45 protein-coding genes and 2 tRNA genes are annotated in these 49,476 nt (G+C 71.8%); 19 read left to right on the plus strand and 28 right to left on the minus strand.

Annotated elements, in window-relative coordinates:
- The coding region (locus K933_RS02785; RefSeq protein ID WP_200862277.1) for an integrin alpha at positions 1-1,097 on the minus strand (1,097 nt) is incomplete at its 3' end.
- 147 nt (positions 1,098-1,244) lie between these two features.
- Here K933_RS02785 and K933_RS02790 point away from each other — a divergent pair.
- Positions 1,245-1,994, plus strand: coding sequence for a competence/damage-inducible protein A (locus K933_RS02790; RefSeq protein WP_023393162.1), 750 nt, complete (start codon positions 1,245-1,247; stop codon positions 1,992-1,994).
- 81 nt (positions 1,995-2,075) lie between these two features.
- A complete protein-coding gene (locus K933_RS02795; RefSeq protein ID WP_049947545.1) occupies positions 2,076-4,112 on the plus strand; it encodes a DUF7289 family protein in 2,037 nt (678 codons plus the stop codon).
- Between the two features lie 12 nt (positions 4,113-4,124).
- On the opposite strand, the gene K933_RS02800 is transcribed toward K933_RS02795, so the two are convergent.
- Genes K933_RS02800 through K933_RS02830 form a run of 7 tightly spaced genes read right to left on the minus strand, consistent with a single transcriptional unit; the run spans position 4,125 to position 12,840 of the window.
- Positions 4,125-4,889, minus strand: coding sequence for a DUF7289 family protein (locus K933_RS02800; RefSeq protein ID WP_023393164.1), 765 nt, complete (start codon positions 4,887-4,889; stop codon positions 4,125-4,127).
- A complete protein-coding gene (locus K933_RS02805; protein ID WP_023393165.1) occupies positions 4,890-5,432 on the minus strand; it encodes a DUF7266 family protein in 543 nt (180 codons plus the stop codon).
- On the minus strand, positions 5,425-6,420 hold the full coding sequence (locus K933_RS02810; protein WP_023393166.1) for a hypothetical protein: 996 nt from the start codon (positions 6,418-6,420) through the stop codon (positions 5,425-5,427). Before K933_RS02810 ends, K933_RS02805 begins: the two co-directional genes overlap by 8 nt.
- The gene (locus K933_RS02815) at positions 6,408-7,031 is read right to left on the minus strand and encodes a DUF7288 family protein (protein ID WP_023393167.1); all 624 of its coding nucleotides are present in this window, start codon (positions 7,029-7,031) and stop codon (positions 6,408-6,410) included. Before K933_RS02815 ends, K933_RS02810 begins: the two co-directional genes overlap by 13 nt.
- Positions 7,025-7,714 (minus strand): DUF7287 family protein, encoded by a 690-nt coding sequence (locus tag K933_RS02820; RefSeq protein WP_023393168.1) that lies wholly within the window; start codon positions 7,712-7,714, stop codon positions 7,025-7,027. Before K933_RS02820 ends, K933_RS02815 begins: the two co-directional genes overlap by 7 nt.
- The gene (locus K933_RS02825) at positions 7,711-9,762 is read right to left on the minus strand and encodes a type II secretion system F family protein (RefSeq protein ID WP_023393169.1); all 2,052 of its coding nucleotides are present in this window, start codon (positions 9,760-9,762) and stop codon (positions 7,711-7,713) included. The genes K933_RS02820 and K933_RS02825 overlap by 4 nt, the downstream gene beginning before the upstream one ends.
- Positions 9,763-12,840 (minus strand): type II/IV secretion system ATPase subunit, encoded by a 3,078-nt coding sequence (locus tag K933_RS02830; RefSeq protein WP_023393170.1) that lies wholly within the window; start codon positions 12,838-12,840, stop codon positions 9,763-9,765.
- 281 nt (positions 12,841-13,121) lie between these two features.
- Between K933_RS02830 and K933_RS02835 the strand changes: the two genes are divergently transcribed.
- Positions 13,122-13,478 (plus strand): four-helix bundle copper-binding protein, encoded by a 357-nt coding sequence (locus K933_RS02835; protein ID WP_023393171.1) that lies wholly within the window; start codon positions 13,122-13,124, stop codon positions 13,476-13,478.
- An 84-nt stretch (positions 13,479-13,562) separates the two neighbouring features.
- On the opposite strand, the gene K933_RS02840 is transcribed toward K933_RS02835, so the two are convergent.
- The 3 genes from K933_RS02840 to tatA all read right to left on the minus strand — a co-directional run bounded on the left by K933_RS02840 (position 13,563) and on the right by tatA (position 14,941).
- A complete protein-coding gene (locus K933_RS02840; RefSeq protein ID WP_023393172.1) occupies positions 13,563-14,297 on the minus strand; it encodes a rhodanese-like domain-containing protein in 735 nt (244 codons plus the stop codon).
- A gap of 228 nt (positions 14,298-14,525) precedes the next feature.
- A tRNA-Arg gene (locus tag K933_RS02845) sits at positions 14,526-14,598 on the minus strand.
- Between the two features lie 55 nt (positions 14,599-14,653).
- A complete protein-coding gene (tatA, locus tag K933_RS02850; protein ID WP_023393173.1) occupies positions 14,654-14,941 on the minus strand; it encodes a twin-arginine translocase TatA/TatE family subunit in 288 nt (95 codons plus the stop codon).
- A 213-nt stretch (positions 14,942-15,154) separates the two neighbouring features.
- Between tatA and K933_RS02855 the strand changes: the two genes are divergently transcribed.
- The 5 genes from K933_RS02855 (at position 15,155) to K933_RS02875 (ending at position 19,869) form a co-directional block, all read left to right on the plus strand.
- A complete protein-coding gene (locus tag K933_RS02855) occupies positions 15,155-15,484 on the plus strand; it encodes a hypothetical protein (RefSeq protein WP_023393174.1) in 330 nt (109 codons plus the stop codon).
- A 112-nt stretch (positions 15,485-15,596) separates the two neighbouring features.
- On the plus strand, positions 15,597-16,427 hold the full coding sequence (locus K933_RS02860; RefSeq protein ID WP_023393175.1) for an HD domain-containing protein: 831 nt from the start codon (positions 15,597-15,599) through the stop codon (positions 16,425-16,427).
- Between the two features lie 99 nt (positions 16,428-16,526).
- On the plus strand, positions 16,527-17,822 hold the full coding sequence (locus K933_RS02865) for an MFS transporter (RefSeq protein ID WP_023393176.1): 1,296 nt from the start codon (positions 16,527-16,529) through the stop codon (positions 17,820-17,822).
- A gap of 224 nt (positions 17,823-18,046) precedes the next feature.
- The gene (locus K933_RS02870) at positions 18,047-19,621 is read left to right on the plus strand and encodes a TrkH family potassium uptake protein (protein WP_023393178.1); all 1,575 of its coding nucleotides are present in this window, start codon (positions 18,047-18,049) and stop codon (positions 19,619-19,621) included.
- Entirely contained in the window at positions 19,618-19,869 is a 252-nt protein-coding gene (locus tag K933_RS02875; protein ID WP_023393179.1) for a helix-hairpin-helix domain-containing protein, read from the plus strand. Before K933_RS02870 ends, K933_RS02875 begins: the two co-directional genes overlap by 4 nt.
- 78 nt (positions 19,870-19,947) lie before the next feature.
- Here K933_RS02875 and K933_RS02880 read toward each other — a convergent pair.
- The 7 genes from K933_RS02880 to K933_RS02905 form a co-directional block, all read right to left on the minus strand.
- A tRNA-Gly gene (locus K933_RS02880) sits at positions 19,948-20,019 on the minus strand.
- Positions 20,020-20,168: 149 nt separating this feature from the next.
- A complete protein-coding gene (locus K933_RS19175; protein WP_268744618.1) occupies positions 20,169-20,297 on the minus strand; it encodes a hypothetical protein in 129 nt (42 codons plus the stop codon).
- Between the two features lie 140 nt (positions 20,298-20,437).
- The gene (locus K933_RS02885) at positions 20,438-21,562 is read right to left on the minus strand and encodes an NAD(P)/FAD-dependent oxidoreductase (RefSeq protein WP_023393180.1); all 1,125 of its coding nucleotides are present in this window, start codon (positions 21,560-21,562) and stop codon (positions 20,438-20,440) included.
- Between the two features lie 194 nt (positions 21,563-21,756).
- The gene (locus tag K933_RS02890; protein ID WP_023393181.1) at positions 21,757-22,476 is read right to left on the minus strand and encodes a class I SAM-dependent methyltransferase; all 720 of its coding nucleotides are present in this window, start codon (positions 22,474-22,476) and stop codon (positions 21,757-21,759) included.
- Positions 22,473-24,593 carry a type II secretion system F family protein gene (locus K933_RS02895; RefSeq protein ID WP_023393182.1) on the minus strand — a complete coding sequence of 707 codons (2,121 nt, stop codon included), beginning with the start codon at positions 24,591-24,593 and terminating at the stop codon, positions 22,473-22,475. Before K933_RS02895 ends, K933_RS02890 begins: the two co-directional genes overlap by 4 nt.
- Positions 24,590-26,245 (minus strand): type II/IV secretion system ATPase subunit, encoded by a 1,656-nt coding sequence (locus tag K933_RS02900; protein ID WP_023393183.1) that lies wholly within the window; start codon positions 26,243-26,245, stop codon positions 24,590-24,592. Before K933_RS02900 ends, K933_RS02895 begins: the two co-directional genes overlap by 4 nt.
- A 54-nt stretch (positions 26,246-26,299) precedes the next feature.
- Positions 26,300-26,854: a DUF7549 family protein gene (locus K933_RS02905; RefSeq protein WP_023393184.1), complete on the minus strand. Its 555-nt coding sequence runs from the start codon at positions 26,852-26,854 to the stop codon at positions 26,300-26,302.
- 187 nt (positions 26,855-27,041) lie between these two features.
- Here K933_RS02905 and K933_RS02910 point away from each other — a divergent pair, with 187 nt between their 5' ends.
- Both K933_RS02910 and K933_RS02915 read left to right on the plus strand, forming a co-directional pair.
- Complete coding sequence (locus tag K933_RS02910; protein ID WP_023393185.1) at positions 27,042-27,512, plus strand: DUF5793 family protein; 471 nt, start codon at positions 27,042-27,044, stop codon at positions 27,510-27,512.
- A gap of 96 nt (positions 27,513-27,608) precedes the next feature.
- Positions 27,609-28,238, plus strand: a complete 630-nt coding sequence (locus tag K933_RS02915; RefSeq protein WP_023393186.1) for a uracil-DNA glycosylase family protein — start codon at positions 27,609-27,611, stop codon at positions 28,236-28,238.
- A 242-nt stretch (positions 28,239-28,480) separates the two neighbouring features.
- Here K933_RS02915 and K933_RS02920 read toward each other — a convergent pair whose 3' ends face one another.
- The 3 genes from K933_RS02920 to K933_RS02930 all read right to left on the minus strand — a co-directional run bounded on the left by K933_RS02920 (position 28,481) and on the right by K933_RS02930 (position 32,051).
- Entirely contained in the window at positions 28,481-30,202 is a 1,722-nt protein-coding gene (locus K933_RS02920) for a histidine kinase N-terminal 7TM domain-containing protein (protein WP_152529739.1), read from the minus strand.
- Positions 30,203-30,469: 267 nt separating this feature from the next.
- Positions 30,470-31,291: a hypothetical protein gene (locus K933_RS02925; protein ID WP_023393188.1), complete on the minus strand. Its 822-nt coding sequence runs from the start codon at positions 31,289-31,291 to the stop codon at positions 30,470-30,472.
- A gap of 25 nt (positions 31,292-31,316) precedes the next feature.
- On the minus strand, positions 31,317-32,051 hold the full coding sequence (locus tag K933_RS02930) for an MBL fold metallo-hydrolase (RefSeq protein WP_023393189.1): 735 nt from the start codon (positions 32,049-32,051) through the stop codon (positions 31,317-31,319).
- 192 nt (positions 32,052-32,243) lie between these two features.
- On the opposite strand from K933_RS02930, the gene K933_RS02935 reads away from it, so the two are divergent.
- A complete protein-coding gene (locus K933_RS02935; protein WP_023393190.1) occupies positions 32,244-32,540 on the plus strand; it encodes a DNA-directed RNA polymerase subunit L in 297 nt (98 codons plus the stop codon).
- Positions 32,541-32,592: 52 nt separating this feature from the next.
- Complete coding sequence (locus K933_RS02940) at positions 32,593-33,627, plus strand: lysylphosphatidylglycerol synthase transmembrane domain-containing protein (protein ID WP_023393191.1); 1,035 nt, start codon at positions 32,593-32,595, stop codon at positions 33,625-33,627.
- Between the two features lie 3 nt (positions 33,628-33,630).
- Here the strand turns inward: K933_RS02940 and K933_RS02945 are convergent, their stop codons facing one another.
- Complete coding sequence (locus K933_RS02945; RefSeq protein ID WP_023393192.1) at positions 33,631-34,689, minus strand: matrixin; 1,059 nt, start codon at positions 34,687-34,689, stop codon at positions 33,631-33,633.
- 77 nt (positions 34,690-34,766) lie between these two features.
- Positions 34,767-35,582, minus strand: a complete 816-nt coding sequence (gene hisF / locus K933_RS02950) for an imidazole glycerol phosphate synthase subunit HisF (RefSeq protein ID WP_023393193.1) — start codon at positions 35,580-35,582, stop codon at positions 34,767-34,769.
- Positions 35,583-35,680: 98 nt separating this feature from the next.
- Here hisF and K933_RS18560 point away from each other — a divergent pair, with 98 nt between their 5' ends.
- Both K933_RS18560 and K933_RS02955 read left to right on the plus strand, forming a co-directional pair.
- Positions 35,681-35,839, plus strand: a complete 159-nt coding sequence (locus K933_RS18560) for a DUF7550 family protein (protein WP_023393194.1) — start codon at positions 35,681-35,683, stop codon at positions 35,837-35,839.
- Between the two features lie 492 nt (positions 35,840-36,331).
- On the plus strand, positions 36,332-38,176 hold the full coding sequence (locus K933_RS02955; RefSeq protein ID WP_023393195.1) for a hypothetical protein: 1,845 nt from the start codon (positions 36,332-36,334) through the stop codon (positions 38,174-38,176).
- A 192-nt stretch (positions 38,177-38,368) separates the two neighbouring features.
- Here K933_RS02955 and purL read toward each other — a convergent pair whose 3' ends face one another.
- Together purL and K933_RS02965 are read right to left on the minus strand one after the other, a co-directional pair.
- Positions 38,369-40,507 (minus strand): phosphoribosylformylglycinamidine synthase subunit PurL, encoded by a 2,139-nt coding sequence (gene purL, locus K933_RS02960; protein ID WP_023393196.1) that lies wholly within the window; start codon positions 40,505-40,507, stop codon positions 38,369-38,371.
- A 151-nt stretch (positions 40,508-40,658) separates the two neighbouring features.
- Positions 40,659-41,267: a hypothetical protein gene (locus K933_RS02965; RefSeq protein ID WP_023393197.1), complete on the minus strand. Its 609-nt coding sequence runs from the start codon at positions 41,265-41,267 to the stop codon at positions 40,659-40,661.
- A 168-nt stretch (positions 41,268-41,435) separates the two neighbouring features.
- Between K933_RS02965 and K933_RS02970 the strand changes: the two genes are divergently transcribed.
- From K933_RS02970 to K933_RS02980, 3 genes are all read left to right on the plus strand, one after another.
- Positions 41,436-42,074 (plus strand): hypothetical protein, encoded by a 639-nt coding sequence (locus K933_RS02970; RefSeq protein ID WP_023393198.1) that lies wholly within the window; start codon positions 41,436-41,438, stop codon positions 42,072-42,074.
- A 119-nt stretch (positions 42,075-42,193) separates the two neighbouring features.
- Positions 42,194-42,877, plus strand: coding sequence for a PHP domain-containing protein (locus K933_RS02975; protein ID WP_023393199.1), 684 nt, complete (start codon positions 42,194-42,196; stop codon positions 42,875-42,877).
- A 21-nt stretch (positions 42,878-42,898) separates the two neighbouring features.
- The gene (locus K933_RS02980) at positions 42,899-43,975 is read left to right on the plus strand and encodes an asparagine synthase C-terminal domain-containing protein (protein ID WP_049947550.1); all 1,077 of its coding nucleotides are present in this window, start codon (positions 42,899-42,901) and stop codon (positions 43,973-43,975) included.
- 22 nt (positions 43,976-43,997) lie between these two features.
- Here K933_RS02980 and K933_RS02985 read toward each other — a convergent pair whose 3' ends face one another.
- The 3 genes from K933_RS02985 to K933_RS02995 form a co-directional block, all read right to left on the minus strand.
- On the minus strand, positions 43,998-44,477 hold the full coding sequence (locus K933_RS02985) for an NUDIX hydrolase (RefSeq protein ID WP_023393201.1): 480 nt from the start codon (positions 44,475-44,477) through the stop codon (positions 43,998-44,000).
- 74 nt (positions 44,478-44,551) lie between these two features.
- Complete coding sequence (locus tag K933_RS02990; protein WP_023393202.1) at positions 44,552-45,532, minus strand: transcription initiation factor IIB; 981 nt, start codon at positions 45,530-45,532, stop codon at positions 44,552-44,554.
- A 221-nt stretch (positions 45,533-45,753) separates the two neighbouring features.
- Positions 45,754-48,360 (minus strand): immune inhibitor A domain-containing protein, encoded by a 2,607-nt coding sequence (locus tag K933_RS02995; RefSeq protein WP_152529740.1) that lies wholly within the window; start codon positions 48,358-48,360, stop codon positions 45,754-45,756.
- 241 nt (positions 48,361-48,601) lie between these two features.
- On the opposite strand from K933_RS02995, the gene gatC reads away from it, so the two are divergent.
- Positions 48,602-48,883, plus strand: a complete 282-nt coding sequence (gene gatC / locus K933_RS03000) for an Asp-tRNA(Asn)/Glu-tRNA(Gln) amidotransferase subunit GatC (protein WP_023393204.1) — start codon at positions 48,602-48,604, stop codon at positions 48,881-48,883.
- The coding region (locus tag K933_RS03005) for an amidase family protein (protein WP_023393205.1) at positions 48,884-49,476 on the plus strand (593 nt) is incomplete at its 3' end.

The raw sequence follows: 49,476 nt of genomic DNA on the forward strand, positions 1-49,476 counted from the left end.
CCCGCGGCGTCGCCGAGTTGCACGGTTCCGTCGAGCGTCGTGACCGCGTACGCCGCGCCCGCCCGGTCGCCGGCGGCGCCGTTGCGCGGCGCGCCCACGACCACCGCGGGGTCGCCCTCGCCGGTCGCGTCGGCCGCGACGTTCACCGACCAGCCCGCCTCGTCGCCGTCGCTCTCGCCGACGAACGTCGCGTCGGCGTCGGCGAGCGAGGAGGCGCTGCCCACCCGGTCGCCGTCGACCAGGTAGGCGCGGCCGGTGCCGTTGCGGGGCGACCCGACGACCACGTCGGCGGCGTCGCCGCCCGTCACGTCGGCGGCGGCGACCGACCACCCGGTCAGCGACCCGGCGTACGTACCGGCGAGTTTCGCGTCGGCGTCGGTGACCGGCATCGTCCCGGCGAGGTCGGCGCCGCCGTCGAAGACGTAGACGGCCCCGGCGTTGTTCGCGCCCTCGTCGTCGTGGGGCGCGCCGACGAGCAGGTCGTCGACCCCGTCGCCGTCGACGTCGGCGGCGTCGACGTCGTTGCCGACCCAGTGGCCCCACGACTGGCCGTCGACCCGCACGTCCGCGTCGGCGGCCGTGAGGTCGCCGGCGTCGACGGGGCCGTAGAAGACGAAGACGCTCCCCGAGCGCGGAGCGGTGGCGTTACGGAACGGCGCGCCGACGACCACGTCGTCCGTCCCGTCGCCGTTCAGGTCGCCGACGGCGGTGCCGAAGCCCATCTCGTCGTTCCCCTCGCCGGTGACCGTCACCGCGGCGGTCGAGAGGCTCCGGGTCCCGTCGAGCGGTTCGCCCGCGGGCAGCGACGCCGCCTCCGGCGTAGCCGTCGGCGAGCCGTCGTCGGGCGGCGACGCCGCCGTCTCGTCACTCCCGTCGGCGGTGCCGCCGTCCGCGTCGTCGCTCGGGTCGGCGGTCGTCGCCCCGTCGGGGGTGCCGTCGACCGTCGGTTCGACCGCCGGTTCGGTACCGTCTCCGCCGGAGTCGCCGAGGAGGACCAATCCACCGCCGATGACCGCGACGGCGACGACGACGACGGCGCCCACCGCGAGCGCCCACGTCCGCCCGTCGTCGCCGAACGCGTCGTCCAATCCGGACATGTAACTGGTACTCTACGGGGAACCCTTTAGTTCGGACTGTTCCGGTCGCCCGCGAGCCGCGATGGGTCAATCGGAGTCGGGCGTGAAGCGTACCGGCTCGGTTCCGACTCCAGCGGGTTCTTGTCGCTCGGGGGCGTTCGGCGAGGCGTGCAGGTGGCCATCATCACCGTCGGGGACGAGATACTGGCGGGCGACACGGAGAACACCAACGCCTCGTGGCTCGGCCGTCAGGTGACCGAGCGGGGCGCGACGGTCGCGCGCGTGCTCGTCGTCCCGGACGACACCGCGGTGATCGCCGACTACGTCCGGCGGTGGGTCGACGAGTTCGACGCCGTGGTCGTCACCGGGGGACTCGGCGGCACCCACGACGACGTGACGATGCGGGCCGTCGCGGACGCGTTCGACCGCGGACTGGTCGTCGACCCGGACGTCCTCGACGAGGTGACGGCGACCGCGAACGCGTTCGCCGAGCGGAACCCCGACCTCACCGACGCGTACGACCTCGACCTCGACCTCGAAGCGTGGGCGGAGATACCCGAGGGCGCGCGGCCGCTCGACAACGCCGCCGGACTCGCGCCGGGGTGCGTGCTCGACGGCGTCTACGTCCTCCCGGGCGTCCCCGAGGAGATGCGCGCGACGTTCGAACCGGTCGCCGACGAGTTCGGCGGCGACGCCGTCTCGGAGACGCTGTACACCCCGATGCCCGAGGGCGCGCTCTCGGGGACGCTCGCCGACCTCCCCGAGCGATTCGACGTGGCCCTCGGGAGCTACCCCGCCCCGACCGGGACGCCCGGCCGCGTGAAGGTCACCGGCAGCGACCCCGACGACGTGGCCGCGGCGGTCACGTGGCTCAGCGAGCGACTGGAGACGGTCGAGGAACCGGGCGAGCGGGCGTAGCCGCCGGTCCCGCGCGGCGTAACTATCGCGAACGATATCGGGCTGCAAACGGTTAACCCGGTTCCGTCCGTTCTCTCGCACATGTGGACCAGCCGAGCCAGCGGCGGCGCGGATTCACGTGCGCAGTCCGAGGTGATCGGCGTGGTCCTGCTGTTGGGACTCACGGCGGTCAGCCTCTCGGCCGTCGTGGTCGTCGGCGGGGAGGCGATCGACGCGACCCAGGATAGGGTGACGTTCGACGGCACCGAACTCGCCATGACGGAACTCGACTCGCGAGTCGCGCTGGTCGGTCTCGGGCAGGCGGAGTCGCGCCGGGTGTCGCTACCCGCCTCCCAGCGCGGCACCACCACCGTCGACGAGGACGCGGGCGAACTCCGCTTTACGGTCACGAACCGGTCGACCGGCGACACCGTACTCGACCGGACGGTCACCCTCGGGACGGTCCGCTACGAGCAGGACGGGCGGTCGCTCGCCTACCAGGGCGGCGGCGTGTGGCGGGTGTCCGACGGCGGCGCCGCGCGGATGGTGTCGCCCCCCGAGTTCCACTACCGGGCGGGCGGCGGCGGCCAACCCACGCTGACGCTGCCGGTCGTCACGGTGTCGGGCGACGCGACCGGCGACTCGTTCGTCGTCACCGCCAACGGGAGCGACCCGCTCTTCCCCCGGAGCGACGACCCCGCGCTGGGTAACCCGCTCGAATCCGGGCGCGTCGAGGTCACGGTCCGGAGCGACTACTACCGGGCGTGGGGGTCGTACCTCGAAACCCGGACCAGCGGGACCGTGACCTACGACCACGACGCGCGGAGCGTGACGCTGACGCTGGTCTCGCCGACCGAACCCCGGCGTCTCGACGACGCCATCGCCTCGGAGAGTCTGAACGTGGTGCTCGGCGGCGGCGCGACCGTCGACAGCTACAACTCCTCGGAGGCGCCGTACGCCGGCGACGACGGCACCTGTCCGGCCGGGACCGACGCGACCGTCTACGTCAAGGAGGACCTCGAAGTCAGCGGCGGGTCGGTCGTCTGCGGCGACATGTACGTCGACGGCGACCTCGCGGTCGGCGGCGGCATCACGGTCCGGGGCGACCTCGTGGTCAACGGCGACCTGAGCTTCGGCGGCGGCTCCGGCACGGTCGACGCCGACGCCATCGTCGTCGACGGCGGGCTGGATCTGGGCGGCGGCGTCACGCTCGCGAGCGACACGGTGGTCGTCCGCGACAGCGTCTCCGAGGACGGCGGCGTCACCGTCACGTCGAACGTGAACGTCGCGGTCGGCGGGGAGTACCTCTCGGGGTCCGGCGACTTCGAGGGTACCGCCCGCGTCCGCGGCGACTTCGTCCCCGCGGACGGCCAGTACGTCGGGGGGACGGTCAGGACCGCCGGCGAGTACGCCGACGACGGGGTGTGGCCCGACGACGACGACGCGACGATCGTCGAGGGCGCCGTCCCGCCCGACCTGAGCCGACTCGACCGCGCGCGGACCATCGGCGAACCCAACTTCGAGCCGATCGACAACCGGATCGCGAGCACGCTCGACGACGTGGAGAACGACAGCGACGCGGACGACCACCTCGACGACATCGAGTCGGGGAGTTGCTGGGGGGAGACCTGCACGCTGTCGGCGGGCCGCTACTACCTCGACCGGGTGGACGTCGGCGGGAACGTCGTGGTGAACACCACCGACGGCCCGGTCACGCTCGCGGTCCGGAACGACTTCGACGTCGGCAGCGACGGGATCGAAGTGGTCGGGGACAACCCCGTCGAGGTGTACGTCGGCGGCGACGTGCGCGTCGGCGGCGGCGGCGACCTCGTCACCGCGTCCGGCCGGGGCGACCAGGTGCGGATCTACGGCGGTTCGGGGTCGACCTACTCGGTCGGGAGCGGGTCGCGGGTGTACGGCGTCCTCTACGCGCCGGGCAACGAGGAGATAACGCTGGGCAGCGGCGCGGAGTTGTACGGCGCGGTGGTGGGGACGGTGAGCAGGGTGTCGGGCGACGCCGCCATCCACTACGACTACGCGCTCGCCGACCAGCCCGCGATCGACGGCGACTCCGACCAGCACCCCCACCTCACCTACGTCCACGTCAGCGTCAACCGCGTCGAGATCGACGACGACTGACGACGACAGGGGTCACTCCTCGTAGGCGACGGTCACGCGTGTCTCGGTCACGACCACCACCTCGGTCTGGTAGCTACACCGCACGGTCGCGTTCGCGACCGAACACGTCGTCGGCGTCAGGTCGTCGAGCGTCCGCTTCCACGCGCCGACCCGCCGGGGGTCGGTCTCGACTTCGATGGTGACGGTCGAGAGACTCCGGTTGACCGCGGCGTCGCGACTGACGCGGTCGGCCCGGACGAGCACGACGCCCGACCCGCCGCGCTGTGGGCCGGTGCCGGTCACCTCGACCAGCGGGACGACCGTGCGCTCGCGGGTCGCGACGACCGGCGGCGCGCGGACGGTCGCGCTCCCGCCCCGCTCGGTCCGGAACACCGCACCTCCCTCGTAGACGAGTTGGGCGTCGTCCGTGGTGTACGTGAGCGCGGTCGTCGACACCTGTCCCGTCCCCCGCCCCACCACCTTGCCGTCGGCCTTCACCGTGATCATCGTCCCCTCGTCGAAGCCGAGGCGGGCGTCCGCGAGTCGGATCTCGGTCGCGCGGCCCGGCGCGTCGCCGACCGCGATGTCGTCGAGGTTCTCCGCGAGCACGTCGAACGCGCGTTCGGCGTTCGACACCTGCTCGACCGACCGCGCGTCCTGAAGCCCCGACACGCCGAACACCACCACCGTCCCGGTCGTGAGCACGATCAACGAGAAGACGAACACGAAGCCGAGCACGTCGCTGACCCCGCGGTCGCGCTCGCGACGGTCGTCGGCAGCGGGCGGTTTCACACGCATCTACCCGTCCCCCCGCTGGAACTCGACCCGGAGCGGCCCGCCGCCGTCGTACCGAACGTGGACGGTCCCGCCGGGGAGGCCCTCGGCGGGCGCGACCCCGACGCGGGTCGAAAGCGGCACCCGGACCGACACCTCGACCGCCGCCGCGCGGAACACCAGCGCCGTGCGGTTTCTCCCGCCCGCGTCGGGAGCGTCGACGACCGACACCGCGTACGTCGACCCCGCGACCCGGTTCGGGAGTCGGATCTCGACGTCGACCTCCCCGCCCGACGAGGCGGCGGCGAGGCGGTCGGCGTCGCCGACCGCGCCCGCGAGGCGTTCGGCGTGGACCCGCAGCCCCTCGGTCGTGGCGGCCGTGCGCTCGCCCTCGAGGTACGACCCGCCGCCGACCAGCAGCCCCGTGATCAGGATCGCGGAGATGCCGAGCGTGAGCACGTACCCCAGCGCGGTCGAGGACGCGCGCTCGTCGCCGCAGACGCCACAGCCGCCGCCCACGCCGACGCCGACGACGCCACTGCCCGCCGACGCCTCGCGCTCACCCATCGAACTCACCCGGCGCGACCGTGACGTTCGTGGCGTACCACACGTTCCGGTTCCGGTAGTTCACCCGGAGGTCGGCGGCGTAGACGCCCGCCGAGTAGAACGGCGACGCCGCGGCGTCCTCCCCCGCGAAGTTGCCCGCCTCGACCGGCCCGCCGACCGGGTCGCCAGCGCCCCTGCGCGCGACGAACCCGTACGTCCCGGTCGCGGCGTGCCCGTTGCGGTAGCCGACGGTGTACGGCTCGCTCGGCGAGAGGAACTCGAGCGCGGGCGCGTCGGTGCCGTTCACCGTCGCGTCCGCGAACGACACGGCGAGCGCCGTCCCCGGTCGACACGTCGCCGGAGTCGCGGTGCCGCCGGGGGAGAACGTCTTCACGCACGCGTGGGTGTCGTTGCGGTAGACGGTGACGGTCCAGACGCTCCCGGTGGCGTTCTCGAACCGCACCCCGAGCGCCGCGTCGCGCAGCGCCGACCCGTCGGCGACGGTGGCGTCCGAGAGCGCCGAGTCGGGTTCGACGGCCGCCTCGTACGCCCGAACCCGAGCGTCGGTCACGAGCGTCCAGTCGCCCGACGCGTTGGCCTCGTCGCCGGCGGGGACGAGCGCCCGCGAGGCGTTCGTCTGGCCGGCGTACGTCCCGGGCGTGGTCGCGGTCACCGTCACGTCGCCGACCGCGTTCCGGTACGCGAGGTGGCGGTCGGCGACCGCGCGCCACTCGACTACCCGCGCCGCGAGCGCGTCGGCCGCGGTGTCGTTCGTCGACTCCCGGCTCACCTCCCGGACCGCGTCGGCGGCCGCCGCGGTCGCCTGTCGGTCGTACGCGAGGGCCGGCCCGGCGTGGGTGCCGTCGTCGCGGGTCGCGACCGCGCCGGCGTAGATGACGGAGTTGAGCACCACCGCGAGGACGACGAACGTGGTCGCGAGCGCGAGCGCACCCACGACGAACAGTTGCGCGCGGTCCCGCCCTCCCGCCGCCCGGCTCAGATCCGCCACAGCACCACCTCGATCTCGAACACGCCGTACAGCCCCGAGTCGGGCGCCGCGTCGGGTGCGAAGTACGACCCGCTCGCGTCACCGAGTCGGGGGCCGGTCGCGTTCCCCGCGGGGTCGAGCAGGCGGTCGTCGTCGCGGAGCGTGACCAGCCGCGTCGCCACCGTGGCGTGTTCGGTCGGTTCGCCCATGCTCACGAGCCCGACGCTCGCGTCGCTGGTGTTCCACGACGAGAGGCTGTCGTTCTCGCCGGGCACGACGTAGCGGACGTTGACGTTGTACGCGACCCCGCGGTCGAGGAACACCTCGTCGAGCGCGGTCCCGAACGCGGTCGGCGGCCCGCCGCCGGTGTAGCCACCGCCGGTCGCGCCGTGGAACCGGCCGGCGTCGGGGTCCCAGTAGCGCAGCGTGCGCGCGAGGCTGCCGTTGGCCGCCTCGGCCGCGAGCAGGCTCTCGGCCTCGTACGCCTGCTGGTTCTCGATGTGCTGGTTGGACGTGCTGCCCGTGAGCGGGGTGACGGCCGCGATCTGGAGTGCGAACGCCACCCCCGAGAGCATGACAAGCCCCGCGGCGACCGCCTCCAGGGTGTGCGCCTGTGCGCGCACGGTCACCACACCCTCACGACGAGGCGGACGCTCCGGCCGTCGAGGAAGACGACCCGCCGGGCGGTGGTCGCGTCGGCGCCCGCGTGCGGGCTGGCCGGCGTCGACAGTCGTACGCTGTCCGGTGTGATCTCCGGGAACGCCGACGTGTCGAGCCGAACCGCGCCGGCGTCGCGCGGGCGCCCCTCGATCGACACGTCGACCCGGTCGGCCGTCCCGAGCGCCGCCGCGGGCGAGTCGGCCGCCCCGAACGCGCACGCCGCGGGCGGGGCGGTGTCGTTCCTGAACGTCTCGAAGAACGCGGCGGTACAGACCGGGTCGAGCACCGCGGGGTCGGCGGGGTCGCCGAGCAGCCCGCCCGCGAGTTCGTCCGCCAGCCGGTCGGCGGTCGGCGACCCCGCCTCGTCGCCGAACGGGACGAACAGCTGTCCGCTGAAGCTCACGGCGAACGCGACCGCGAGCAGGAAGATGCCCGCGCCGACCGCGTAGTCGGTCGTGATCTGCGCCCGGGTCGACCGCTCCGCGTGCGACGCTCGCTCCGCGTGCGCCGTCCGCTCGGTCCGCTCGGGTCGGTGCTCGGTCGTTTCCTGCCGTCCGGGGACGCCGGCATCGCCCGCCGTCTCCCGCCCGCTCGACGCGTCCGCTCCGCCCGGCCCGGTCGGGGCCGCCGACCCGACCCGCGGTGTGCGGCTCACGCCACCACCACCCAGACGCCGAGCGCGACGGTGAGCAGCACGACGACGAACTTGACGCCCGAGACGATGTCGGCGCTCCGGATGTACCCCGCGACCAGCCCCGACACGACCGCCTGGAGCGTGACCGCGTGGAAGAACAGCGCCGAGAGCTGGTCCACGTCGACGTTCCCCGCGAACCCGCCGCTGGCGACCCCACCGCCAGCGCCGCCGGCGGCCGCCGTCCCGCCCCCGCCCGCGCCGCCGGTCAGCCCCGTCAGCACGTCGAGGAACTTCAGCTTCAGGATCGCCATCACGGCCAACAGCGTGAGGTACGTCATCAGGATGATCGCCACCTGCATCCGGGTGCGCGACTTCCGCTCGCGGTCGATGTCGTCCTGGTTCTCGCTGGCCTGCGCCGCGGTGGTCAACACGTCCGTGATCTGGCTCGACGCCTCCTGCGCCTCCGAGATGAGCTTCACCGTCCGCGCGAGCCGCGGGATGCGGTAGGCGTTGTTGAACTCGACGAGCGCCTCCCGGAGGCTCATCCCGTAGTTCACCTTGGCGTACATCACCTCGAACTCCGCCGCCAGCCGGCCCGAGGAGGTGTCGGCGACCGTCTCGACCGACTCGAGCAGCGTCTGGCCGGTGTCGTTCGCCGACGAGAGCTTCCGGAGCGTGTCCGAGAGCTTGTTCGTGACCCCGCCGCGGCGGTGCTGGTGCCAGCTGTGGAACGCCGCCAGCGGGATCAGCGTGACGTACGCCGGGACGTACACCCACGCGAACGTCCCCCACACGGGGTTGGCGACGAAGCCGTCCCACGACAGCGGCGCCGACCCCGACAGCACCGCGAACCCGACGAGTACGAGCGCCGCGGGGGCGGTGAGCGCGAGCGTGTACGACGGGTTCTCCCGGAGGAACACGTGCGGCGCCCGCAGCAGTTCCGCCGTCTTGTGCGTCCCCTCCCGGCTCCGGATCCGGTCGAACACGCCGAACGACCCGACGAACGACTCGACCAGCCCGAGGTGGAGGAGGCCCTCGCGTTGGCTCTCGGCGAACCGCTCGTCGACGCCCGAGGGGTCGAGGACGCCGTCGCCGGGTTCGTCCTGTTTCACCGTCGAGACCAACACGAGGAAGCCGACGCCGATCAGCGGCGTGAGGAGGTACACCGTCGCGAACAGGAGGAACGGGTCGCCCTTCCCCATCATCGCCATGATGACGAGGATGATGATCAACAGGAGCGGGAACAGCGACAGCGTCATGTACATCTCGCCGAACAGTTCGAGCGTCTCTAAGGTCAGCTCCTGCTGCTGTTTGGCCGTCCGGAGGTGTTTGTCCTTCTTGTCCTTGAGAAACTGCTCCATGTCCCCCCCGGAGTTGATGATCGACAGCATGTCGGTGAGGAACTGCGAGAGTTCGTCGCTCGGCGTCTCGATCGCCTGCTCGCGCACCGCGTTCCGGTAGTCGGTGCCGAAGTACTGCGTCTCGTGGACGATACTCTGGAACTCGCGGGCCACCTCGCCGTACGTGTCGTCCGCCTCGGCCATCGCCTCCAGTATCTCCAACTGGTTCAGCCCGCCCACCGACAGCGCGTACATGAACGACACCGCGTCCGACAGCAGCATGTTGATCTCCCGCTCGCGGGCGCTCGCCCGCTGATAGGGGATCGCCAACAGCGTACCGAAGCCGAGCCCGAACCCGACGCCGCCGAAGACGGCGCCGCTGAGTAGCACGCCCACCGGCATCGTGAGACTCCGGAGCAGTCGCGCGGTCTCCACCGACGACACCGGGATGCCGAGTCCGACCGCCTCCGGCGAGACGACCCCCAACGCGAACAGGGCGTAGCCGAGCAGGCTCCCGCAGAGCCACAACAGCCCGCCGACCAGCACCCCGACCCCGAGCGCGCGCGAGACGTACAACTCGACGGGCTGGCTCATCCGCGCCTCGGTGAGTTTCTCCTCGATGCCCGCGACGAAGTCGCCGTCGGTGTCGAACAGCCGCCGGAACAGCGGGTAGAAGGCGTCCGCGAACCCCTGCGCGCTCCCGAACCCGCCCTCGGTGTCGAGGCTCATCTACGACTCACCCGTCCCCTCCGCGTCGCCGACCCCCCACTCGTCGCCCGCGTCGGCGGCGGCGTCATCGTCGTCGGTGTCATCGTCGTCGGTGCTATCGTCAGCGGCGTCATCGTCGGCGGCGCCGTTCGACGGGACCCCGCCGTCCGACCCGGGGCCGTCCGCCGCCGCGCCGGGGTCGTCACCGTCACTCGTGTCGTCGGGGTCGTCGAAGTCGTCGATGCCGGCGAACGGGTCGTCGCCCCCGTCGGCGGCGGTTCCGTCCCCGCGGGTGTCGGCGTCGGCGGCGGCGTCGCCGCTCCCGTCGTCCGCGCTCCCATCCGCGGCGTCGGCGGGGCTATCCTCCGATCCGACGCCGCTCCCAGTTCCGTCGGCCGGGTCCGCCAGGTCCGCCCCGGCGCCGGCCTCGGCCTCGACGCTCGCGGACGAGGCGGGGATGTCGAGGGCGTCGGCCACGCCGGCGGGTGCGGCGGCGCGGTGCTCGTCGAACAGCGGTTCCGCCTCGTCGAGGATACCGCCCACGTGGTCGAGCATCTCGTCGCTCGCCTCCGGCCGGGGGACCATCGCCTCCTCGTCGGGGTCGACGTCGATCAGCACCGACTCCATCTCGCGGAGGTCCTCGAGGCTGGTCTCCAGCCCGTCGGTCGCCATCAGCCCCACGATGGTCTCGGGGTCGTTGATGAACGCCTGCAGCGTCGCGGCCACCTGCGTGTACGTGTTCAGCCCGCGGTCGATCAGGTACGCGAGTACGGCCTGCCGCATCAGCATCTCCTCTTCGAGCGTCTCGCGGGTCCACCCGCGGTCGAACTGGATCTCCCGTAGCGTGTTCGACTCGCCCATCTTCAGGAACTCGTCGGTCTCGGCCTGCCACTGGTAGACGTCTTGGACGTTGATCTCGTCGTTCTCGGCGTCGTAGTGGTTGATCTCCGTGAGCGACTTGTTCCGGCGGACCTTCCGCCCCCGCACCCGGGTCGCCGACTGGATGGAGACCAGGTCGAGCGCGGTGAACATCGTCTTCGAGACGTTGATCGGGTCGGTGGTGAACCGCTTGAGCACCTCCCCCACGTTGTCGGCGTGGAACGTCGTGTACGTGGTGTGGCCCGTCGACATCACCTGAAACAGGGTTCGCCCCTCCTCGCCGCGCACCTCGCCCATCACGATGTAGTCGGGCCGCTGGCGGAGCGCGGCCTCCAGCAGGTCGAACTCGTCGACGTCGCCCTTGTCGTCCTCGGAGAAGGAGGGGCGCGTCACCGAGGCGATCCAGTTGCGCTGGGGGAGTTCCACCTCGCGGGTGTCCTCGATCGAGACGATCTTCGAGTTCGAGGGGATGAACAGCGACACCGCGTTGAGACTCGTCGTCTTCCCCGAGGCGGTGCCGCCCGCGAACAGGAGGCTCTTGTCGTTTTCGATGCAGAGCCAGATGAACGCCATCTCCTCCAGCGAGAAGGTGTTCCAGTTGATCAGGTCGATCGGCGTGAAGGGGACGTCCTTGAACTGCCGGATCGTGTAGTTGGTGCCGTGGTCCGACACCTCCCGGCCGAGCGTCAACTGCGCGCGCGACCCGTCCGGCAGCGTCGCGTCGACCTGCGGGCGGCGCTTGGAGATTCCTTTGCCCGACCGCTGGGCGAGTTTGACCACGAAGTCGTCGAGTTCGTCCTCGCCGTGGTAGACGTTCGAGATGATCTGCTCGTACTCGGAGTGGTAGACGAAGACGGGGCTGTCGTAGCCGTCACACGAGACGTCCTCGACGTTGATGTCGTGTTTGATCCCGTCGATCCGCTCGTAGCCGACGAAGTCGCGTTCGAGGTAGTACAGCAGTTTCTCGACGGCGTACTCGGTGAGCGTGTCGGGGTCCTCCGCGAGCACCGCGGGTTCGGGGCGGGCCGCGATGCCCTCTAGCCCGCCCTCGGTTCGGGGCGTCCAGTAGCCGAGCGCGCGCACCAGTCGGGCGGCGGCGTCGTCGCCGTCGGGGTCGACGTCGAGTACGCCACGTTCGCGGAGCGCGTCCGCGACCCGGTTGCCGAGACCGGTCCCGTCGGGCCGGTCGTAGAGGTCGTACCGGTCGAGCAGCGCGTACGTCTCTTCGCGGATGACGCTCCGGCGGTGGCTCTCGTCGCCGGCGACCACCCCCTCGTCGGCGTACTTGATCGCCGAGCGGAGTTTCCCCTCGAAGAACTCGCTCAACTCCGTCTCGACCCGGTTGAGCGCCGGTTCGACCACGTAGTACTTCTTCTCGTTCTCCTTACTGGAGTGGAAGACGATCACGAACGAGTACGGCTCGTTCACCCAGTAGCGCTCCACCTCCTCGAAGTGGGTCTTCTTCGGGATCGGCACCGCCTTCTCTAAGTCGTAGCGGTTGGTGAGCGTCGTCTCGCCGTCGGCGTCCGAGAAGAACTCGTCCTCGTCGACGTCGGCTGCGACGTTCACCGTCCGCTCGTCGACCACCGCGTCGAGTTCGGGCGCGCGGTCGCTGAGGTGGCCCAACACCGACTCGACCGCGTCGGGGTCGAACCCCAGCGCCTCCGTCCTGTCCTCGTGGGTGAACGACAGCGGTTCGTCCTCCTCGTCGGTCGGGGGGTTCCCCTCCTCGTCGAGGAAGTACTCGCGCTCGTAGTCGTCCCACGTGTAGATGTCCTTCCACACCGGCGTCTCGTCGTACGCCAACAGCGGCGAGGCGTCCGCGATGTCCGCCCCCGTCGCACCCGCCGCGCCGACCCGGTCGGCGAGTCCCGAGAGGTCCGTCCCGAGGTACTCCGCGGGGTCGACCCCGACGGCGTCGAGGTCCTCGTCGGTCACCGGCCGTCGGCCGGGCGTCGCCGTGGGGTCGTCCTCGTCGGGCGGGAGGCGGATGCGATCGGCCAACGCGTCCGCCGCGTCCGTCTCACCCCGGTCGCGGAGGAAGTCGACCCAGGTGTACGTCTCCGCGTCCGCCCCGTCCCCGACGCCGTCCGCCCCGTCCCCGACGCCGTCCGCCCCGTCCCCGACGACGTCCGCCCGGTCGTCGTCGTCGCCGTCGGTGTGGCCGGCGTCCCCCTCGGCCCCACCAGACCGCGACGCTTCCGCGTCGTCGGTTGTCATTACGGCTACCGACTCCCGCGACGACCTTCAACCGTGCCATCAAACTCTCCGATATGATAACTGCGGCGTCAGCGGGCTGTCGGTCGCCGGGTCCGCACTCCGAGCGGCGTTCACACTCCCCGACGACCGCAGTGGGACGGGCCGAACGACGGACCGCGTAGCGGTCGGCAGACGAAGGGTCGGCGCCGCGTCTAGCTTTCGATCGCTTAGTTGTGAGCGCGCAGAGCCGGGGATCGCTAGCGAAAAACGACAAGAAGGAGCCACCCCTATATCAACCCGCGATGACACTTCAGGATACGCTCTCGGAGATCGACCACCTGGACGACGAACAGCGCGAGTGCATCGAGAACTGCTTCGAGGCCGCCGCAGCCTGCGAGTGGTGCGCCGACGCGTGCGCCGGCGAGGGCGAGGGGATGGCGGAGTGCATCCGACTCTGTCGCGACGTCGCCGACCACGCCTCGCTGCACGCGCGGTTCATGGCGCGCGACTCCGGCTACAGTTCGAAGATGGCCGAAGACTGCGCCGAACTCTGTCAGGAGTGCGCCGACGAGTGCAGCCAGCACGACAACGACCACTGTCAGCTCTGTGCGGACGTGCTCGAAGAGTGCGCCGAGAGCTGTCGGTCGATGGCCGCCTGAGGCGGGGAGCCGTCGCGGTCCGCCCGGCGTCGACACCGCTCGTCTGACACCCCAGTTTTTTCGCCCGATCCCGATCCGACGCGCTCAGCCTCGCAGCTCGCCGACGTCGCCGGTGACGGTCGTCCCCACGAGGTCGCCGAGCGGCGCGCGAACCCGGTACTCGGGCGTCTCGACGCGGATGGTCGAGTCGGCCGTCACGTCGGTGAAGCGGAGTTCGAGATGGTACTCGCCCGCGTCGTCGATGGCGGTCGCCTCCCGCTGGCCCGTCGGCTCGTGTCGCGCCCACGCCGTCTCGCCCGCGTGGGCGGCGTCGGTCACGCCGCTGATCTCGCGTAGCTCGGGGCGAACGTCGACGTTCGCGCCCGCGACCGGGTATCCGCGGTCCGTCCACTCCCAGAACCCCTCGTCGATGACGTACACCTCCTCGTAGCCGTCGTCGATCAGCGTCGACGCCCGGAGCGACGAGAGGTGGTGGGGACAGCCGCAGTAGCAGACGATACGCGCGTCGGTCGGCCACTCCGCGACCGGGTCCGAGGGCCGCCCGTCGGGCGCGGGACTCCACACCGCCCCCTCGACGTGCGACCGGTCGTACGCCCGTTCGCCGCGCGCGTCGGCGAACCGCGCGGCGTCGTCCTCGTACCACTCGTGTACGGTGTCGACCGGCACCAGCGGGACTCCCGTCCCCTCGACCGTGATCCGCTCGAACCCGCCGTCGCTCGTCTCCTCCGAATCCGACGTTCCCGACCCGCCGAGACAGCCGCCGAGGAGGGTGACGCTCCCGGCCGCGAACGACCGCCGCGTCGTGCGCTTCCATCCCATCTCCGGGTCGTTACGCGCGGGCGCCGAAGAGTGTTCGCGTGGCGGCGGTGCCGAAACCACTCTAGCTACGGTACCGCGAGCGAGGCCGAAGGCCGAGCGAGGAGGCCCCCGCTAAAAGTGGTCGACGGGCGCGACGGGAGTCACGCGAGCGAACGTAGTGAGCGAGTGTGACCCAGCGAGACCGACGGTCTCGCGGAGTCGGGGCCGTGAGCGACCGGAGGGAGCGAACGGGCGCGACGGGATTCGAACCCGCGATCTAGAGGTTAGGAACCTCTCGCCGTATCCCCTTGGCCACACGCCCCACTACCGGGTGTGAGGCGGCGATAGAAAAGCGGACCGGAGCGCGTCGAGACGGGTCAGTTCCGCTCGGTCTCGGTTTCGGTCGCGGTGTCGGTCGCCGTGCCCGCGCCCGCGGTGCCCGTCTCGTCGCGGTCGTTGAGGTCGCCGACGGTCTCCTCTTGCATGTCCTCGAGTTCGTCCTCGATCTCCTCGCGACCCTTCTTGAACTCCCCCATCGCCTGCCCCGTCGAGCGTGCGAGCTTCGGGATCTTGTTCGCCCCGAACAGTAGGATGAGGACGAACAGGATGATGAGCATCTCCGGCCCGCCCGGGATCGCCCCGAACAGGAGTGCTGTGGTGTCCATCTCTACTCCCGCCTAACCGGCTGGTAATTATAGGCTTTTTGGACCGCGGGGTTTCGGGTGTTCGAGCGCTATCGCGGGTGAAATCGGCCGGACACGACGATATTTGGTCCGATCCGAGCGGCGGCCCGGCCGTCCGTCGACGGTCGCCGACGCCGCCGCCGGCCCCACGTGGTAGCAAAGCCATAAGTAGGTGGATGGAGAGCGTCCGGTTGGATGATAGACACCCTCCTCACCGCGATGGCGGACCCGACGCGGCGGCGCGTACTGGGTCGGCTCGAACCGCTCGACGCGGGGCGGACACTCGCGGTCGACGACCTGTTCGACGACGGCGACGACGACGCCGACCGACTCCGCCTCCGGCACGTCCACCTCCCGAAACTGGCCGAGGCCGACCTGGTCGACTGGGACCGCGAGGCGGCCCGCATCGGGGTCGGAGCCGACTTCGAGCGGGCGTTGCCGCTGCTCCGGGCCGCCCGGGAGGTCGAAACCGGCGTCGGCCCCGGCGCGGGCGCGGCGTCCGAGTCGGGCCGTGCGGGGCGGTGAGTTCGGCCCGTACGGGGCGTGTGAGTCCCGGTGTCGCGCGCCCGCGGCGGCGCTCGCCGTCCCGAGAGACGTGGGGTAAGGGCTTTTGCGGGTCGCCGCCGTGGGCTGAGATATGAGTAACTCCGACGAGGCGCAGACCGTAGAGGAGTCGACCCCCCGGGAGTACGACCCGAACGCGGAGCACGCCTTCCCGGACCACCGGCTCAACGACGTACTCGACGCGCTGTTGTCGGACGCCGAGGTGACCGCGTACCTCCGTGCGCAGAACGTGAACGCGGTCGAGCGCAAGGGGTACAACGACCACGGCGCCAAACACATCAGCATCGTCCGGAACCGCGCGCTCCGACTGTACGACCTGCTCAAGCGGGGGAACGTCGAGTTCAACGGCGCGACCCAGCAGGGGCTCGACGAGGCGGACGAACCGGTGATAATCGCGCTCGCGGCGACGCTCCACGACATCGGCCACGTGGTCCACCGCGACGACCACGCCTACTACTCGATCCCGCTCGCGGCGGACGTACTCGACCGGTTCCTCGCGCAGTTTTACGACATCGACAACCAGGTGCGCGTGAAGGCGGAGGTGCTCCACGCCATCCTCTGTCACCACACCGAGGAGGACCCGCTGACCCGCGAGGCGGGCGTCATCCGCGTCGCGGACGCGCTCGACATGGAGCGGGGCCGCTCGCGGATGCCCTACGAGAAGGGCGGGCGCGGCATCAACACCCTCTCCTCGCAGGCGATCCGGAACGTCGAACTCAAACCCGGCGAGGACGAGGACGCCCCCGTCCTCGTCGACATCGAGATGGTGAACGCGGCGGGCGTCTACCAGGTGGACAGCCTGCTGAAGGCGAAGCTCCGCAACTCGCTCATCGAAGACTACGTGCGTATCGTCGCGATCAACACCAAGGCCGACGACCAACTCGTCGAGCGGATCGAGCTGTAGCGGTTCCCCTCCCCGTCGGCCGTTCACACCCTGTACGGGGCGAATCACTCCGGAACGGCCGGCTTTATACCGCGCGGTCGTGTTTCGATACGTAACACAGTGGCTGGGTTCGGAAGTTCGATCGGTCTGCTCAAGGACAGGGAGTTCGGCGCGCTCGCGGGGACGGCGTTCGCACGGAGCCAGGCGTACTCGACGCTGCTGCTCGCGCTCTCGCTGTACGCGGAGCTGTTCGGGACCACCGGGTTCGTCGAGGGGCTGTTCGGGACGGGGTTCGCCGCGGTCCAGTTGGTGATCGTCCTCCCGCTGGGACGGAAGATAGACACCGGGAACGCGAAACACTGGCTGCTCGCGGGGCTGGCGCTCAACGTTGTCGTGTTCGTGGGGTTCGTCTTCGTCGACAGCGCGGTCCACGTCGTCCTGATCCGGATGGTTCAGGGGCTGGGCGCGAGCATCCTCTGGATCACGGGGTCGACGGTGATCGGCACCATCTCCCCCGACGGCGAGAACGGCCGGTGGCTGGGGTCGTACAACCAGGTCGCCGCCTTCTCGAGTCTCGCCGGCGACTTCGTCGGCGGCTACCTGCTGTACGCCGAGGGCTTTACGTTCACGTACGTCGTGCTCTCGGGGGTCACCATCCTCGCGTTCGTCCTGGTGTTCGTCCACCTCCGTGACGACCCCGGCGGCGGGACCGAGGCGGACGCGGGCGGCGGGGTCGAGACGTTCCGCGCGCTGTTGCGGCTCCCGATGATCCGCGCGCTGGTGCTGTTTCGGCTGGCCTTCTCGGTGGGCAAGATGGCGGTCATCATCTTCCTGCCCATCCTCGCGAAGACCGAGTTCGGTATCAACGTGTTCGCGGTCGGGTGGATCCTCGCGGGCGGGAAGCTGACGAAGGCGCTCACGCAGGGGTACGTCGGCGACCTCTCCGACAGGGTGGGGGAGAAACAGTACTTCGTCGTGGTCGGGGCGCTACTGTACGGGGTCGGCACCGCGCTCATCCCGTTCAGCTACTACTTCGAGGGGACGCTCGACCCGTTCCGGTTCGTCATGTTCGGCGACCGGATGGTGCTCGGCGGCGCGTTCTTCTCGCTGTTCGTGGCGTACATGGTGCTCGGGATCGCCGACAGTATCCGCCTGCCCGCGAGCATGTCGCTGTTCGTCGAGGAGGGCGAGCGGTACGACTCCGTCGCTTCGTCGATGAGCCTCCGCTCCATCTCGTGGAAGATCGGACAGGTCGCCGGCCCGCTCACCGTCGGACTGATCATCGACTACGTCTCGGTGAGCGCGGCGTTCTACACCGCCGCCGGGTTCATCATCGTCGCCTCGGGCGTCTTCTGGGTCGTCTTCTCGCGGGCGTCGGCCCGCGAGGCGGCCGGACCCGTGACCGCCGACGACTGACCGCCGTCGCCCTCGCGTCCGCACGTCGCGGCCGTCGTCGACCGGTCGACCGCGACCCGCGTCGGTGTCATCCGGACCGACGCCACGCCGAAGTGGCCGACCGCGTCGGCTGTCCCCGTCAGTCCTGTCGAATCGCGCGAATCGTCGGGGGGAGACCGGACAGATCCGGGGGGCAAAACCAGTAGCTTCACGTCGTCCGCGCCGGTCGAACGGACGAACCCTCCATGGCGGACCCACTCGGAGCGCTGCGCGACTCGCTGACGCCGAGTCTCGGCACCTACGTCGACTACCGGACCAGCCTGGGGTTCGTCGGGTCCATCCTCAAGTACATGGCCGTCGCGCCGCTGTTCCCGGCCGTCGTCGCGCTCTACTACGGGGAGACGCCGCTCCCGTTCGTGCTGACGGCCGCCGTCATGGGCGGGGGCGGTCTCGCGCTCGAACGGCTCCGGTCGGGGCCGGAACTCGGCGACCGCGAGGCGTTCCTCCTGGTCAGTCTCACCTGGCTCGTCCTCCCGCTGGTCGGGACGCTCCCGTACCTGATCGCCGGCAACGGGACCGTCGCCCACCCCGTCAACGCGCTGTTCGAGAGCATGAGCGGCTTCACCACCACCGGCGCGACGGTCCTCGGCGAGATCTCCTTCGAGCGCCACTCGCGGGCGATGATGATGTGGCGACAGCTCACCCAGTGGCTCGGCGGGATGGGGATCCTCGTGCTCATGGTGGCGATCCTGCCGGAACTCTCGGTCGGCGGCGCGCAGGTGATGAACCAGGAGGCGCCCGGCGTCGCGATGGAGAAGCTCACGCCGCGCATCCGCGACACCGCCCGCGCGCTGTGGACCATCTACGCCGCGTTCACCGTCGCCGCCGCGGTGGCGTACTACGCGCTCGGACTCCTCGGGCTGGCGGACATGAGCTTCTACAACGCGGTCGCGCACGCGCTGACGACGCTGCCGACCGGCGGGTTCTCCCCCGAAGGGCGCAGCGCGGAGGCGTTCTCGCCGGCCATCCAGTGGACGATGGTCCTGTTCATGGTCGTCGCCGGAACCAACTTCGCGCTGTTCTGGTACGCGCTCTCGGGCAAACCCGAGCGGCTGTTCGGCGACGGCGAGTTCCGCGCGTACCTCCGGGCGATGGCGGTCGTCAGCGTCGTCCTCGGCGTCCTGCTGTTCACCGGCGCCGGCCTGGCGAGGACGCCCGAGAACGTCGGCCCGATCGTGGGGAACCTCGAAGGGGCGGCGCGGCAGGCGGCGTTCCAGACGGCCGCCATCGTCACGACGACCGGGTACGCCAGCATGGACTTCAACCTCTGGGGGGAGTCGACCCAACTCCTGTTGCTGTTCGCGATGTTCCTCGGCGGCTCCGCGGGGTCGGCGGCCGGGTCGGTCAAGATCGTCCGGTGGTACACGATCCGGAAGACGATGGCGCGGGAACTGTTCACGTCGGTCCACCCGGACGCGGTCCGCCCCGTCCGGTTCAACGGCGACCCCGTCGACGAGGGGACGATCCGGAGCGTGTTCGTGTTCACGATGCTGTTCGTCGTCATCTTCGTGTTCGCGACGGTCGCCATCTACGTCGACAGCCTCCGGGTCGGACTCGACATCTCGGCCATCGAGGCGGTCAGCGCCTCGATCGCCACGCTCGGCAACGTCGGTCCCGGCGTCGGCATCGTCGGGCCGATGAACAACTTCGAGCGGTTCCCCGCGACCACGAAACTGTTCATGACCGGGCTGATGTGGATCGGTCGACTGGAGATCCTCTCGGTACTCGTGATCCTCACGCCGTCGTACTGGCGGCGGTGAGCGGCGACGGCGGCGTCGCCGCTCGGCGTTCCCGGGACGCCGCCGACGCGGACGGGTTCGAGGACCCGCTGATGGAACTGCCCGGCGTCGGCTCGACGTACGCCAAGCGGCTCCGGTCTGCGGGCTACGACTCGGTCGACGAACTCGCGGGAACCGACCCGGCGACCCTCGCCGACGAGACGGGCGCGACCGAGACGCGGACCGCCGAGTGGGTCGACCACGCGACAGACGAACGCGACGGGGCCTGACGCGACCACGCCGTCGTCCACCGGCGGGCGGTCGAACCCCTCCGTGTCGATTTTCGCCTCACGTCGTTCGAAAGAAGATGCGCCGGCCGGGATTTGAACCCGGGTCGTTGGCTTGGAAGGCCAAAGTCATACCAGCTAGACCACCAGCGCACGTCGGTCGGTCACACGACGGGTCGCACCCGCGCGGGCCGACGCCGAACGACGGGCGGTGCTTGCCCGAGCGGGAATAAGGGCGTTTCGCTCTCCCCGTCGGCGCTCGCCGCCGACCGGTCGGGGCGAGCCGCGACGCCTCCCGCGGGCTACTCCTCGTCCCAGTCGAGCGACGGGATGATCTTCCGGCCGGTCGCCCGTTCGAGCGCCCGCGCCCCCCAGTACGCGACCAGCGGGCCGAGCAGCAACGCGATGAACGCGCCGGTGAGTATGCCCATCGGTGTCATCGTGTGGTCCCCCCGACGAAACCGCCCCTCGATAGTGTTCCGGTCGGCGCCCGCCGGCGTGCCGTCGGCCGCGACACCCCTCTCCCGTCTCGACGCGACCGACGCGGGGTCGGTCGAGTCGGGTCCGGGCGTCAGTCGTCGGCGACCGTCTCGCTCTCCCCGTCGCTCCCGCTCGCCTCCTCGGCCCGCGGCCCGGCGGCGTGACCCGGGTGGGCGACGGCCGTCGCGAGCAGGTCCGGCGAGATGGCGGGCACCTCGTCGGTCCCGACGGGGCCCGCCGCCTCTATCTCCTCGACCGACCGCGGGAACGCGCGGAGGTCCATGTGGAGCGCGATGCCCGCCTTCGCCCCCTCGCCCATCGCCACCGGGATCTGGTTGTGGCCGGGCGTGAGGTCGCCGACCGCGTAGACGCCGTCGACGCTGGTCCGGCCGTGGTCGTCGACCGCGACCGTGCCGTCGTCGTTGCGGTCGAGTTCGAGCGCGTCCGCCAGGTCCGCGTTGTAGTTCGACCCGTACATCGGGAAGCCGCCGCGGTACTCGCGGACGGTGCCGTCCTCGAACTCGAACGACTCCAGCCAGCCCTCGTCGTCCTTGTTCATCCCGGCTATCTCGTCGTCGATCACGTCGACCGGGTGGGCGTCGAGCATCGCCGCGGTCTCGTCGCTCCACGTCGGCTCCGCCCCGCGGGTGAGCAGGTCCACCTCGCCGGTGACGTTGAGCATGATCATCGCGACGTACGCGGCCGAGTCGCCCGTCCCCATCACGAACACGGGTTCGTCGACGAACATGTACGCATCACAGTGGAGACAGTAGTGCAGCCCCCGCCCCGTCGGCGGCAGCGGCGGGTCGGGCCGCTCGTCCGAAAAGCCCGTCGCGAGCACGACCCGGCGGGAGGTGTGAGCGTCGCCGTCGACCGACACGCGGAACCCGCCCGCTCCGTCGTCGCCCGCCCCCTCGCTCCCCGCGTCGTCGAGCGGTTCGACGTCGTCGACGAACGCCTGCCGGTAGTCGGCGCCGTACTCGCGCACCTGCCGCTGGGCGGTCTGGAGGAACTCGGCGCCGGTGGTGTCCTCGGTGACGCCGACGACGTTGTGGGTGTCGCGCATCATCGCCGCGCGCCCGCCGCCGCGGTTGACGACGGCCGTGTCGAGTCCGAGTCGCGTGGCGTACAGCGCCGCGGTCAGCCCGGCCGGGCCGCCCCCGACGACGGTCACGTCGTAGTCGAGTTCGTCGAACTCCGCCGACTGCTCGGTCATGGTGCGTACTCCGGTCCCGAGCGGATAAAAACGCGTCCGGTCGTGCGGCGGCGCCGACAGACCGGCCCTCGACGCGGCCACGCACCCGTGCGGCCCGCGTCACCTGGCTCGCCCGCGTCTCCCCTCCCGTTCGTGTCGTCCGTACCGCCCGCGTCGTCCATCCTGCCCGCGTCCCGTCCGCGTCATCCCTCGGTTCAGCCCGCGTCGTCCGACCCGTCCGACCCGCTCGACCCGCCGGGCGCGACCACGGCGTAGCAGTTGCCGCTGGAGACGAACGCCTCGACCGTTCGGAGACCGCTCGCCTCCAAGTCCGCGCGGAACTCCGCGGGGTGGTAGACGTGGTAGAAGCGGTCCACCGTCTCGCCGTCGGGGAGCGTCCAGTCGACGCTGGTGTCGAACCCGGCGTCTCCCTCCCGGGGGTCGAACCGGTCGTGTTCGGTGCTCCACGCGCTGACGAGCGCGCGGCCGCCGGGCGCGAGCGCCCGCGCGAGTTCCGACAGCGACGCCACCCGCCGGTCGCGCCCGCGGAGGTGGTGGAGCGCCGCCACGTACACCCCGACGTCGACCGTCGCGTCGGCCACCGGGAGCGCCGCGGCGTCGCCGCGGACGAACGAGAGCGCGTCGGCGTACCCCCGCTCGCGCGCCCGTCGCCGGGCGACCCCGAGCAGGTCGCGGCTCACATCGACGCCGACCACCCGGTCGACGCGCGCCGCGAGCGGTTCGGCGTGGCGACCGTTGCCACAGCCCACGTCGAGGCCGACCCCGCCCTCGCGCGCGTCGAGAAACGACTCCACCTCGGGCCACGGGTACTCGCGGGTCGCCGAGAACTGTTCGGCGATGCGGTCGTAGGTGGCCGCGAGCGCGCGGGCGTTCGGCGCCGCCTCGCGCGTCTCGCGCTCGTCGCCGGGGGTCACGCGATGAACACGAACGTGAGATACGCCGCCAGGAGCATGAGGACTGCGTGTTTCGCGCCGTCGCTCACCGACCCCTCGCCGAGTTGGCCCGCGACCAGGCCCGAACAGACCGCCTGGATCGCCGAGGCGTGGTAGAACAGCGTCGAGTACGCCGCGGTGTCGACGGAGCCGAGACCGCTGAACGTCCCGCCGGACATCCCCGCCCCCGCGAGACCGCCGCCCGCACCGCCGCTCGCGCCGGCCGCGCTCTGGACCGCGGGGATGAACGACACCGTGAGCGCCGCAATGATGCCGAGAAACACCAGAAAGGAGATGTAGATGACGAGGAGGTACGTCACCATCACCTGTCGGCGCTCCCGGCGGAGCCGCCGGGTGGCGCGCGCCTCGTCGGCGGCTATCTCGAGGACGGGCGCCACGTCGCCGCTGGCGGCCATCGCGTTCGTGATCAGCGCCACCGCCCGCGACATCATCGGCGAGTCGACCCGCGCGTCGAGTCGGTGGAGCGCGGTCGCGGCGTCGGCGCCCCACTCGATATCGCGCCACGTCCGGCGCACCTCGGGGGTGAGCCGGTCGAGGTCCGAGCGGGTCAGCCGCTTCAGGCTCCCGACGACGGTCATCCCCGCGTCGTTGAGGCTCGCCATCCGGTCGAGGAAGTCGGGGACCGCGCGCTCGACCGCCCGGGTCCGCCGCTTGCCCGTCTCGTACACCAGCGCGAACGCGACCAGGACGAACAGCACCGCCTCGACGACCGGCGCGTCGACCGCCCGAACCAGCGGTACCGGCGCGAGCGGGAGCGCGCCCGTCCGGAACAGTACCCACGCGAGACCGAGCGGGACCGTGAGCGGCAGCGTCGCGGCCGGCCGGTTGGACACCGCCGCGAGCGGCCGGTCGGTCCACTCGCGGAGCCACGCCGACCGGCGGTAGAGCGCGAGGCGGCCGCGGCTCGCCGCCCACCGGTCGGTGACGGCGCCGCCGTCGGCGCGCGCGCCGGTGTCGGCAGATGCGGACTCGACGGCGCGCGTCGCCTGCCGCAGCCGCGGGTCGGCGGTCGCCTCGCGGCGGCTGGCGTCGACGTGGTCGCTCGTCATCGAGTCGAGGAAGACGACGAACCCGGCGCTCGCCAGCGGGACGCCGAGGTAGACGACGACCCGGATGAGGTCGAGCGTGTCCTGGAGGACCAGCCCGATGACGACGAGGATGGTGACGAAGAACAGCGGCCCGGCGACCAGCACCGTCACGTACGCCTCTGCGAACGCCTCGAGGAGTTCGAGGTACTGCTCCTGTTGGGCGGCGGCCTCCTCCTGGTAGCGTTCGTACTGCCCGCGGAGGAACTCCGGGAGGCTCCGCCCGCTCCCCAGCACCGAGACGAGATTGTCGCTCAGGTCCGCCATCGACGCCGCGGGCGTCCGTTCCGAGAGGTGTTCGAGCGCGGTGAGCGTGTCGGTCCCGAAGTTGTTCACCTCGCGGACGGCGACGCCGAGTTCGCGCGCCGCCTCGCCGTACACCGTCTCGTTGTCGGTCAGCGTGTCGAGCACCGCCGGGAACGACATCCCCGACCGCGAGAGCGCGTAGAGGAACGCGACCGTCCGGGGGAGCGTCGACTCCACCCGCCCGGCGCGGGCGCTCGCCCGCTGGTCGAGCAGGAACCACCGCAGGTGGTACGTCCCCAGCGCCGCGCCGGCGCCGACGGTCGCGGCCGACAGCGCGAACAGCGGGAACAGTTCGGCCACGCCGAGCGCCGGGAGGCGACCGAGGTTGCCGAGGAACGACAGCGCGGGCGGCACCGCCGCCCGGACCGCCTCGGCGCTCACCCGGAGCAGCGCCAACAGCAGCGCCAGCGCGTAGACGCCGAGGAGGCTCCCCGAGACGCCCGCGACCGCCGCGTACAGCAGCGTCCGCGAGGCGTACGCCCGGTGGGTCGTCCCGACGTGGGCGGCGCGGAGGCGCTCGCGCTGGCGGCGCCGCCGCCGGCTCCGCTCGGCGACGTAGTCGCCGAACGCCGCGAGCGCGACCCGCGTCACCGCCAGCGAGGCGCGCCGGCTCGCGAGCGCCAGCCCGAACGGCGCGAGCAGGGCGGCGACGAACGCCAGCGGGACGAACAGTTCGTACACGGTCACCCCCGCGGGCCGTCGTCGCCTCCGGCGTCTGGAGCGCCGTCGCGAGCGTCGAGTCGTCCCATCGTCCGGTCGGGGTCGGCGTAGTACTCGTTGACGAGCGCGGTGAAGCGCCGGTAGTCGGTGACGCCGCGCTCACACAGCGTCGCCAGGAACCGCTCGCGCCGGCGGAGTTCCCGCCGGAGGTCGGTGCGGCTCCACCCCCGTTCGTCCGCGATGTCGGCGAGCAGGTCGGAGTCGTTCCGCTCGTAGGTGTCGGTGCTCGCCTCCCACGAGAACGCCGACGAGTAGTCGAGTTCGCCGGTCCGGCCGTCGACGCCGCCGATCTCGCCGACCGTCCGCGTGCGGCGGACCCGCTCGCCGTCGAACCGGGTGAGCGTCTGGATCGACAGCACGTCGAGGCTACGGACCATCGCGCGGGGGACGTTGATCGGCTCGTTCTCCAGCCGGTTGATCGCGGTCTCGACCGAGTCGGCGTGCATGGTCGAGAACGTGGTGTGACCCGTGTTCATCGCCTGGAACAGCGTGACCGCCTCCGAGCCGCGCACCTCGCCGACCACGATGTACTCCGGGCGGTGCCGCAGCGCCGACCGGAGCAGGTCGTACATGTCGACGTCGTTGCCCTGGTGGAGCCCCTCGCGCGTCACCGACGAGAGCCAGTTGTCGTGGTACAGCGACAGTTCGCGGGTGTCCTCGATGGTGAGCACCTTCGACCGCGGCGGGACGAACATCGACACCGCGTTCATCGAGGTGGTCTTGCCCGAGGCGGTGCCGCCCGCGAAGATGAGGCTCTTGTTGTGCTCGATACAGAGCCAGAAGTACGCCATCTGCTCGACGGAGAAGGTGCCGTAGTCGACGAGGTCGACCGGCGTGAACGGCTCGTCGGCGTACCGGCGGACGGTGAACGCCGACCCCCGCGGGGTGACCTCCTCGCCGAGCGCGAGTTCCGCGCGCGAGCCGTCCGGCAGCGTCGTCTCGACCATGGGGTCGCCCACGGAGATGTGCCGGCCGGACTGCTGGGCCAGCCGGATGACGTAGCTGTCGAGTTCCTCCTGCCCGAAGCGGACGTTCGTCTCGATGTCGGTGTACTCGTCGTGGTAGACGAAGATGGGGAGGTCGTAGCCGTCACACGACACGTCCTCGATGTGGGGGTCGTGAAACAGCGGGTCCATCCGCCCGTACCGTCGGAAGTCGCGCGCGAGGTAGTACACCAGCGTGTGGAACGTCCGCATGTCCACGTCCGCGCCGTACTGTTCGAGCAGCGCGCGCAGTTCCTCGCGGAGCGTCGCCTCGTCGGCGTGGCCGTCGGCCGACCGGAACAACAGCGGGTCGCGGATGTCGTCGACCACCTGCGCGAACAGCGTCGACGCGAACCCGTCGAGTTCGGGTTCGACCACGTTGTAGCGGTGTTCGCTCGCGCCGTCGTCGTAGGTGACGACGACGTACGCGTACGGCGCGTTCACCCAGTAGCGCTCCACCTCCTCGTGCCCCTCCGCCGGGGTGAACGACGCCAGCGGGCCGTCCTCGTCCGGACGGAACGGCCGCACCGCGACGTCGGTGCCGCGAACCATCTCGACGGCCCGCGACACGCGCCGGCCGAGCGCGCCGAGTCGACCCCCGGTCGTCTCGCTGTCGTCCCGAGATTCCCCCGACATGCGTCAGTCGTCGGGGGTTGCCCGCTCCGGAACTTAAACCCGCGACCCGGAGTATCAGTCGAGAGATCCGGGGTCGGACTCCGACTCCGGCTCGGGGCCGGGGTCGCCGCCGCCGTCGACCCGTTCGGCGCGGAGGAGGACCGCGCCCAAGGCGACGTGGACGACGCAGACGGGGAGCGACAGCCCGGGGAGTCCCGCGCCGAGGAGGGCCCAGGCGACGCCGAAGACGACGCCCGCGAGGGCCAACAGCGCGCCGAGCAGCGGGACCGGGTGGACGGGCCACGACGCCGCGCGCGCCTCCGCCCGGTAGTAGGCGACCGAGACCCCGAGCGCCGCGACCGAGACCGCGGCGCCGACGACCCACGCGAGGTAGGCGGGGGCGACGGCCGTGCCGGCCTGCGCGAGGGACGCCGAGACGGGGTCGGCGACCGCCACCGGGTTCGCCACCGGGAGACCGGCGGCGTACCGCAGTTCGACCAGCGGGAACCGGAGGTAGGTGACCGTCCCGCCGGCCACCGCGGCGTGGTGGACGTTCCACGGGACGAACGCGGCGAGCCACGTCGACACCACCGCCAGTTCGCCCGCGTACTCCGAGCGGACCCAGACCATACGTCCGCGCCGGGCCGCCGCGATATAAAACCGGGCGGCGCGGCCGGCCGGCCCGGGCGACGGCGTCGCGACCCCCGGAACGGGCCGGCCCGCCCCCGAGCGCGCCGGGCGAACCCGCCCGTCGGGTACGGAGACCGCCGGTCGGCGTTACGTTCATACCCGCGTGTACCCAACCCCGGCGTACGGAATGAGGCGCGACTACTTCGAACTGGAGGTGGAGAACCTGGAGTGGGTCGAGGCGGGCGAGGACCCCCGCAAACCCCGCGTGTACATCGACTTCCACGGTCCCGAGGAGGAACTCCGCGAACGACTCGCCGGGAGCCGCGGCGACCTGCTGGCGGCCGAGGAGACGGACGTGGCGTTCCGGCTCCAGGAGTCGGCCGACGACCCCGACGCGACGGGCGTCGTCGGCGTGACCAACCGGCTGACCGGCGACTTCGTGCTCGAACTCAACGAGGACGCCGACGACGTGCTCCGGTTCATCACCGCCGCCCGCGAGTACGGCAAACGCGACGACGGCGACGGCCGGTACCGCGTCGAGATCGACGTCGAGGGCGAACAGCTCGTCGCCTACGAGAAGGAGACGTTCCTGGTGTACGACGCCGAGGGGAACCTCCTGCGTCACGACAGCCTCATCCCCTCCGGCGTCGAACTCTGAGTTGACTCCTCCTCCCGCGCCGCCCGCGCGCCGCCGCCGACCGGGGCGCTGTCGAAACCGCAAGGTCCATCCGGCGGACGCGCCCGTCTCACTGGCGTGAAGAACGTCACCGACCGCACGTCGAACCCGTTCGGGATGCGCCCGGACTGCGACCGGTTCGTCCCCGGCTACGGCGACGCCAACGCCCACTTCCACGTCGTCGGCGACCACCCCGGTGTCCACGGGGGGAGCGAGACCGGCGTCCCGTTCACCGGCACCGCGGCGGCCGACCGCCTCCAGACCGCGCTCGTCCGCGGGGGGCTGCTCTCGTCGACGGGCGACGAGCCGGCCGTCGAGCGCACCTTCCTCTCGTATCTCCACATGTGCGTCCCGGACGGCGCGCCGACCGAGGACGACTACGCCGACATGGAGCGGTTCTTCGACGCCGAACTCCGCGCCATCGCCGCGCACGTCCTCCTCCCCGTCGGCGCGCGCGCGACCGACCACGTCCTCCGGGCGTACACGGCGCAGGCGTGGAAGACCGAGGTCGACATGGAGGCGCTCCACGGCGAGGAGATGCGCGGCTCGGGCTGGCTCGTCATGCCGATCAAGGAGCCCGCCGAGTGGGTCGACGGCGACGACGACCGACTGGTGGAGGCGCTCGAGACGTTGCAGGCCACCGACTACCGCCGCGAGACCGACCTCGGCCGGTTCCTCCCCGGCGAGGACCCCTACCGCGTGCGGTGAGCCGCGGCCGACGCCGGCCGACGCGGTCCCGGCGGTACGGGCGCGGCGCGGACGCGTCGCCCGCCGCCCGCCCTGGGAGACAATATTTGTCGCGGTGCCGTACCACTTTATCCGGGCGTGCACCCGGGTCACACGGCGGTCCTGGTCCGCGTGTGTTTGTCAGACCGTGCGCGAACCCCCGCGGCTCCCGCGGGAGACCGTCCACGTTTCGATGCGGCCGGCCGCGGTTTCGCGGCCGGTTCTCAGCCCCGACCGGAGCCGGAGCGCGACCCGCTCCCCCCGTCGGCCGCCGGGAGTCTGACGGTGACGGTCGTCCCGTCGTCGGTGTCGAACCGGATGTCCCCGTCCGACTCCTCGACCAGCCACGTCACCAGCCAGAGTCCGAACCCCGAGGCGTGTTCGAGCTGCGACTCGCGGTCGCAGGCGAGCGCCCGCCGCTCGGACTCGGGCAGCCCCGGGCCGTCGTCGGTGACGGTCACCTCCGCGCACCCGTCGGCCTGCCTCGCCGTGACGCGCACGTGCGGGTGGTCGCCGTCGTGGTGTTCGATGGCGTTCTCGACGAGGTTGTCGAAGACGGAGTCGAGGAACTCGATGCCGCGGACCGGGAGGCTGTCGGGCGCGTCGAGTTCGACCGTCGCCTCGGGGAAGTCCGCGCGTGCGGCGCTCGCGACGTCGCGGAGGACGCCGCCGAGTTCGACCACGCCGAGCGGTTTCTCGCCGGTGTCGAGGGTCGCCTCCACCTCGCGCACCTTCTCGGTGAGCGTGAGCATCCCCTCGGCGCGCTCGCGGATGCGCTCGACCGGCCTGAGGTCGGCGGCGTCGTCCGCGACCGGGTCGAGGAGTTCGGTGTAGCCGACGACGACGTTGATGTCGTTCCGGAGGTCGTGTCTGAGAACCCGGTTGAGCACGCTCAGCCGGCGCTCGTGCCGGCGGCGCTCGGTCACGTCCCGGAGCGTGACGATCCGGCCGCCGACGAGTCCGCCCCGCGAGAACCGCGAGACGCGCGCGTCGTACACCCGGTCGCCGCCGTCGGTCGACCGGACGTACGCCGGCCGCTCGTGGTCGGCGTCGACGGGCGCGGTCACCACCTCGTGGAGGTCGGGGAGCGCGTCCGCGAGCGGCCGGCCGAGCAGTTCCCGACGGGTCGACCCGGCGACGGCCGCGCCCGCGGGGTTGCAGTCGGTGACGGTTCCGTCCTCGCGCAGGACGAACACGGGGTCGTCCATCCCCTCGACGGCGGCGTCGCGCGCGACGCCCCGCGTGGCGGGTGAGGCGTCGAGCAGCCGGTAGTTGAGACGCATCGCCGCGATCAGCAGCCCCGAGACGACGAACGCCAGCGGCGTCGGGTCGAACCCGGGCGGGAACAGCCCCCCGAGGTAGGTCGCGTTCGCGAGCCACGGCACGGCGACGACGCAGAGCAGCCCCGCCGCCTGCGCGCGGTGGGTGCCGGTGGTCGAGACGACCGTCGCGGCGAACAGGACGCTCCCGACGAGCAACAGCAGGTAGGAGTAGACGGCGTGCAGCCAGAACAGCGGCCCGTAGACGGGCGCGAAGTAGACGCCGGTGGCCGTCGCCTCCAGACGCACCGCGGCCCACATCAGCGGCACGGCGGGCGAGACCCACGTGGCCGCGGCGGTGACGACGAGCGGGGCGGCCACCGCGAGCACCCGCCCGCGGGTCAGCCGCACCTGCCGGCCGTAGGAGGCGGCGAACACCGTCCACAGCACCGGCGTGAGGCCGACGCCGACGTAGGCGACGCGGCTGGCGAGGAGTTTCCCCGCGAGGTCCGCCCGCGCGTACCCCGCCGCGTACGCCCCAGACCAGACGGTCAGCGCGAACAGCAACAGCGCGAGGTACACCCCGCTCTCGTCCTCGCGGTGTCGCCACAGCGCCACCCCGACCGCGCACGCGACTGCCGCGGCCACGGCCATCACGGGCGCGTACGGCGTCCACTGCCACGTCACGGCCGGCCCCCCTGCGGGCGTCGGGCCGGAACCCCCCGACCGCGCCGGGTTCGGTGTGGGGTCCGTCTGCCGACACGGGGGCGGCTCCGACTGGAGGGGGGTCGGGAGGACACGTTCGGAGGAAGTGGGACCGTCCGCGGCATAAACGTACGCCGCGGTGTCGCAGTATCGAGAATCGCGAGCCCAGCCCGGGCAGACCGACCGCGGACCGGCGGCGACCGCAGGCAGACGGGGACGCTCGTGAGGTGCGGCGGCGCGGTCGGGCGGTCAGGCGTCGAGCGACCGGAGGGCGACGCGACCGTTGGCCGCATGCGCGAGCAGGCGCGGCCCGCCGCCGTTCGCGGCGGCCGTGACGCGTCGGCGCTCGCGGGTCACGCCGCGCAGGTCGACGCCGTCGACCGCGAGCGCCCCGTCGACCGACTCGGCCGCCACGTCGAGACCGACCCGGTCGGCCACCGCCACGCGCACCGCGCCGTTCGTCGTCTCGGCCGTCGCCTCGCCCCGCACCGCGCCGACCTCGACATCGACGTCGCCGTTGACCGTGCGCGCGCCGTCGAACCCCGCGGTCGCGGCCGCGGTGGCGTCGCCGTTGACCGCCCGGAGGGTGACGAACCCGTCGACACCCTCGGCGACGGCGTCGCCGTTGGTCGCCTCGACGACGGCGTCGCCGGTCGTCCCGCGGAGGGTCGCGCCGCCCGCGGCGCTCCCGACGCGCGCCACCGCGAGGCCGGCGGGGACGCGGACCGTCAGGTCGACCGCCGCGTCCGAAGCGTCGTCCGTGGTCGCTTCGACCGCCAGCCGGTCGCCGTCGCGACTGGTGGTCACGCGGGTGCGGTCGGCCGCGCGCTCGGAGCGCGCGCGGGCGGTGGCGTCGACGCGGACGCGGTCGACGGCCTCGGACGCCTCGACGGTCGCGTCGCCGTCACCGTTGTCGACGGTCAGCGCCGTCGCGTCGCCGGGATCGACAGCGCTCGTCTCGCGTCGCTCGACCGGCACGTCGCGCCCGCGGTTCGCGCGGCCTGCGAGTCCGACGCCGCCGACCGCCGCGACCGCAGCGAGCAGCGTTCGACGGGTGGAGGAGGGGACCATACCCGACGTGTCGTCGTCGCGACCCTTAACCCCCGCGCGTCGTCCCGCGGCCCCCCTCCCGGCTCGCGTCGTCGCTCCGGTCCGGGTCGCCGAGGGCGACCCGCCGGAGGCGCTCGGTGCCGCCCTCCCGGACCGGGTCGCCGTGGCCGACCGCGAGCACCTCCGGCCCGCCGGGCGAGAGCGCGACCGCGAACCGTCCGACGCTGGCGGCGTTCTCGGCGGTGCTGTACGCCGTGAACCACGACGACGGCGCGAGGTCGCCGTCGCTCTCGGTCACCATGTCGCCGACGAACGCCACGCCGAACGCCCGGTGGACGTACGCGGTGTGTCCGGGGGTGTGTCCCGGCGTCCGGAAGGCGGTGAACCCGCCCACCTCCTCGCGGTCGCCCACCCGGCGGACCGGCAGGTCGGGCGTCGACACGAACAGCCCCCCGACCCGCTGGGAGAGCGCCTTGTGCGGGGTGAGCGGCGGGGTGGCGCTCCCGTCGAGGTAGCTCGCGTCGGGGTCGGCGGCGTACACCGGCGCGTCGAACGGCAGTTCCGCGAGCGTGCCGACGTGGTCGAGGTCGTAGTGGGTGACCAGCACTCGGTCGACGTCGGCGACGGCGTAGCCGGTCCCGGCGCCCTCCAGTTGCGCCTCCAGTTGCTCGGCGTCCCACGGCGTCCCGGCGTCGACGAGTGTCACCTCGCCGTCGTCGACGAGGTAGGCGTTGACGCTGGTCAGCCCGAGGCGGAAAACGTGGTCCGGTGGGATCCCCATACGGAGGGAAGTCGCCCCCCGCGGGATTAACCTTACCCGGCCGGCCTCCGCGTCGTCCCCGGTCGGGGGTGTCCGACGACGGTCCGGCAGGGTCCGCGCGGCCGGCGCGGCCGACGCGGTCCGCGGGCGCCGCCCGGCCCTCGCTGGCGGGCGAACACAACACTCAAACGCCGGAGCGGCCAACGGGCCGGCATGGAACTGCGCGTACTCGAGAAGACCGACACGGAACTCCGTATCGAGGTCGCCGACGAGGACCACACGTTCATGAACGTCCTCAAGGGCGAACTCCTCCAGACGGAGGGGGTCGCCGCCGCGACGTACGACATGAACCCCGAGCAGTCCGGCGGGCAGACCGAACCGATCCTCTCGATCACCACCGAGACGGGGTTCGACCCGCTCGACGCGCTCGAAGAGGCCTCGAACGGCGTCTCCGACCGGATGACGACGCTGTACGACGAACTCGACGCCGGGTTCGCGGGCGCGGCCTGAGTTCGGTCTCTTCCGCCCGTTCGCTTATCGCCCCCGCGTTCGAAGCCCGCCCGTGACCACCTCGACTGACGACGGGAGCGGGGACTCGGGCGTCGACGCCGGCACCGTCGGCAAGTCCCTCGTCGGCTTCCTGATCGCCGGGGTCGTCCTCTACCTGTTCGGCCGGGTCGTCGGCTGGAACGAGATCGCCGAGACGCTGCGGGGTGCGGAGCTACGGTGGCTCGCGCTCGCGTGCGCGTCGACGACGGTCTGTCTCGTCATCTGGTCGAAGGCGTGGGACGTCACGCTCTCGGCCGTCGACGTGGAGATCCCCTTCCGGAGCATCGTCGTCACCTACTACGCCGCGACGTTCGCCGACTACGTCACCCCGTTCGGCAAGGCCGGCGGCGGCCCGTTCGTCGCGTACGTGCTCTCGACGGACGACCGCGCCTCCTTCGAGAACGCGCTCGCGTCGGTCGTCGTCAGCGACACGCTCAACCTCGTCCCCTTCTTCACGTTCGCCGGCGTCGGGTTCGTCGCGCTCGGAGTGACGGGGAACCTCCCGTCGAACGCACGGCTGCTCGTCTACGGGCTGGCCGCGCTGTTGCTCGTCCTCCCGGCGGTCGGCTACCTGCTGTGGACCCGACAGGGGCTGGTCGAGCGGCTGGTCGTGGGCGTGCTCGGTCCCGTCTCGAAGCTGACCGACCGCGTGGACGCTGAGGGCGTCCGCGAGCGGGTCGACGAACTGTACGTCCACCTGAACACGATCGCCGACACGGGCCACGCCGTCGCGCACACGCTGGCGTACGCGTACGTCGGGTGGGTGTTCTTCGCGGTGCCGCTGTACCTCGCGGCGCTGACCGTCGGGGTTGAGATCGACCCGCTGCTCGTGCTGTTCATCGTCCCCGCGAGCACGCTCGCGTCGTTCGTCCCGACGCCGGGGGGTCTCGGCGGCGTCGAGGCGGCGATCACCGGCCTGCTGGTGGCGCTCGCGGGTCTCTCGTTGGGGACGGCGGCGTCGATCGCGCTGCTGTACCGCGTCGCCTCCTACTGGTACGTGGTCGCGGTCGGCGGCGGCGCGGCGCTGGTGCAACTGCGCCGGACCTGACGCTCACCAGTCCTCGCGGTCGTCCTCCTCGGGGTCGTCGAACGGCGGCGGGAGGTCCTCGTGCGACTCCGCGCCGAACGCCCAGCCGAGCCAGTAGCCGACGTGCCAGCCGATCCGGTCGCGGTCGATGTTGTTGACGGTGATCTCGTAGCGGGTGAACTGCTCGAACGCCGGGTCGGCGTCCACGTTGTAGCCGTACCGGCGGCCGACCGAGGTGGCGGTCCCCGTCCGCGTGAACTCGACGACGATGTCGGCCTCCGAGCGGTTGTCGGTGAGCCGGAGGTCGACGCCCGCCGGCAGCGTCGACGACTCGTCGGTCCGGTAGTAGTCGACCGCGCGCTCGACCCCCTCGACGTACTCGAGCCGCTGGGTCTCCATGATGTCGGGGTAGGCCGCGTACACGCGGAGGCTGTCCTTCTTCCACGGGTTCGCGAGCGACGTCGCGTTCGGCGTCGGCAGGCGGACCTTGCGGGTCTCGGCCGCCATGAACGGGTACTCGTCGGCGTCGTCGTGCTCGTAGCCGAGCGTGTGTCCCACCTCGTGTGTGAGCGTCTCGACGGTCGACTCGTTCGTGTAGCCGGTCTCGACTCTGACGGCCGTCGGGTCGGGCGCGGCCGCCCCCCGGGGGACGTAGTCGGCACAGCCCACGTCGCGCTCGCTGTGGATCCCGCTACACCGGACGATGTCGTCGACGAACCGGACCCGCACGTCGGCGTCGGCCGCGTCGGCGTCGTCGACGACCCGGTAGTCGAGTCCGTAGCCGGTCGACTCGTTCTCCCAGAAGGCGAGCGCCCGTTCGACCAGCGGCCGGTAGTCGCGGCCGTCGGTGGCGGGCGCGACCACCGCGACGGTCACCGGGTCCGCGTTCCAGGGGTTCGACGCCGCCGCGGCCGACGCCCGCGCGGGGCCCGGGTCGGGCGTCGGCGTCGGGTCGGGGGTCGCCACGTCGCCGGCGTCGACGGGCGGCGGGGTGGGCGTCGGCGTCCCGCCGGCGCTCGGGCCGACACACCCGGCGAGCCCCCCGAGGACCGCGAGAAGACAGAGGCCGACTGCGATACGCATCTGTCGCGACCGAGCGGCCCGACGCACTTCAAGATGCGCCGCCGATTATCACGATACGATAGCACGCGGCCGGCCGCTCACAGCCGCATCGGGACCCCACGGTCGGCGAGGTAGCGTTTCACCTCGTCGATGCCGTACTCGTCGAAGTGGAAGATGGAGGCGGCGAGCGCGGCGTCAGCGTCCGCGTCGACGAACACCTCCTCCATGTCCTCGGGACCGCCACAGCCCGAGGAGGCGATGACCGGCGTCGACACCGACTCACAGACCGCCCGCGTGAGCGGGATGTCGTAGCCGTCCTTGGTGCCGTCGGCGTCGATGGAGTTGACGAACAGTTCGCCCGCGCCGCGCTCTTCCGCCTCGGTCGCCCACTCGACCACGTCGAGACCGGTCCCCTCGCGGCCCCCCTTGACGGTGCACTCGAACCAACACGACTCGCCGTCCACCTCGACGTACTGTTCGCCCGCCTCGTCGAACCGCCGGCGCGCGTCGACCGAGATGACGATACACTGGCTGCCGAACGCGTCCGCGCCCGCGTCGATCAGCGAGGGTTCGGCGATGGCACCGGAGTTGATCGACACCTTGTCCGCGCCCGCCCGGAGAGTCTCCTTGATGTCCTCGCGGGTCCTGATGCCGCCGCCGACGGTCAGCGGGATGAAACACTCGTCGGCGACGGCCGACACCGTATCGAGCATCGTCTCGCGGCCCTCGGCGCTCGCGGTGATGTCGAGGAAGACGAACTCGTCGGCGCCCGCCTCGTTGTACTTCCGCGCCATCTCGACGGGGTCGCCCGAGTAGCGGAGGTCCTCGAAGTTGACGCCGGTGTACACCGCGGCGTCGCCCTCCTCGTCGAGGTCCACGTCGATACACGGGATGATGCGCTTCGTGAGAGTCACTACCGGACGTACTGTCGAGCGGCGTTTCACCGTTTCGACTGTCGGGGTCGCGCGGGCGAACCACGAGCGATTAAGTGCCGCCGCACCCGACGGGGCGTATGGCCGACCACCACGAACACGAGCAGTTCCGCGAGTTCGACGACGACCGGGTCACCTCACCGATGCAGCCGTACACGTCGGGGCAGATTGGCGTCGGCGTCGCGGTCGCGGTCGTCGGTCTCCTCGTCGTCTTCGGGCTGCCGCTGCTCCTGTTGTAACCGCCCGGAGGCCGCCGGGGGGACCGTCGCGTTCCGACCGGTCGAGGCACCGACGCGCGTCGCGTTCGTCGAACCCACCCGTTCCTCCGTCGTCGCCTCCCCGGCGGCCGTCTCGGCGGGCGGCGCCCCCGGGGTTCCGCTCGTCGGCGCGGGCGACGCGCTCTGGGTGCCCGCGGGCGGCCCGGGACTCGGGGTGGGTCCCGGACCCGAACAGCCCGCGAGCACCAGACAGCAGGCGACCAGGAGGGCGAATCGGCGCACACGGGCCGTTCGACCGGCCGACGGTAACCGTTTGCGCTCCCGGCCGTCGCTCCTCACACTCCCCACCGAACACCGCTCGGACCACTCCTCGGTATGTAGGTGGCCATCATACGGATGTAAATGAAAACAAGAGGAAGCTATACGTAATGCAAATTTCACCGCCGCTAATTGAAAAATATGAGAACTGGGAGCGCGCTTTCTTGTACCGGTACGCCGCTGGCTGGAGTAGAGATGCGAATAGGGCTACTGACGCTGGTGGTGGGGGTCGTGCTAGCCGGGAGCGTCGTCCCGACGGCGGCCGCGGCCGGTGCGGGCGGGACGAACGCGCTCGCACCGGGCGCTGGGGCGGTCGGTACGGCGGACGCGGCCGACGGGATGGCGAACGCCACGGCGGTCGAGTCCGGCGAGGAGGTCACGGGACGGGTGACGCCGGCCGACCGCGCGAACTGGTACGCCGTCGAGGCGGACGCGGGTGACCTGCTCCGCGTCGTCGGCTCCGACGGGATGGGCGAGGTCCGGTTCAGCCTCGTCGGACCGGACGGCGAGGAACTCGACGCGGGCGAGGCGACGGCCAACCGGGCGGCGATCGGAGCCGTCGCCGACACCGACGGGACGCACTACGTCCGCGCGTCGACGCCCGCCGACGGCCTCGGCGGCGCGTACGACTTCACCGTCGCGGTCGGGACCGACGACGCGACCGAACCCGACGACGACGCCGGGAGCGCGCCGGCGGTCGACGACGGCGACCGGGTGGAGGCGACGCTCGCGGAGGGCGACGAGGACTGGTACGCCGTCGAGGCCGACGCGGGCGACCTGCTCACCGCGGCCGCCGTCCGGACCGACGGCGGCGGCACCGACGTGGGACAGGGGTTCCGCCTCGACGTCGTCGCGCCCGACGGCGAGCGGGTCGGTCTCGTCGACGACGCGGACGACGCGTTCAACCGGCGGACCTCCGGGGTCGACGTCGGCGACGACAGCGCCGACACCGCCTTCCAGCGTGCTGTCGCCGACACCGACGGGACGTACTACGTCCGCGTCGTCCCGGTCGCCGACGACGGCGGCACCGTCGAGGGGTTCGTCGACTACGAACTCGTCGCGCACGCCCGGACGCCGACGCCGCTCGCGGCGAACGAGTCGGTCGACGCCTCGTTCGCCGCGTCGACGGACGCACACGGCGCGTACACGTTCGACGCGAACGCGAGCGAGACGCTCCGCGTCACGGCCGAGTCCGCCGAAAGCGGGGTCGTCGTGAGCGTCCTCGCGCCCGACGGGTCGTCCGTCGCGCGGGCGTCGGTCTCGGGGACGGCGACGTTCGACACCAGCCTCGGGACCGACGGTCCCGCCTACGTGGTGACGCGGCCGTCGGCCGGCGCGCTGGGAGCGCGGACTGGGTACACCCTCTCGGTCGACGCCCCCGACCGGCCGAGCGAGGACGAGGAGACGACGCCCGACGACGGCGGCAACGCGACCGCGACCCCGACGGGTGACGCCGACGGCACGGCGACCCCGACCGGCGACGGCACGGCGACGCCGGACAACGACGCCAACGGTACGGCGACCCCGAGCGACGGCGACGAGACGACGCCCGACGACGGCAACGGCACGGCGACACCGACCGACGACGGCGACGCGACCGCGACTCCGGACGGGGACGACGGAACCGCGACGCCGACCGGCGGGGCGAACGGGACGGACGACGGTAACGCGACGGCGACGCCCGCCGCGGGCGGCGACGGCGCCGCGGCCGGCGGGTCGAGCGGGTCGGACGACGACGACGGGGGCGACTCCGACGACTCCGACGCCTCGTACACCAAGCGTCCCGACGACGCGGGGACGGCGACGGCCACGCCGACGGCGACCGCCACCGCGACGGCGACGGCCACCCGTACCCCGACCGCCACCGCGACGGCGACGCCCGACGCGGACGAACGCGCGGGCGGCGCGGCCGCCCAGCAGGGCAGCGTGGCGGCCGACGGGCTGCGCGGCGCGACCGGCGCGAGCGGTAACGGACTCGGCCCCCTCTTGGCGGTCGTCACGCTCGTCGTCGGGTCGGTGGCGCTCATGGTGCGGCGGTAGACCGAACGGGCCGGAGCGAGCGGAAGCGGACGCGGACCCGCGCCGACTCCGACGGCACTCTTCTCTCACCCCCTCTCCCGACGGTCCGAGAACGGACCCGTGAGCGACCGGAGACGGCGGGCTACGCGGACTACCCTCGGGTGGAGGTGGCGTCGACGACTGGACTCGAAGCGGGTAAGTGGGACGCGGCGCTCAGGCGAGTTCGCGCTCGATGACCGCGCGGCGCTCGCGGACCGCGTCGGCGTCGTACGCGAGTTCGGCGTCGCCGACCGACAGCGACAGCGTCCCGTCGGTCGTCGCCTCGCCGAGCGTCTCGACGGGGGCGACGCCGTCGAACGCGTCGCGGACCGCGTCCGGGTCGGTCGTCTCCACGACCGCCCGGCCGGGCGTCTCGTCGAACAGTTCGAGCGAGCCGTCGACGGCCACGTCCGCGCCGGCGTCGTCGCTCACGCCCTCCGCGAGCGTCACCGCGAGCCCGCCGTGGCTCACGTCGTGGACCGCGAGCGTCGACTCCAGCCCCGCCACGCCCGCGAGCGACGCGACGACCGTCTTCGGGTCCCGGGGGAGGTCGGGGAAGCGGTCGCTCCCGCCCGCGTGCGCGAGGTACGCCGACCCGCCGAGCGCGCCGCCCGGTTCGCCGACGTGCAGCAGCGTCCCCTCGCCCGCGAACGCGGTCGGGGGCGCGTCGTACCCCCGGCCGTCCGCGGCGTCGCGGGTGCCGACCATCGCCAGCGTCGGCGTCGGCGGCACCGGCCCGGCCGCCGAGTCGTTGTACAGCGAGACGTTCCCGCCGACGACCGGCACGTCCAGCGCCGAACACGCGTCGGCCAGCCCGTCGACCGCCGCCGCGAACGCGCCGTACACCTCGGGCTTCTCGGGGTTGCCGCCGTTGAGACAGTCGACCGCCGCCAGCGGCGTCGCGCCGACCGACGCGAGGTTGGTCGCGTTCTCCACGGCGACGGCGCGCGCACCCTCGTACGGCGCGGCCGCGGTCCACCGCGGCTCCGCGCCCGCCGACAGCGCCAGCCCCGTCTCGGCCTCCCTGACGGCGAGCAGGGCGGCGTCGTCGCCCGGCCGGACCGCGGTGCGCGCGCCCACCTCGTGGTCGTACTGGCGGTACACCCACCGCTTGCTCGCGGTGTTCGGGTCGCCGACGACCGCCTCGAACGCCTCCGCCACCCGCGCGTCGGGCAGGTCCCGCTCCGGTTGGACGGGGTCGACCCGTTCGAGGTCGTTCGTCGGTGCGCCGTCCGCGAGGTACGCCGCGGGGGCGTCGACCACCGTCTCGCGGTCGCCGTCGTCGCCCTCGAACGTACAGACGTAGTTGCCGTCGGTCACCTCGCCGATGACCGAACAGCCGAGGTCGAACCGGTCGGCGAGTTCGGCGACCCGCTCGGCGTCCTCGGGGCGGACCTCGTACACCATCCGCTCTTGGGACTCCGCGAGGAGTATCTCCGTCGCGTTCATCCCGGGTTCGCGCTGGTGGACCGCGTTCAGGTCGATCTGCGCGCCCAACCCCCCCTTGGCGACGAGTTCACACGACGCGCCGCCCAGCCCCGCCGCGCCCAGGTCGCGGGCGGAGACGACGAGCGACTCGTCGACCAGCGCCTCGTTGCACTCGATCAGTCGCTTCTCGGCGTACGGGTCGCCGACCTGGACCGCGGGGCGGTCCTCGGTCTCGGCGTCCTCGCTGAGGTCCTCGCTGGCGAACGACGCGCCGCCCAGGCCGTCCCTGCCCGTGGCGTTCCCGACCAAGACGAGTTCGTTCCCCGGCTCCGCCGCGACGGCGGTCACCATGCGGTCTTCGGTCGTGAGACCGACGCAGGCGACGTTGACCAGCGGGTTCCCCTCGTAGCCGTCGTGGAAGGCGACCGACCCGCCGACGGTGGGGACGCCGATGGCGTTACCGTAGTGGCTGATCCCCTCGACGACCCCCTCGAACAGGTAACGCGAGTGCTCGCGGTCGAAGTCGCCGAAGTACAGCGAGTCGGTCAGCCCGACGGGGTACGCGCCCATGCTCATCGTGTCGCGGACGATGCCACCGACGCCCGTCGCCGCGCCGTCGAACGGGTCGACGTACGAGGGGTGGTTGTGGCTCTCGACGCCGAGCGTGACGTACGTGTCGTCGTCGAGGGCGACCACCGCGGCGTCGTCGCCCGGGCCGACGACGACGTCGTCGGACTCCGAGTCGAACGCCGACAGCAGCGGGCGCGACGAGCGGTACGCGCAGTGTTCGCTCCAGAGGTTCTCGAACAGGGCGGTCTCGGTCCGCGTGGGGTCGCGGCCGAGTTCCCCGACGACGAGTTCCCGGTCCGCGTCGGCGAGTGGCATTCACGTTCACGGTGGAATCGGTCGATGAAAGGGCTTTCTATGCGCACGTTCGTGCATCCGATCCGGTCGGTGACGGGGGACGGGCGCGAGCGGGGGAGCGCGAGCGGGGAGCGACGGGCGACGGGTTCCGGCGGCCGCGCGGCCGACCGGCCTACCGCCCGAGGAACCGCTCGGGGAGGTACGGCCGGACGGGCGCGGGCAGCGACGCGGCGACCCGTTCGGCGAGCGTCGCCAGCGGCCGGCGGAGGACGACGTAGCCCGCCGACACCGCCACCAGCGCGAGCACCCCGCGGCGGACCAGCGGCGCCTCCGCGAGCAGGTACGTCGGCGCCGCCGCCGCCGTCGCCACGAGGAGGTCCTCGGGGGCGCCGTCGTAGCGCACCCACCGCCGCGGGGCGACCCACCGGCCGCGGAAGTGGTCGTACACCGCCCGGTCGGACGACCCCTCCCACGGCCGGAGTTCGAGACCGCCGCCGAGCGCGTCCATCGCGGAGTGGCACGCCGCCGCGAGCAGGAACACCGCGACGGCGGCCGCCAGCGGCGCCGCCGCGACGACCGCCACCCCGGCCGCCGCCGAGGCGGCGAGCCAGTAGTAGACGGGGAAGTGGAGCGTGCGCCGGTGGCCGGCGTAGAGGTCGAGGTCGGGGAAGAGGCCGCCGGCCGCGCCCGCGGGGAGGGCGACCGGGGCGAGTTCGGGCGCGGCGACCGAGACGGCCGCTCCGAGCGTTCCCCCCACCAACGCGTGCGTCGTGGCCATCATTGCGGAACTGGACGCGGGTACGCCGCGGGAGTACTTATCCCTCTCGCCGGTTCTCCGCGTCCGGGACGTACACCGACGGGCCGCGACCCCGGCCGGCGCGGGTCGCGACGGCGGAACGGTCCCGTTCCACCCGACACACCTTCGGTCCCCCTCTCCGTACGCCGCGCCATGGGGCGACTCCCGTCGCTGGGTCCGACCGCGCGCCGACGGCTCTCACGGCTCCTCCAGGCCGCGCTGGCCGTCATGTTCGTCGTCGGCGTGGCGACGGCGTACGTCGCGCTCGCGGTCAACGCGGTGCTCGCGCTCGCGGTGACGTTCGTCCCGAACCTCCTCCGGCGCGACGTGAACGTCGCGCTCGGCCCGGGCGTCACGCTCGCGGTGGCCGTCGCCGCGTTCCTCCACGTCGTCGGGATGGCCGGTCCCTACGAGCACGTCTGGTGGTGGGACCACATGACTCACGCGCTGTCGGCGACGATGGTCGCCGCCGCCGCCTGGGTCGCGGTGCACGCGCTCAACGAGTTCTCCGAGGAGGTGTACATCCCGGAGCCGTTCCTCTCGGTGTGGGTGCTGCTGTTCACGCTCGCGGCGGGCGTCGGCTGGGAACTCGCGGAGTTCGCCGCGCGCGCGCTGAGCGGGTGGGCGGGCGTCGAACCCATCCTGGTCCAGTACAGCGTCGACGACACCCTGTTCGACCTCGTGTTCGACGCCGTCGGGGCGGTCGTCGTCTCCGTCGCCGGCGGGCGACGGCTCCGCCCGCTGGTCGACCGAGTGGTGGAGACGCTCACCCGCCGGCGCGACCGGCTCTGAGCGACGGCCGGCCGCCGGCTGGCGCACACGCACGGCGTCACGCTCGGCGGCCCGTCCGCGCGGGTCGGCGGACGCGACGGACCGCGCCGCTTTTCTACCACCCCGCGATACTTCACGCCGTGTTATCGGTCGAACTGCACAGCCACTCCGAACTGTCGCACGACGGCCGCGACCCGGTCGACCTGCTGCTCGAACAGGCGGCGGGCGTCGGGCTCGACGCGCTCGCGGTGACCGACCACGACCAACTCGACGCCAGTGTCGACGCCGCCGCGCGCGCAGACGACTACGGGCTGGTCGGCATCCCCGCCATGGAGGTGACCAGCGCCGCCGGCCACGTGCTCGCGTTCGGCATCGACGAACCCGTCGACCCCGGCCAGTCGTACGACGACACGCTGGCGGCGATACGGGCGGCGGGCGGCATCGCGGTGATCCCACACCCGTTCCAGAAGTCCCGTCACGGCGTCGCACCGCACGTCTCCGACGAGCAGTTGGCCGGCGCCGACGCCATCGAGGTGTACAACTCCCGGCTGCTGACGGGGCGGTCGAACCGGCAGGCCCGGGAGTTCGCGCTCGCACACGACGTCCCGATGACCGCGGGCAGTGACGCCCACATCGCCGAGATGGTCGGGCAGGCCGTCACCGAGGTGGGCGCGACAGAGCGGTCGGTCGACGCCATCCTCGACGCCATCAGGGACGGCCGGACCAGCGTCGTCGGCCAGCGCACACCGTGGCACGTCTCCTTCCGGCAGGCCGCCGGCGGGGCCAAACGCCGCGTGCAGCGACGCCTGTCGGAGCTGATCTGAGGGCCGCCGCGCGTGACTCGTATCGACGGGGCCGACCCGGGGACGGTCCGGACGGCGCTCGCGGCGGCGGACCCGCTTCCCGGGACCGACGGGTTCGCCGGCGAGTGCGACGGGACGCTCGTCCGCGACGTGCTCGGCCGCCGGCCGCTGTTCGTCGACGCCGACTCGGAGGCGTGGGCGTTCGACCCGACCGACCTCCGGTCGCCGGAGACGTTTCCCGCGGGCCACGCCCGCGCCGACGGGGCGACCGAGCGGGTCTGGTCGCTCCCCGACCCCGCGCCCGCCCCGGCGGCGGAGGCGCTCGCGGCCGTCGAGCGAGCGGTCCTGACCGCCGTTCGCGGCGCCGACCCCGCGGGGACCGCGGTGGCGTTCTCCGGCGGCGTCGACTCCGGGCTGGTGGCCGCCGGCCTCCCCGACGCGCCGCTGTACGTCGCCGGCTTCGAGGGCTGTCACGACGTCGAGGCGGCGCGGGCGGCCGCCGACGCGATGGGGCGGGCCGACGACCTCCGGGTCGTCGAGGTGACGCACGACGACCTGCGGCGGGCGGTGCCCGAACTCGTCGCCGCGACCGGTCGGACCAACCCGATGGACGTCTCCATCGCCCTGCCGCTGTACCTGGTAGCCGAGCGTGCGGCCGCCGACGGCCACGACCGACTCGCGGTCGGGCAGGGCGCGGACGAACTGTTCGGCGGCTACGCCAAGGTGGTCGACCCCGTCGACGACGGCCGGGTCGACGCCGACACCGTCCGCGGCGCGCGCCGCGAGACGCTGCTCGCGCTCCCCGACGGGCTAGAGCGGGACGTGTTGACCCTCCGCGCCGCGGGGGTCGACCCCGTCGCCCCCCTGTTGGGCGACGAGGTGGTGGCGGCGGCGCTCGAACTCCCCGCCGACCTGCTCGCCACGCCCGACGAACGGAAGGTGGCGCTCCGGCGGGCCGCCGCGGGCGTCCTCCCCGAGTCGGTACGGGCGGCGGAGAAGAAGGCGGTCCAGTACGGCACGTACGTCTCGCGGGAACTCGACAGGCTCGCCCGGCGCGCGGGGTTCAAACGGCGGATGGAGAACCACGTCGGCCGGTACGTCGAGTCGCTGGTCGAGTGAGGCGGCTCCGGGCCGGGACAGGCTACTCGCCGACCGCCGCGCCGACCGTCTCGACGGCCTCGATACCGATCTGGACCGTGTCGGGGTCGACGTCGGCCTCGCGCAGTTCCGCGGGGGTGTACCACGCCCACGCCGCGGCGGGTTCCTCGTCGTCGCCCGCGGGGTCGACCGCCCGGGAGTCGACCGCCGCGAAGTACACCATGTCGACGTGCTGGTGGGCGACCCGTCCGTCGAGCGTGTCGATGTCGTACAGCACCGTGTGTCGCGGGTCGGGGAGCGTCTCGCCGTCGGGTGCGGGCACGGGGTCGGTGTCGTCGACCAGTCGCGCGTCGAGACCCGTCTCCTCGTGCGCCTCCCGGAGCGCCGCCTCGTGGGGGAGTTCGTCCCGGTCGACGTGCCCGCCGGGCGGAAGCCGGATATCCAGTTTCGGGTGGCGGTGGAGCGCGACCGCGCCGTCGTTGACGAGGTAGACGGTCGCCGTGAAGTGGCGCGTGAGTTCCATACCCGCGGGTGGGCGGCGGTCGTGTTCGGTGTTACGTTCGGCGGCGGAAAAGCGGTCGACTCGGCCCGGAACGGTTAGAGGTGGACCTGCTCTTCGGCTTCGAGCAGTTCGTGATAGCGGTTCCGGATGGTGACCTCGGAGATGTTCGCCACGTCGCTGACCTCGCCTTGCGTCACCTTCTCGTTGGTGAGTAGCGAGGCGGCGTACACCGCCGCCGCCGCGAGTCCGACCGGCGACTTGCCCGAGTGGATCCCCTCCTCCTTGGCGGTTTCGAGCAGTTGGCGGGCGCGCCGCTCCGCCTCGTCGGAGAGTTCGAGGTCGGAGGCGAACCGCGGCACGTAGCTCTCGGGGTCCGCGGGCTGGATCTCCAGGTTGAGTTCGCGCACGACGTAGCGGTACGTCCGCGCCACCTCGTCTTTGTCGACCCGCGAGACGCCCGTGATCTCGTCGAGCGACCGCGGCGTGCCCGCCTGCCGGGCGGCGGCGTAGAGGCTCGCCGTCGAGACGCCCTCGATGGAGCGGCCGGGCAGGAGGTCCTCGTCGAGCGCCCGTCGGTAGATGACGCTCGCGGTCTCGCGGACGTTGTCCGGCAGGCCGAGCGCGGAGGCCATGCGGTCGATCTCGCCGAGCGCCTGCTTGAGGTTGCGCTCCTTCGAGTCGCGGGTGCGGAACCGCTCGTTCCAGGTGCGGAGCCGCTGCATCTTCTCCCGCTGGCGGCTCGACAGCGAGTTGCCGTACGCGTCCTTGTTCTGCCAGCCGATGTTGGTCGACAGCCCCTTGTCGTGCATCATGTTCGTCGTCGGGGCGCCGACCCGGCTCTTCTCGTCTTTCTCGCTCGCGTCGAACGCGCGCCACTCCGGCCCGTGGTCGATCTCGTCCTCCTCGACGACGAGCCCGCAGTCTCGACAGACCGTCTCGCCGCGTTCGGAGTCGTTGACTAACTGCCCCCCGCACTCCGGACACGACAGATCCGCCTCCTCGCGCTCCCCCTCGCTCTCCTCCGTGTCTGACTGTCGGGCACGCTCGTCCGTGTAGTTTCGGACGTTCTCACTCATTTTTGGGTGGGTGGAAAAACGGCGGTCGGAACCGTGTCCTTCCGAGTACTCTGTTGGTTAGGAAACGACTTATACCTGATGGCGGTGTATACGCGGATTCTACCGCCGAAAACTACCCGACGTGGCCGGTGCGGTTCTGTCGATTGGACGAAATATACCGGACGGGGAAATCGTCTCCCCCGACCGACGGGAGACCGGTCGTGCCGGCGGGTACGCCGTCTCTACCGTCGGTCGTCCGAGTCGTCGGGCAGGTCGACCGTGATCGTGTGGTTGCCCGGGCCGTAGGTGCCCGTCGAGGCGTTCCACAGCGACTGGGTGACCGACGGGTCGAACCCGGCGTCGGGCTTCTCGTACGTCGCAAGCGACAGCGTCACGTTCTCGCCGTCGGCGACGGTGAACGACACCGACGCCGTGCCGTCGTCGTGTTCGACGACGTGGCCGTAGTCGACGGCGTCGCGGACCGACTCGTTCGGCCACGCGGTGCCCCGTTCGGTGATGCCGTCGTCGGCCGTGCCGTGAGCGAACCGGAGCAGGCGGTCCTCCTCGGCGTACAGCGGGTACTCGCCGCCGATCCGCTCGTACGGCTCGCCCGCCACGAAGTCGACCTGGTAGGTGGTCGTCTCCGCCTCGTCCGGCCCGTCGTCGGCGTACCCCACCTCGTACTCGTACGGGACCGTGCCGAACTCACCTTGCTCGCTCGCGCGCGTCACCGTGAGGACGTACTCGCTCACGTTCTCGCCCGCGGGCAGGTCGGTGAGCGTCCGCGTCCCCGAGTCGGGGAACGACCGGAGCGGGTACTGTTCGACCCCGACGACGCCGCCCGTCTCGTCGAGTCCGATCACCGAGTACTGGTAGTCGACGTACTCGTCGCGGACCTCGTCGAGACTGGCGAACGGGTCGGCGCTCGACCCGTCGTACGAGACGTTCGTCCCCGAGACGGAGACGTCGCGGACGTACATCCCGGTTCCGGGGACCGTCGAGGAGTTACCCTGTGCGGCGTAGTCGCCGATGTACCGGAACCCGATCAGCACGTCCTCGCCGGCGTACGCCGAGAGGTCGAACGTCTGCTCGGTCCACTCGCCGCCCGTATCGCCCGTGAAGCCGGGTCGGTTCTCGGCGACCGGCGGGTAGGCGCCGTCGGGCGAGGCGAGGTAGTCGGTGGTGTTCTCGTTCGAGAGGCTGGTCCAGGTGTCGCCGCCGTCGGTCGACACCTGCACGTACGCGTAGTCCCACCCGCGTTCGATGTCGTAGTAGGCGTCGAACCCGAGCGTCGGCGAACTCGTGTCGTTCAGGTCGGCCTCGACTATGGCGAACCTGTCGGCGAGGTTGCCCGCGCCGCTCGCGAGCACCGTCTCGTTCGCGTCGACCGGGTTCGCCGTCGCCTCCCACTGGGTGGGCAGTGTGTCGATGCCGCCGACCGTGATGTTCTCGACGGTCGCGTCGCCGCTCGCGTCGATGGTCTCGTAGGCGTTCCCCCACGAGGCGGTCACGTTGTTCCGCGTGTACAACACCTCGTCGCTGGTGTTGACGTTCAGTTCGACCCGCTCGAACGAGTACGGCGCGGGACCGTCCGCGCCCGCGTCACCGACGAGCGCCGCCGAGAAGTCCTGGTACAGTTCCGTGTAGTTCTCCGAGGCGCCGACCCGGTCGAGCGCGTCGTTCACCCCCGCGATGCTGTCGTTGCCGTCCTCGAAGGCGGCCCGAACGAACTCCTCGCCGTACCGCTGTTCGCCGTACAGCATGAACAGGAACGCCCCGCCGTAGTCGGCGAGGGCGTTGATCGAACCCTGGTCCTCCCACTCGACGAGCGAGTTGGACGGCAGTTGCTCGTAGGCGGGGACGTGACTCGACGGGACGCCGTAGCCGACCGCGAGTTCGGCGTAGTCGGAGAGTCCCTCGTTGACCCACGACACCTCGTCGGGGTCCTGGTCGCTGTGGAGGAGGTGCTGGTACTCGTGGGCGAACGTGCCCTCGACCTGGTGGGACTCGTTGCTCCCGTCGTCGGGTCGCCACGGCGCCTCGGGCGTGCCGGTGCCGTTCGCCCAGTCGTACGCGTCGATGGTGACGACGTTCCGGTCGGTGTACTGTTCGATCGTCGGCGAGAAGAAGCCGGCCGTGTACAGCGGGTACGACTCGTTGTAGTAGTTCTCGTCTTGGACGTTGTCGACCAGCATGATCGTCCGGCTCTCGTTGCTGGTCTTGTAGTAGTCCCGCGGCACCGCGCCCTGCGCCGCGAGCGCCGAGTCGTTGCCGTAGTGGGGCTGCGGCTCGCGGAACAGTTCACTCTCGGTCGGGTAGATGTTCCCCTCGAACTCCTCGATCAGGTAGTCGAGTTGCGCCTCCGTGACGTTGGGGTCGGCGCGGGTGTCGTTCTCCGGCCACGAGAGGTCGTTCGCGACCCAGATGGCGCCGTTGTCGCTGACGCGCCGGAGGGTGTAGTTCTTGAAGTAGTACTCGCCGGTCACGAAGTCGACCGACGGGAACTGCTTCGTCGTGCCGACCGTCGCGTCGGCCGTCGGGGCGGCCGCGCTCGCGGCGGCCTGACTCCCGCCGGTCGGCGCCGAGAGACCGGAAGTGTCGAGCGTGAAGTTCCGCATCCGGCTCGACGGCACGTCGACCGGCGTCGGGTCGTCGGCCGCGTCGGCGGAGTCGTTGTCGTCCGTCTCGTCGGCCGCGTCAGCCGCGTCGGCGGCCGCCGTCGGCGCGTCCGCGGCTCCCGTCGCCGCGGGCTGCGCCGTCGCGCCGGTGCCGACGGCGGAGGCGCTAGCCCCCATCGCCACCGACGAGAGGAGGATCGTCGCTACGAGAAGTATCGCTCGTGATCTCATGGAATCCGTGACATGAGTCACGGGCGCCCGACATAATTGTTGTCACACAACAAACCATGAATTATCGGTAATCACCGAGCAACATCGGCAGTACCGTCCGCTTCTCCGGCGGTCTCATCCGCTTCTCCGACGGCACCGTCCGATTTCGGCCGCTCGGACGCGACCCGGACCGAACGCGCGGCGGCGCTCGCCGAGGGGGTGTATCGAAACCCTTACTCTCCGCCCGCGGCACCTCCCGGGTATGACAGACGCCGGGAGCGTCGACCCCGAGGAGGTGCGGCACGTCGCGGACCTCGCGCGGGTTGACCTCGACGAGGCGGAGGTCGAGGAGTTCGCCGCGCAGTTCTCGGACGTGCTCGACTACTTCGAGGCGCTCGACGAGGTGCCCGAGGTGGACGAGGAGCCGGACCTGGTGAACGTGATGCGGCCCGACGAGGTGCGGGAGGGGCTCTCACAGGAGGCGGCGCTGGCGAACGCCCCGGAGACGGAGGAGGGGTACTTCAAGGGTCCGCGGGTGTCGTAGATGGCGGCCGACGAGGAGGACCTCAACGCGTTCGTGACCCGCGAGACGGTCGCGGGCGCCGACGACGGACCGCTCGCGGGCCGGACTGTCGCGGTCAAGGACAACATCTCGACCGAGGGGCTGCGCACCACCTGCGGGTCGGCGATGCTCGACGACTACGTGCCGCCGTACGACGCGACGGTCGTCGAGCGGGTGACCGCCGCGGGCGCCGACGTCGTCGGCAAGACCAACATGGACGAGTTCGGCATGGGCGGGACGACGGAGACGTCGGCGTTCGGCCCGACCAAGAACCCGGTCGACCCCGACCGCGTCCCGGGCGGGTCGTCGGGCGGGTCCGCCGCGGCGGTGGCCGCCGGCGAGGCGGACCTCGCGCTCGGCACCGACACCGGCGGCTCGGTGCGCAACCCCGCCGCGTTCTGCGGCGTCGTCGGCATCAAGCCGACGTACGGGCTGGTGTCGCGGTACGGTATCGTCGCGTACGCCAACTCGCTCGAACAGGTCGGCCCGCTCGCGCCCACCGTCGAGGGGGCGGCGGAACTGCTCGACGTCATCGCCGGCCCCGACGAGAACGACGCCACCACCCGGGAGGCGGG

It is taken from the genome of Candidatus Halobonum tyrrellensis G22 (genome assembly GCF_000495475.1).
Lineage (GTDB): Archaea > Halobacteriota > Halobacteria > Halobacteriales > Haloferacaceae > Halobonum > Halobonum tyrrellense.

What these genes read in the sequence shown, in the direction of transcription:
- K933_RS02795 (WP_049947545.1), top strand. Translation starts at nt 2,076, where the DNA reads ATGTGGACCAGCCGAGCCAGCGGCGGCGCGGATTCACGTGCGCAGTCC.
- K933_RS02800 (WP_023393164.1), bottom strand. Translation starts at nt 4,889, where the DNA reads ATGCGTGTGAAACCGCCCGCTGCCGACGACCGTCGCGAGCGCGACCGC.
- K933_RS02805 (WP_023393165.1), bottom strand. Translation starts at nt 5,432, where the DNA reads ATGGGTGAGCGCGAGGCGTCGGCGGGCAGTGGCGTCGTCGGCGTCGGC.
- K933_RS02825 (WP_023393169.1), bottom strand. Translation starts at nt 9,762, where the DNA reads ATGAGCCTCGACACCGAGGGCGGGTTCGGGAGCGCGCAGGGGTTCGCG.
- K933_RS02830 (WP_023393170.1), bottom strand. Translation starts at nt 12,840, where the DNA reads ATGACAACCGACGACGCGGAAGCGTCGCGGTCTGGTGGGGCCGAGGGG.
- K933_RS02835 (WP_023393171.1), top strand. Translation starts at nt 13,122, where the DNA reads ATGACACTTCAGGATACGCTCTCGGAGATCGACCACCTGGACGACGAA.
- K933_RS02840 (WP_023393172.1), bottom strand. Translation starts at nt 14,297, where the DNA reads ATGGGATGGAAGCGCACGACGCGGCGGTCGTTCGCGGCCGGGAGCGTC.
- tatA (WP_023393173.1), bottom strand. Translation starts at nt 14,941, where the DNA reads ATGGACACCACAGCACTCCTGTTCGGGGCGATCCCGGGCGGGCCGGAG.
- K933_RS02855 (WP_023393174.1), top strand. Translation starts at nt 15,155, where the DNA reads ATGATAGACACCCTCCTCACCGCGATGGCGGACCCGACGCGGCGGCGC.
- K933_RS02860 (WP_023393175.1), top strand. Translation starts at nt 15,597, where the DNA reads ATGAGTAACTCCGACGAGGCGCAGACCGTAGAGGAGTCGACCCCCCGG.
- K933_RS02870 (WP_023393178.1), top strand. Translation starts at nt 18,047, where the DNA reads ATGGCGGACCCACTCGGAGCGCTGCGCGACTCGCTGACGCCGAGTCTC.
- K933_RS19175 (WP_268744618.1), bottom strand. Translation starts at nt 20,297, where the DNA reads ATGGGCATACTCACCGGCGCGTTCATCGCGTTGCTGCTCGGCCCGCTG.
- K933_RS02885 (WP_023393180.1), bottom strand. Translation starts at nt 21,562, where the DNA reads ATGACCGAGCAGTCGGCGGAGTTCGACGAACTCGACTACGACGTGACC.
- K933_RS02900 (WP_023393183.1), bottom strand. Translation starts at nt 26,245, where the DNA reads ATGTCGGGGGAATCTCGGGACGACAGCGAGACGACCGGGGGTCGACTC.
- K933_RS02905 (WP_023393184.1), bottom strand. Translation starts at nt 26,854, where the DNA reads ATGGTCTGGGTCCGCTCGGAGTACGCGGGCGAACTGGCGGTGGTGTCG.
- K933_RS02910 (WP_023393185.1), top strand. Translation starts at nt 27,042, where the DNA reads ATGAGGCGCGACTACTTCGAACTGGAGGTGGAGAACCTGGAGTGGGTC.
- K933_RS02925 (WP_023393188.1), bottom strand. Translation starts at nt 31,291, where the DNA reads ATGGTCCCCTCCTCCACCCGTCGAACGCTGCTCGCTGCGGTCGCGGCG.
- K933_RS02930 (WP_023393189.1), bottom strand. Translation starts at nt 32,051, where the DNA reads ATGGGGATCCCACCGGACCACGTTTTCCGCCTCGGGCTGACCAGCGTC.
- K933_RS02935 (WP_023393190.1), top strand. Translation starts at nt 32,244, where the DNA reads ATGGAACTGCGCGTACTCGAGAAGACCGACACGGAACTCCGTATCGAG.
- K933_RS02945 (WP_023393192.1), bottom strand. Translation starts at nt 34,689, where the DNA reads ATGCGTATCGCAGTCGGCCTCTGTCTTCTCGCGGTCCTCGGGGGGCTC.
- K933_RS18560 (WP_023393194.1), top strand. Translation starts at nt 35,681, where the DNA reads ATGGCCGACCACCACGAACACGAGCAGTTCCGCGAGTTCGACGACGAC.
- K933_RS02955 (WP_023393195.1), top strand. Translation starts at nt 36,332, where the DNA reads ATGCGAATAGGGCTACTGACGCTGGTGGTGGGGGTCGTGCTAGCCGGG.
- purL (WP_023393196.1), bottom strand. Translation starts at nt 40,507, where the DNA reads ATGCCACTCGCCGACGCGGACCGGGAACTCGTCGTCGGGGAACTCGGC.
- K933_RS02965 (WP_023393197.1), bottom strand. Translation starts at nt 41,267, where the DNA reads ATGATGGCCACGACGCACGCGTTGGTGGGGGGAACGCTCGGAGCGGCC.
- K933_RS02970 (WP_023393198.1), top strand. Translation starts at nt 41,436, where the DNA reads ATGGGGCGACTCCCGTCGCTGGGTCCGACCGCGCGCCGACGGCTCTCA.
- K933_RS02985 (WP_023393201.1), bottom strand. Translation starts at nt 44,477, where the DNA reads ATGGAACTCACGCGCCACTTCACGGCGACCGTCTACCTCGTCAACGAC.
- K933_RS02990 (WP_023393202.1), bottom strand. Translation starts at nt 45,532, where the DNA reads ATGAGTGAGAACGTCCGAAACTACACGGACGAGCGTGCCCGACAGTCA.
- K933_RS02995 (WP_152529740.1), bottom strand. Translation starts at nt 48,360, where the DNA reads ATGAGATCACGAGCGATACTTCTCGTAGCGACGATCCTCCTCTCGTCG.
- gatC (WP_023393204.1), top strand. Translation starts at nt 48,602, where the DNA reads ATGACAGACGCCGGGAGCGTCGACCCCGAGGAGGTGCGGCACGTCGCG.